Annotated in this window: 63 protein-coding genes, 2 tRNA genes and 1 riboswitch (1 of these 66 running past the window's edge); of the genes, 60 read left to right on the top strand and 5 right to left on the bottom strand. The window is 33.1% G+C overall.

The genetic code is table 11. The annotated features are described in order from the left end of the window. Both ldmS and ACF91D_RS22455 read left to right on the top strand, forming a co-directional pair. Positions 1–335 carry the 3' portion of an L-aspartate--L-methionine ligase LdmS gene (gene ldmS, locus ACF91D_RS22460; protein ID WP_327621073.1) on the top strand. 868 nt of this gene lie to the left of the window's left edge, so only the last 335 of its 1203 coding nucleotides appear in the window; its start codon lies beyond the left edge, outside the window; the stop codon is at positions 333–335. Between the two features lie 244 nt (positions 336–579). Continuing rightward, the gene (locus ACF91D_RS22455; protein WP_039069090.1) at positions 580–1245 is read left to right on the top strand and encodes a DUF2750 domain-containing protein; all 666 of its coding nucleotides are present in this window, start codon (positions 580–582) and stop codon (positions 1243–1245) included. A 77-nt stretch (positions 1246–1322) separates the two neighbouring features. On the opposite strand, the gene coaW is transcribed toward ACF91D_RS22455, so the two are convergent. Next, entirely contained in the window at positions 1323–2120 is a 798-nt protein-coding gene (gene coaW / locus ACF91D_RS22450) for a type II pantothenate kinase (protein WP_327621072.1), read from the bottom strand. A gap of 300 nt (positions 2121–2420) precedes the next feature. On the opposite strand from coaW, the gene ACF91D_RS22445 reads away from it, so the two are divergent. From ACF91D_RS22445 to fabZ, 30 genes are all read left to right on the top strand, one after another. Then, a complete protein-coding gene (locus tag ACF91D_RS22445) occupies positions 2421–3281 on the top strand; it encodes a GNAT family N-acetyltransferase (RefSeq protein ID WP_039069086.1) in 861 nt (286 codons plus the stop codon). A 109-nt stretch (positions 3282–3390) separates the two neighbouring features. Next, complete coding sequence (gene rpoE / locus ACF91D_RS22440; RefSeq protein ID WP_327621071.1) at positions 3391–3951, top strand: DNA-directed RNA polymerase subunit delta; 561 nt, start codon at positions 3391–3393, stop codon at positions 3949–3951. Positions 3952–4266: 315 nt separating this feature from the next. Next, positions 4267–5877, top strand: a complete 1611-nt coding sequence (locus ACF91D_RS22435; RefSeq protein WP_039069083.1) for a CTP synthase — start codon at positions 4267–4269, stop codon at positions 5875–5877. A 258-nt stretch (positions 5878–6135) separates the two neighbouring features. Then, positions 6136–6996: a class IIb fructose-bisphosphate aldolase FdaB gene (gene fdaB / locus ACF91D_RS22430; RefSeq protein ID WP_039069082.1), complete on the top strand. Its 861-nt coding sequence runs from the start codon at positions 6136–6138 to the stop codon at positions 6994–6996. Positions 6997–7473: 477 nt separating this feature from the next. Further along, positions 7474–8733, top strand: coding sequence for a UDP-N-acetylglucosamine 1-carboxyvinyltransferase (locus ACF91D_RS22425; RefSeq protein WP_039069081.1), 1260 nt, complete (start codon positions 7474–7476; stop codon positions 8731–8733). 87 nt (positions 8734–8820) lie between these two features. Next, a complete protein-coding gene (locus ACF91D_RS22420) occupies positions 8821–9144 on the top strand; it encodes a winged helix-turn-helix transcriptional regulator (RefSeq protein ID WP_039069080.1) in 324 nt (107 codons plus the stop codon). 146 nt (positions 9145–9290) lie between these two features. After that, positions 9291–10718, top strand: a complete 1428-nt coding sequence (locus ACF91D_RS22415) for an aldehyde dehydrogenase family protein (RefSeq protein WP_039069079.1) — start codon at positions 9291–9293, stop codon at positions 10716–10718. A 180-nt stretch (positions 10719–10898) separates the two neighbouring features. Then, positions 10899–12215, top strand: coding sequence for a transcription termination factor Rho (gene rho, locus ACF91D_RS22410; RefSeq protein ID WP_039069078.1), 1317 nt, complete (start codon positions 10899–10901; stop codon positions 12213–12215). A gap of 144 nt (positions 12216–12359) precedes the next feature. Next, complete coding sequence (locus ACF91D_RS22405; protein WP_017722078.1) at positions 12360–12617, top strand: type B 50S ribosomal protein L31; 258 nt, start codon at positions 12360–12362, stop codon at positions 12615–12617. A gap of 200 nt (positions 12618–12817) precedes the next feature. Then, positions 12818–13417, top strand: coding sequence for a thymidine kinase (locus tag ACF91D_RS22400; protein ID WP_039069076.1), 600 nt, complete (start codon positions 12818–12820; stop codon positions 13415–13417). Then, positions 13417–14493: a peptide chain release factor 1 gene (prfA, locus tag ACF91D_RS22395; RefSeq protein WP_039069074.1), complete on the top strand. Its 1077-nt coding sequence runs from the start codon at positions 13417–13419 to the stop codon at positions 14491–14493. Before ACF91D_RS22400 ends, prfA begins: the two co-directional genes overlap by 1 nt. Further along, positions 14480–15316, top strand: coding sequence for a peptide chain release factor N(5)-glutamine methyltransferase (gene prmC / locus ACF91D_RS22390; RefSeq protein ID WP_039069073.1), 837 nt, complete (start codon positions 14480–14482; stop codon positions 15314–15316). The genes prfA and prmC overlap by 14 nt, the downstream gene beginning before the upstream one ends. 91 nt (positions 15317–15407) lie before the next feature. Further along, positions 15408–16451, top strand: a complete 1044-nt coding sequence (locus ACF91D_RS22385) for an L-threonylcarbamoyladenylate synthase (protein ID WP_327621070.1) — start codon at positions 15408–15410, stop codon at positions 16449–16451. Further along, complete coding sequence (locus tag ACF91D_RS22380) at positions 16448–16864, top strand: low molecular weight protein arginine phosphatase (RefSeq protein ID WP_101051254.1); 417 nt, start codon at positions 16448–16450, stop codon at positions 16862–16864. The genes ACF91D_RS22385 and ACF91D_RS22380 overlap by 4 nt, the downstream gene beginning before the upstream one ends. A gap of 152 nt (positions 16865–17016) precedes the next feature. Next, entirely contained in the window at positions 17017–17541 is a 525-nt protein-coding gene (locus tag ACF91D_RS22375) for a TIGR01440 family protein (RefSeq protein WP_119585325.1), read from the top strand. 23 nt (positions 17542–17564) lie between these two features. Further along, entirely contained in the window at positions 17565–18803 is a 1239-nt protein-coding gene (gene glyA, locus ACF91D_RS22370) for a serine hydroxymethyltransferase (protein ID WP_101051255.1), read from the top strand. A gap of 18 nt (positions 18804–18821) precedes the next feature. Further along, positions 18822–19451 (top strand): uracil phosphoribosyltransferase, encoded by a 630-nt coding sequence (upp, locus tag ACF91D_RS22365; protein WP_017722086.1) that lies wholly within the window; start codon positions 18822–18824, stop codon positions 19449–19451. 22 nt (positions 19452–19473) lie between these two features. Beyond that, a complete protein-coding gene (wecB, locus tag ACF91D_RS22360; RefSeq protein WP_119585327.1) occupies positions 19474–20604 on the top strand; it encodes a non-hydrolyzing UDP-N-acetylglucosamine 2-epimerase in 1131 nt (376 codons plus the stop codon). A 157-nt stretch (positions 20605–20761) separates the two neighbouring features. After that, the gene (locus ACF91D_RS22355; RefSeq protein ID WP_080750309.1) at positions 20762–21112 is read left to right on the top strand and encodes an ATP synthase subunit I; all 351 of its coding nucleotides are present in this window, start codon (positions 20762–20764) and stop codon (positions 21110–21112) included. 27 nt (positions 21113–21139) lie between these two features. Next, on the top strand, positions 21140–21868 hold the full coding sequence (gene atpB, locus ACF91D_RS22350; protein WP_101051258.1) for a F0F1 ATP synthase subunit A: 729 nt from the start codon (positions 21140–21142) through the stop codon (positions 21866–21868). 36 nt (positions 21869–21904) lie between these two features. Then, positions 21905–22111: a F0F1 ATP synthase subunit C gene (gene atpE, locus ACF91D_RS22345; RefSeq protein WP_002482721.1), complete on the top strand. Its 207-nt coding sequence runs from the start codon at positions 21905–21907 to the stop codon at positions 22109–22111. Between the two features lie 97 nt (positions 22112–22208). Next, entirely contained in the window at positions 22209–22736 is a 528-nt protein-coding gene (locus ACF91D_RS22340; RefSeq protein WP_039069067.1) for a F0F1 ATP synthase subunit B, read from the top strand. Next, on the top strand, positions 22736–23275 hold the full coding sequence (locus ACF91D_RS22335) for a F0F1 ATP synthase subunit delta (protein ID WP_039069066.1): 540 nt from the start codon (positions 22736–22738) through the stop codon (positions 23273–23275). Before ACF91D_RS22340 ends, ACF91D_RS22335 begins: the two co-directional genes overlap by 1 nt. A gap of 20 nt (positions 23276–23295) precedes the next feature. Next, positions 23296–24807, top strand: coding sequence for a F0F1 ATP synthase subunit alpha (gene atpA / locus ACF91D_RS22330; protein ID WP_039069065.1), 1512 nt, complete (start codon positions 23296–23298; stop codon positions 24805–24807). A gap of 31 nt (positions 24808–24838) precedes the next feature. Beyond that, positions 24839–25705, top strand: a complete 867-nt coding sequence (gene atpG, locus ACF91D_RS22325; RefSeq protein WP_017722093.1) for an ATP synthase F1 subunit gamma — start codon at positions 24839–24841, stop codon at positions 25703–25705. Between the two features lie 21 nt (positions 25706–25726). Beyond that, complete coding sequence (gene atpD / locus ACF91D_RS22320; RefSeq protein WP_069793449.1) at positions 25727–27139, top strand: F0F1 ATP synthase subunit beta; 1413 nt, start codon at positions 25727–25729, stop codon at positions 27137–27139. Between the two features lie 19 nt (positions 27140–27158). After that, a complete protein-coding gene (locus ACF91D_RS22315; RefSeq protein ID WP_039069063.1) occupies positions 27159–27563 on the top strand; it encodes a F0F1 ATP synthase subunit epsilon in 405 nt (134 codons plus the stop codon). 351 nt (positions 27564–27914) lie between these two features. Next, complete coding sequence (locus ACF91D_RS22310) at positions 27915–28148, top strand: DUF1146 family protein (RefSeq protein ID WP_039069062.1); 234 nt, start codon at positions 27915–27917, stop codon at positions 28146–28148. A 106-nt stretch (positions 28149–28254) separates the two neighbouring features. Next, on the top strand, positions 28255–29520 hold the full coding sequence (gene murA, locus ACF91D_RS22305; protein WP_069793450.1) for a UDP-N-acetylglucosamine 1-carboxyvinyltransferase: 1266 nt from the start codon (positions 28255–28257) through the stop codon (positions 29518–29520). 57 nt (positions 29521–29577) lie between these two features. After that, positions 29578–30015: a 3-hydroxyacyl-ACP dehydratase FabZ gene (fabZ, locus tag ACF91D_RS22300; protein ID WP_039069059.1), complete on the top strand. Its 438-nt coding sequence runs from the start codon at positions 29578–29580 to the stop codon at positions 30013–30015. A 46-nt stretch (positions 30016–30061) separates the two neighbouring features. Here fabZ and ACF91D_RS22295 read toward each other — a convergent pair whose 3' ends face one another. Then, positions 30062–30502: a YwpF-like family protein gene (locus tag ACF91D_RS22295; protein ID WP_039069058.1), complete on the bottom strand. Its 441-nt coding sequence runs from the start codon at positions 30500–30502 to the stop codon at positions 30062–30064. A 190-nt stretch (positions 30503–30692) separates the two neighbouring features. Here ACF91D_RS22295 and ACF91D_RS22290 point away from each other — a divergent pair, with 190 nt between their 5' ends. The 7 genes from ACF91D_RS22290 (at position 30693) to yidC (ending at position 36551) form a co-directional block, all read left to right on the top strand. After that, positions 30693–31112 carry a single-stranded DNA-binding protein gene (locus tag ACF91D_RS22290; protein WP_039069057.1) on the top strand — a complete coding sequence of 140 codons (420 nt, stop codon included), beginning with the start codon at positions 30693–30695 and terminating at the stop codon, positions 31110–31112. Between the two features lie 426 nt (positions 31113–31538). Beyond that, a complete protein-coding gene (locus tag ACF91D_RS22285; protein ID WP_039069056.1) occupies positions 31539–32243 on the top strand; it encodes a transglycosylase family protein in 705 nt (234 codons plus the stop codon). Between the two features lie 251 nt (positions 32244–32494). Next, a riboswitch (TPP riboswitch) is annotated at positions 32495–32593 on the top strand. 75 nt (positions 32594–32668) lie between these two features. Then, the gene (gene tenA, locus ACF91D_RS22280) at positions 32669–33349 is read left to right on the top strand and encodes a thiaminase II (RefSeq protein ID WP_039069055.1); all 681 of its coding nucleotides are present in this window, start codon (positions 32669–32671) and stop codon (positions 33347–33349) included. 1 nt (position 33350) lies between these two features. Beyond that, entirely contained in the window at positions 33351–34172 is an 822-nt protein-coding gene (gene thiD, locus ACF91D_RS22275) for a bifunctional hydroxymethylpyrimidine kinase/phosphomethylpyrimidine kinase (protein WP_101051262.1), read from the top strand. Continuing rightward, a complete protein-coding gene (gene thiM, locus ACF91D_RS22270; protein ID WP_327621069.1) occupies positions 34165–34953 on the top strand; it encodes a hydroxyethylthiazole kinase in 789 nt (262 codons plus the stop codon). The genes thiD and thiM overlap by 8 nt, the downstream gene beginning before the upstream one ends. A gap of 2 nt (positions 34954–34955) precedes the next feature. Beyond that, the gene (gene thiE / locus ACF91D_RS22265; protein ID WP_327621068.1) at positions 34956–35594 is read left to right on the top strand and encodes a thiamine phosphate synthase; all 639 of its coding nucleotides are present in this window, start codon (positions 34956–34958) and stop codon (positions 35592–35594) included. An 87-nt stretch (positions 35595–35681) separates the two neighbouring features. Continuing rightward, entirely contained in the window at positions 35682–36551 is an 870-nt protein-coding gene (gene yidC, locus ACF91D_RS22260; RefSeq protein ID WP_069792680.1) for a membrane protein insertase YidC, read from the top strand. Between the two features lie 117 nt (positions 36552–36668). Here the strand turns inward: yidC and ACF91D_RS22255 are convergent, their stop codons facing one another. Next, positions 36669–37313, bottom strand: a complete 645-nt coding sequence (locus tag ACF91D_RS22255) for an HD domain-containing protein (RefSeq protein WP_039069750.1) — start codon at positions 37311–37313, stop codon at positions 36669–36671. 106 nt (positions 37314–37419) lie between these two features. Then, complete coding sequence (gene cls / locus ACF91D_RS22250) at positions 37420–38904, bottom strand: cardiolipin synthase (RefSeq protein ID WP_327621067.1); 1485 nt, start codon at positions 38902–38904, stop codon at positions 37420–37422. Positions 38905–39046: 142 nt separating this feature from the next. Here cls and csoR point away from each other — a divergent pair, with 142 nt between their 5' ends. The 3 genes from csoR (at position 39047) to ACF91D_RS22235 (ending at position 39919) form a co-directional block, all read left to right on the top strand. Next, the gene (csoR, locus tag ACF91D_RS22245) at positions 39047–39340 is read left to right on the top strand and encodes a copper-sensing transcriptional repressor CsoR (protein WP_039069748.1); all 294 of its coding nucleotides are present in this window, start codon (positions 39047–39049) and stop codon (positions 39338–39340) included. Between the two features lie 14 nt (positions 39341–39354). After that, positions 39355–39558: a putative copper chaperone CsoZ gene (csoZ, locus tag ACF91D_RS22240; protein WP_039069747.1), complete on the top strand. Its 204-nt coding sequence runs from the start codon at positions 39355–39357 to the stop codon at positions 39556–39558. Positions 39559–39778: 220 nt separating this feature from the next. Next, entirely contained in the window at positions 39779–39919 is a 141-nt protein-coding gene (locus ACF91D_RS22235; RefSeq protein ID WP_017722111.1) for an Lmo0850 family protein, read from the top strand. Positions 39920–40352: 433 nt separating this feature from the next. Here the strand turns inward: ACF91D_RS22235 and ACF91D_RS22230 are convergent, their stop codons facing one another. Continuing rightward, on the bottom strand, positions 40353–41558 hold the full coding sequence (locus ACF91D_RS22230) for an FtsW/RodA/SpoVE family cell cycle protein (RefSeq protein WP_039069746.1): 1206 nt from the start codon (positions 41556–41558) through the stop codon (positions 40353–40355). Positions 41559–41809: 251 nt separating this feature from the next. Here ACF91D_RS22230 and ACF91D_RS22225 point away from each other — a divergent pair, with 251 nt between their 5' ends. From ACF91D_RS22225 to ACF91D_RS22140, 18 genes are all read left to right on the top strand, one after another. Then, positions 41810–42880, top strand: a complete 1071-nt coding sequence (locus tag ACF91D_RS22225) for a D-alanine--D-alanine ligase (protein WP_039069745.1) — start codon at positions 41810–41812, stop codon at positions 42878–42880. Between the two features lie 12 nt (positions 42881–42892). After that, complete coding sequence (locus ACF91D_RS22220; protein WP_069792678.1) at positions 42893–44248, top strand: UDP-N-acetylmuramoyl-tripeptide--D-alanyl-D-alanine ligase; 1356 nt, start codon at positions 42893–42895, stop codon at positions 44246–44248. A 575-nt stretch (positions 44249–44823) separates the two neighbouring features. Further along, positions 44824–46347 (top strand): degradosome RNA helicase CshA, encoded by a 1524-nt coding sequence (gene cshA / locus ACF91D_RS22215; RefSeq protein ID WP_039069743.1) that lies wholly within the window; start codon positions 44824–44826, stop codon positions 46345–46347. 189 nt (positions 46348–46536) lie between these two features. Beyond that, positions 46537–47016, top strand: coding sequence for a PH domain-containing protein (locus tag ACF91D_RS22210; RefSeq protein ID WP_039069742.1), 480 nt, complete (start codon positions 46537–46539; stop codon positions 47014–47016). Next, positions 47009–48517 (top strand): PH domain-containing protein, encoded by a 1509-nt coding sequence (locus ACF91D_RS22205; RefSeq protein WP_039069741.1) that lies wholly within the window; start codon positions 47009–47011, stop codon positions 48515–48517. Before ACF91D_RS22210 ends, ACF91D_RS22205 begins: the two co-directional genes overlap by 8 nt. Next, positions 48504–48995 (top strand): PH domain-containing protein, encoded by a 492-nt coding sequence (locus ACF91D_RS22200; protein WP_327621066.1) that lies wholly within the window; start codon positions 48504–48506, stop codon positions 48993–48995. The genes ACF91D_RS22205 and ACF91D_RS22200 overlap by 14 nt, the downstream gene beginning before the upstream one ends. A 62-nt stretch (positions 48996–49057) precedes the next feature. Beyond that, positions 49058–49420, top strand: coding sequence for a holo-ACP synthase (acpS, locus tag ACF91D_RS22195; RefSeq protein WP_039069739.1), 363 nt, complete (start codon positions 49058–49060; stop codon positions 49418–49420). 104 nt (positions 49421–49524) lie between these two features. Next, the gene (alr, locus tag ACF91D_RS22190) at positions 49525–50673 is read left to right on the top strand and encodes an alanine racemase (protein WP_039069738.1); all 1149 of its coding nucleotides are present in this window, start codon (positions 49525–49527) and stop codon (positions 50671–50673) included. A gap of 87 nt (positions 50674–50760) precedes the next feature. Further along, positions 50761–50931 carry a type II toxin-antitoxin system antitoxin MazE gene (gene mazE / locus ACF91D_RS22185; protein WP_017722121.1) on the top strand — a complete coding sequence of 57 codons (171 nt, stop codon included), beginning with the start codon at positions 50761–50763 and terminating at the stop codon, positions 50929–50931. Continuing rightward, entirely contained in the window at positions 50928–51290 is a 363-nt protein-coding gene (locus ACF91D_RS22180; RefSeq protein WP_039069737.1) for a type II toxin-antitoxin system PemK/MazF family toxin, read from the top strand. The genes mazE and ACF91D_RS22180 overlap by 4 nt, the downstream gene beginning before the upstream one ends. A gap of 352 nt (positions 51291–51642) precedes the next feature. Beyond that, positions 51643–52644 (top strand): SpoIIE family protein phosphatase, encoded by a 1002-nt coding sequence (locus ACF91D_RS22175; RefSeq protein ID WP_039069736.1) that lies wholly within the window; start codon positions 51643–51645, stop codon positions 52642–52644. A 79-nt stretch (positions 52645–52723) separates the two neighbouring features. After that, positions 52724–53050 (top strand): anti-sigma factor antagonist, encoded by a 327-nt coding sequence (locus ACF91D_RS22170; protein ID WP_029377954.1) that lies wholly within the window; start codon positions 52724–52726, stop codon positions 53048–53050. Between the two features lies 1 nt (position 53051). Further along, on the top strand, positions 53052–53534 hold the full coding sequence (rsbW, locus tag ACF91D_RS22165; RefSeq protein WP_039069735.1) for an anti-sigma B factor RsbW: 483 nt from the start codon (positions 53052–53054) through the stop codon (positions 53532–53534). Beyond that, positions 53509–54279, top strand: a complete 771-nt coding sequence (gene sigB, locus ACF91D_RS22160; RefSeq protein ID WP_039069734.1) for an RNA polymerase sigma factor SigB — start codon at positions 53509–53511, stop codon at positions 54277–54279. The genes rsbW and sigB overlap by 26 nt, the downstream gene beginning before the upstream one ends. A gap of 145 nt (positions 54280–54424) precedes the next feature. Further along, positions 54425–56575: a Tex family protein gene (locus ACF91D_RS22155; RefSeq protein WP_039069733.1), complete on the top strand. Its 2151-nt coding sequence runs from the start codon at positions 54425–54427 to the stop codon at positions 56573–56575. Then, entirely contained in the window at positions 56568–57017 is a 450-nt protein-coding gene (locus tag ACF91D_RS22150) for a SprT family protein (RefSeq protein ID WP_039069732.1), read from the top strand. The genes ACF91D_RS22155 and ACF91D_RS22150 overlap by 8 nt, the downstream gene beginning before the upstream one ends. A 339-nt stretch (positions 57018–57356) precedes the next feature. Continuing rightward, positions 57357–57439 (top strand) — tRNA-Leu (locus ACF91D_RS22145). 21 nt (positions 57440–57460) lie between these two features. Then, positions 57461–57534 (top strand) — tRNA-Gly (locus tag ACF91D_RS22140). The last annotated feature ends 137 nt before the right edge of the window (positions 57535–57671 follow it).

Here is a 57671-nt window from a genome sequence, read left to right as displayed (position 1 = left end):
TGCTATTAGATAAACATGGAGAAGTATTTGCCATAGATTTAAATTTCAGACAAAATGGTTCAACGAGTATGTTATTGCTAGAACCTGAATTGCAAGGTAGGTATCATAAATTCTTTAGTTATTTAGCACCAGATAATTGTGATAACGAACATTTCTTCAATACAATTGAAAAATATATAAATAAAGGTGTCTTATTCCCATTATCATATTATGACGGTGATTGGTATAAGAATGAAACTGTTAAATCAAGGTTTGGTTGTATTTGGCACGGAGAAAGTAAAGTGTTAGTGGAAGCAATGGAGCAACAGTTTTTAAAAGAACTGAAAAAAGACTGATATAATCTATAGAACCTATTAAAAGATGAATGTAGGTAATTTTTTTCAGTATCGTATAGAAAGTTGATATGCCTATGACAGTAAGCATAAGGCTCTTTCACAGTAACAGCCGTTTGCTGTCAAACTTTTATCATGAATATAAGTTGTATGTCTTCTCGTTTATTATCGGCGATTGACTAGAACCATGCAGTCCTTTATATTCTTAATATAGGTAATTTATTATGAATGGATTGAAGGTGTTTTGATGTCTTATAAAGAAAACTCATTTTTTAAAGAAATATTAATTAATGAAGTATTTTATGTTGCAACGGAAGCAAAAGAATTAATCAGACAAGAAGTAGATGGTAACAAGGTCGTATGTACATGGTCTGATAAAGAGACTGCTGAAGCTTACTTGAAAAAGCAAAAAATTGATTACGATAAAATTAAGAAGATAGATATCGATCGCTTTGTAACTTATGAAATCGATAATGTCTTTGAAGATAACGAACAAGTATTGATGAATCCTACTTCTGAAAAAGACGGTGAACTTATACCTATCGCAGAAGCTACGAATGAATTAATGTCTGATTTAGATAACATTCGTTTGAAAGAATTTGTTAAAGATGTTGCAAAAGAAGACGCAGTATTCGGTTTGACAAATAAAAGCGTTAAACAATTTCTTATGATTAGTGATGAATCACATCAAAGACCTAATATCATGCCTGTATGGAGTATCAAAAACAGAGCTGAGAAGGTAAGAGATGAAGATTTTGAAGAGTGCGACATCATAGAAGTAGAAGGCGAAGTATTTGCTGAATGGTTAGATAACCTAAGAGATGATGATAACGCAGTTGCAATTGATTTGAAACCAGGCGTTTTAGGTAGTGTAGTACCTGCACAAAAAGTATTGGATCAGCTTCCTTTTTAAATTAAAAGGGCTCTAAGACATGAAAATATGTCTCGGAGTCCTTTTATCTTTACAGGCAGTAAATAATTGGATTTTGTTTATAAATGAATAGCACCTAGCGCCCCTGAAAAGGCGCCATGTTCAATATAATACGGTTTGAAGCCTCTTAACACGGTATAGTCTTTAACGACTTCTTTCAATAATTCATTGTTATGGAATGATGAACCGATATATGCAACATTTTCTGTGCTATGTTCTCTAGCTACAGTGATAGACATCGTAGTGATAACTTCACCGACGACACCTATGACAGAAGCCAATTTATCAGAATCTGTAAAGTTAGTATCTAAATTATGTAAGACATTACCAAAGTTTGCTGCTGTTAAATCACCAGATATGGGTGGCTCACTATCTTTATATATGTGTTTTACTTTCAAGTCAATAATATCTCTATCACCGTTTTGAGCAGTATCGGTTAATTTTTTATAGTCTTTTATTCCGGTTAATAGATAACCTAGGCCTTGTATCATACCTCCGCCAGTACCAACGCCACCGACACGCTGTTGACTATCTCCATTAGAAAAATGTATAGAAGTACCTGTACCTACATTTGTGAAAATGTAATCATCTAAAAAGTGTCCTTGTTCTTCAAGCAGTATTTCTAGCCCTTTGGCAGCTGCATCAAATTCAACAAATACACGTGCATCAAAATTTAATTTTTCATTTATGAGTGCAGCTTGACCGCCTGTCAAACTAATACTTTCACAGTCTTGTTGGTTCAACCATTTGATGACATCATCGATTTCCGTTGTTAATCTTGTATTATATTCACGTTTACCGGCATAATCTTGAACAATTTTAATAAGCGTTCCACCAGCATCGATGCCAATTTTCATCTTTGAATTCCTCCTAAAAAATTTCCATTTTAACTAATAGTATAATAAAATTTAAGAAAATCAACTAAGAATTTACTAGAGTAGCAATTTCTTCACTTGAATTAAGATTAAATATGAAAATAAATGAGTGAAATATAGACTCACATATTTTATTTTTTGAGAGAATAATTAGAATAGGCAAAATATCAATAAGTAATAGAGCGATGAATATATTTTAAAATTAATTCTAGTTTTATAGATTATTTCATGCGTAATAGTGGTATTAATAATTACTACTACGTTTTTAATAGGGGATATTAAATGGTGATTAAGCAAAATTTTGAAAATATTATAGTACAACCGTTTGAAGAAAAGTATAGAAAGGCACTTTATAATTTTAATTTAAATGAACGTCAACAAATCTATTCTTCTTTACCGAAAGATGTATTAGACGATGCAATAAATGACGAGGACAGAATCCCTAACATTGCACTAAATGAAGCGGGAGATGTTATTGGTTTTTTTGTGTTACATCAATATTATCAACATGAAGGATATGATACACCAAGCCAAGTCATTTATGTTAGGTCTTTATCTGTAAATGAAGATTACCAAGGTTATGGCTATGGCACGAAAATGATGATGTATTTGCCTCAATATGTTCAAGATTTATTTCCAAATTTTAACCACTTATATCTTGTGGTTGACGCAGAAAATAAAGGTGCATGGAATGTATATGAACGTGCAGGGTTTATGCATGCTGCGACAAAAGAAGAAGGGCCTATTGGCAAAGAGCGATTATATTATTTAGATTTGGATTCTAAGCATGTCTCATCGTTAAAATTAAAGCCAAATACAGACGAACAACCTTTTAACATCCATATCATAGATTTAATTAAAGATGGTCAAAAAGTTGGTTTTATAGCTATTGAACGACATGATGGAAGAATGAATATTTCTAAGATTGAAGTTAATAAAGATAAAAGACATCACGGTATTGCAGAAAGCGCGTTGAGACAACTAGCAACATATGTCAGAAAACATTTTGATGATGTGGAACTTTTGACTATTACACTTTTTGGAGAGAATAATGAATTAAAATCATTATGTATAAATAGTAATTTTGTTGAAATTGAAGCAGCTGATGACTTTATTGTTTTTGAAAAATATATAAATTACTAAATGCGATTGCGAAATTAAACATTGTCATTTATAATTTACATTTGTTATTATTACTTATGATGAACTTAGTACTGATTTGGATAAACGCCTTTGAAAGGAAGAATAAATAATGAGAATTCAAGATTATACAAAAGAAATGGTTGATGAGAAATCATTTATCGATATGGCTTATACATTATTAAACGAAAAAAATGATACGATGAATTTATATGATATCATTGATGAATTTAAAGCACTAGGCCACTATGAAGATGGACAGATTGAAGATAGAATTGTTCAATTTTATACGGATTTAAACACAGATGGACGTTTTCTAAATGTTGGAGAAAATATTTGGGGGTTACGTGATTGGTATTCAGTTGCTGATATCGAAGAGAAAATTGCTCCAACAATTCAAAAATTCGACATTTTAGATGACGATGCTGAAGAAGATAAAAACTTAAAATTACTTGGTGAAGATGAAACTGACGACGATGATGATATTCCAGCGGTAACTGATGACCAAGAAACACTAAACGATCCAGAAGACCCTGAAGAAGACGATGTAGATGAAGATCTAAATGAATCGGATATCGTTATCGATGAGGACGACGAAGATTTTGATGAAGAAGACGAAGAAGACGAAGAAGACGATGAAAATGAAGAAGAAGAAGAGGATTTTGAAGAATAATTCTTTGAGATTTAATTGACTTTTTCCAGGAACATGATAAAATTTTATTCGGGCTCCTTTAAATAGGACGACGTGTATAAATAATATACGCTCCCCCTTACAACCATGTGAGAGGGAGCGATTTTTTTATTTAAATTACTATATAAGCTTTATAATATTTTTAATTTAGGTGATTGTTTGTAAAGGCAATTCGTACATATAAATCATTTGCTATGTAAAAACTACCTCACAAATTAATTAACCACTGAATTGGAAATGTATTTGTCAATCATAGGTATTGAAGGAAATTACTGTTTTAATAATAGGAGGCAGAACATGACAAAATTTATTTTTGTAACTGGTGGAGTTGTTTCTTCATTGGGTAAAGGTATCACAGCAGCATCTTTAGGAAGATTATTAAAAGATAGAGGATTAAAAGTAACTATCCAAAAATTCGATCCCTATTTAAACGTAGATCCAGGTACGATGAGTCCTTATCAACATGGTGAGGTATTTGTAACGGATGACGGTGCAGAAACAGACCTAGACTTAGGACATTACGAAAGATTTATTGATATAAATTTAAATAAATATTCAAATGTAACTGCAGGTAAAGTCTATTCTCATGTATTGAAAAAAGAACGCCGTGGTGATTACTTAGGTGGTACTGTACAAGTTATTCCACATATTACAAATGAAATAAAAGAACGTTTACTTTTAGCAGGGGAAAGTACAAATGCAGATGTTGTTATTACTGAAATCGGTGGTACGACTGGTGATATTGAATCATTACCATTCATTGAAGCAATTAGACAAATTCGTAGTGACTTAGGGCGTGAAAATGTAATGTATGTACATTGTACGTTACTACCTTATATTAAAGCAGCCGGCGAAATGAAAACAAAACCAACACAACACAGTGTAAAAGAATTACGTGGACTTGGTATACAACCAGACTTAATTGTAGTTAGAACAGAATATGAATTAACACAAGACTTAAAAGATAAAATTGCCTTATTCTGTGATATTGATAAAGCAAGTGTTATCGAGTGTCGCGACGCTGACTCACTATACGAAATCCCATTACAATTAAGTAACCAAGATATGGATGATATTGTAATAAAACGTTTAGAATTGAACGCGAAATATGAAACACAATTAGATGAATGGCAATATTTATTAGATACTGTAAATAGTTTAGATGGAAAAATAACAATTGGTTTAGTAGGTAAGTATGTAAGCTTACAAGACGCTTATCTTTCAGTTGTAGAATCATTAAAACACGCGGGATATCCATTGAAAAAAGATATCGAAGTAAGATGGATCGATTCTAGTGAAGTAACAGATGACAACGTCTCAGAAGTCTTAGCTGATGTAGACGGTATCTTAGTACCGGGTGGATTTGGCTTCCGTGCGAGTGAAGGGAAAATTTCTGCAATTAAATATGCGCGCGAAAATAATGTACCTTACTTTGGTATATGTTTAGGTATGCAACTTGCAACTGTTGAGTTCGCTAGAAATGTAATCGGTCTTGACGGTGCACATTCTGCTGAGTTAGATCCTAGTACGCCACATCCAATTATCGATTTATTACCTGAACAAAAAGATATTGAAGACTTAGGTGGTACATTACGTTTAGGATTATATCCTTGCCATATTCAAGAAGGTACTTTAGCTCACGATATTTATAACGAAACAAATATTGAAGAAAGACATCGTCATCGTTATGAATTCAATAACGATTATAGAGAACAACTTGAAGCAAACGGCATGGTCTTTTCTGGTACTAGTCCAGATGGCCGTTTAATTGAAATGGTAGAGATTCCTGAAAATGACTTCTTCATTGCTTGTCAATTCCATCCAGAATTTTTATCAAGACCTAACCGTCCACAACAGATTTTTAAAGCATTTATTGAAGCATCTTTAAAACATCAACAAAGTAAATAATATATAGATTAAACGTGATATCAGAAAGTTAGTATTTAACTTATTTCTAATATCGCGTTTTTTATAGTTGTATAAAAATATAAAATTTAAATTGCTGTATTTATTTAAAAAATGGTATAAATTATAAGATTTTCTCTTTTTGAATAAAAAATGTAAAATAAAAACGCTTACAATTATATAGAAGAATGCAAAAATGATAGGACTTTGATATAATTAGATTGTAAAAATATGTGCTTAAAGCACCAAGGAGGAACTTTCATGCCTTTAGTTTCAATGAAAGAAATGTTAATAGACGCAAAAGAAAATGGTTACGCAGTTGGTCAATACAACTTAAATAACTTAGAGTTTACACAAGCGATTTTAGAAGCTTCTCAAGAAGAGAACGCTCCAGTAATCCTAGGTGTATCTGAAGGTGCTGCTCGTTACATGGGTGGTTTCTACACAGTTGTTAAAATGGTTGAAGGATTAATGCACGACAAAGAAATCACTATTCCTGTAGCAATTCACTTAGACCATGGTTCAAGCTTTGAAAAATGTAAAGAAGCAATCGATGCTGGTTTTACTTCAGTAATGATTGATGCTTCTCACGGTTCATTTGAAGACAATGTTGAAATCACTTCAAAAGTTGTTGAATATGCGCATGAACACGGCGTTTCAGTTGAAGCGGAATTAGGAACTGTTGGTGGACAAGAAGATGATGTTGTTGCTGAAGGTGTTATCTATGCAGATCCTAAAGAATGTCAAGAACTTGTTGAAAGAACAGGTATTGATACATTAGCTCCAGCCTTAGGTTCAGTACACGGACCTTACAAAGGTGAACCTAAATTAGGATTCAAAGAAATGGAAGAAATTGGTGCTTCTACTGGTTTACCTCTAGTATTGCATGGTGGTACAGGTATCCCTACTAAAGATATCCAAAAAGCAATCCCGTTTGGTACAGCTAAAATTAATGTAAATACTGAAAACCAAATTGCTTCTGCTAAAGCTGTTCGTGAAGCGTTAGATAATGACAAAGAAGTTTATGATCCTCGTAAATATTTAGGACCAGCTCGCGAAGCAATTAAAGCTACAGTAATTGGTAAAATTAAAGAGTTTGGTACATCTAACAAAGCTAAATAATTTAACTATTATATAGCAAACGTTGACTAGGTTATAATTGTTATAATGACATTCTACACTACTGCTAAGTGGCTTAAATCATAAGCACTGCGATTGTCTAATTATTAAATAAGCTTCTAATGAGCTTTTAGATCTCTAGTCATCTTCTGGGGCGAGAATATGAAATCAAAATTGAATTTTTGATTTCTGTTTCGTCCCATTTTTTATGTTATAATTTGTTAGGCTTTGAAAGCTGATAAATAGAATTACAGTGCTTTACATAATTTTTATAAATAAATCTTAAAAAAGTGATTTAAATTGTGGAATATTGGGAAATAGAAATTATAATGAAAAATTATATGCATTATACAGCACTTAATTAAATTTGAAATAGATTTTATGAAACTGTTGTGCTTTGCAAACTGTAATCATTTAATTTATAATGCAAATGATATATTGGAACAGAATATCGATTGAAAGGCAAAGGAGAACAAGCGAATGGTTCAAGAAGTGATTAAAATTAGAGGTGGTCAAACACTTAAAGGTGAAGTGAATATCCACGGTGCTAAAAACAGTGCAGTAGCAATTATACCAGCAGCGATTTTGGCTGAAGATAAAGTAACAATTGAAGGCCTTCCAGAAATCTCTGATGTAGAGACTTTAGTAAGTTTACTTGGAGATTTAAACATTGAAACGGAATTAGAAGGCATGACATTACATGTTGACCCTGAAAATATTGAAAATGCACCATTACCAAATAATAAAGTAGAATCATTACGTGCTTCTTATTATATGATGGGAGCAATGTTGGGAAGATTTAAAAAGTGTGTCATTGGTTTACCTGGCGGCTGCCCCTTAGGGCCAAGACCGATTGATCAACATATTAAGGGATTTAAAGCATTAGGCGCAAAAGTTGATGAATCAAGTAGCACTTCAATGAAGATTGAAGCAGATAGATTGGTTGGCGCAAATATATTTTTAGACATAGTAAGTGTAGGCGCTACGATTAATATCATGTTGGCAGCGGTACGCGCTGAAGGTCAGACAATTATTGAAAATGCAGCAAAAGAACCAGAAGTGGTAGATGTAGCGAATTTCTTAATGAGCCTTGGAGCTGATATTAAAGGTGCAGGCACAAGTACAATTAAAATTAATGGTGTAGAACGTTTGCATGGTTCACATCATCAAGTAATCCCAGATAGAATTGAAGCGGGTACATATATGTGTATAGCAGCTGCTTGTGGTGAAAATATCAGAATTAATAATATTATTCCAACGCATGTAGAACCACTTACAGTTAAGCTTAAAGAATTAGGTGTAGACATACAAGTTGATGATGACAGCGTACTTATTAAACGCAACACGCCTTATATTAGTGTCGATATTAAAACATTAGTATACCCAGGATTTGCCACTGACTTACAACAACCAATAACACCATTACTATTTATGGCTGATGGTGTGTCGTTTGTTACTGAAACAATCTACCCAGCTCGTTTTAAACATGTAGATGAACTGAAAAATATGGGTGCAAACATTTCAGCAGACAATGGTACAGCAACTATAAAACCATCAAAATTAACTGGCGCAGAGGTTTATGCTAGTGATTTACGTGCAGGCGCTTGTCTGATTGTAGCTGGATTGCTAGCTGAAGATGTTACGACTATTTATAACGTCAAACATATTTATCGTGGTTATACAAATATCGTTAAAACTCTAAAATCACTTGGTGCAGATATTTGGACTGAAGAAGTTTGAAAAATGTGGTATACTAAATATACTAAGTGAAAATTGTGTATTTAGTGATATGTGTTTTAGAATAAAATCAATAATGAGGTGATGGCCATGGAGGTTTGCCCTTATCTAGAAGAAACCTTTAAAATTGTAGGTAGAAGCTGGAATGGTCTTATTATTAATTATTTATCAAGATGTACGGAAAAATCTGCTCACTTTTCTGATATGAAGCGTGATTTGAAGACGATAACGCCACGTGCACTTAGTATTAAATTAACAGACCTTACTGAATGGGGTCTAGTAGAGAAAAATATAGTATCTACAAGCCCAATGAATATTCTGTATCAGCTCACGGATAAAGGTGATGCTTTAGCGGCAGCGTTAGTGCCGATGGAAGAATGGGCGCAAGAGTATATAGAACTTGAAAACAAATAACTAAGTGCCTTATAATTTCGAGCCTTAGACATCAATATGGTGTCTAAGGCTTTTTTATGAGTTAGTAGTTATGAGCAGTTATGTTTAAAAATTTTTAATCTCGGTTAGAATATAATTATCAACATAACTTAAGGAGTGAATATATAATGAGAAATTTCACTAAACAATATATCAACGGTGAATGGGTTGAAAGTACAAGCGGAGAAACAATAGAAGTAATCAACCCTGCAACAGAAGAAGTAGCGGGTACTATCGCGAAAGGTAACAAAGAAGATGTTGATAAAGCAGTGGATGCAGCAGAAAATGTATATTTTGAATTTAGACACAGTTCAGTTCAAGAAAGAAAAGAACTATTAGATAAAATTGTACAAGAGTATAAAAATAGAAAAGAAGATCTTATAGAAGCTATTACTGATGAATTAGGTGCTCCATTAGATGTATCAGAAAATGTTCATTATCAAATGGGATTAGATCATTTCGAAGCAGCACGCGATGCGTTAGATAATTTTGAATTTGAAGAACGTCGCGGTGACGACCTAGTTGTCAAAGAAGCTATTGGTGTAGCTGGTTTAATCACACCGTGGAACTTCCCAACAAACCAAACATCTCTTAAATTATCAGCGGCATTTGCAGCAGGTAGTCCAGTGGTTTTAAAACCATCTGAAGAGACGCCGTTTGCAGCAATTATTTTAGCTGAAATTTTTGATAAAGTAGGCGTACCGAAGGGTGTGTTTAATTTAGTAAATGGTGATGGCCAAGGTGTAGGAAATCCATTAAGTGAACATCCTAAGGTTAGAATGATGTCGTTTACTGGTTCTGGTCCAACGGGCTCAAGCATTATGAAAAAAGCTGCGGAGGATTTCAAAAAAGTATCACTTGAATTAGGTGGTAAATCACCATATATTATCTTAGATGATGTAGATATAAATGAAGCAGCAAGCGCAGCAACCGGCAAAGTTGTTACAAATACTGGTCAAGTATGTACAGCAGGTACTAGAACTCTTGTGCCTGAAAGTATTAAAGAAGAATTTTTAACTGCTGTAAAAGAAAAATTCAGTCAAGTTAAAGTAGGCGACCCACGTGCAGAAGGTACTGAAGTTGGTCCTATCATTAGTAAAAAACAATTTGACCAAGTACAATCATACATTGATAAAGGTGTAGAAGAAGGTGCAGAGTTATTTTATGGTGGACCTGGTAAACCAGAAGGTTTAGATAAAGGATACTTTGCACGTCCAACTATCTTTAATAATGTTGATAATGATATGACAATTGCTCGAGAAGAGATATTTGGTCCAGTAATGTCAATTATCACTTATAACGATGTAGACGAAGCCATTAAAATCGCAAATGATACAGAATATGGTTTAGCTTCATATGTATATGGTAAAGATCAAGACACATTACACAAAATAGCACGTTCATTAGAAGCTGGTACAGTTGAAATTAATGAAGCAGGACGCAAGCCAGATTTACCATTCGGTGGCTATAAACAATCAGGTATTGGTCGTGAATGGGGAGACTATGGTATTGAAGAATTCCTAGAAGTTAAATCTATTGCAGGTTACTATAAATAATAAATTTTAAAAGTAAAATTGTTTAAAGGTGAGGCATATAACTTATGCTTCATCTTTTTTATAATTTTTAAAAATTGAAATACGTTTTGTAATTAAAAAGGAAATTTGCTATAGTTATAAAAGTAAGTAGCGTAGCTATTACGTTATTTAAAAACTTATTTATGAAATGGGTGCAAGATAATGCCTGAAAAAGTACGAACATCACCTCAGTATGAATCGTTCCACGAATTGTACAAAAATTACACTACAAAAGATCTCACTCAAAAAGCAAAATCTCTAAAACTAACAAATTATAGTAAATTGAATAAAAAAGAGCTTGTTCTTGCCATTATGGAAGCACAAATGGAAAAAGATGGAAATTATTATATGGAGGGTATTTTAGATGATATCCAACAGGATGGTTATGGTTTCCTAAGAACAGTTAATTATTCTAAAGGTGAAAAAGATATTTATATTTCTGCTAGTCAAATTCGTCGTTTTGAAATTAAACGCGGGGACAAAGTGACTGGTAAAGTAAGAAAGCCTAAAGATAATGAAAAATACTATGGTTTATTACAAGTTGATTTCGTAAATGGTGAGAATGCAGAAGAAGTTAAGAAGCGTCCGCATTTCCAAGCATTGACACCGTTATATCCTGAAGAGCGCATTTTATTAGAGACAACTAAACAAAACTTCTCTACGCGTATAATGGATTTAGTGACACCTATTGGTTTAGGGCAACGTGGTTTAATTGTTGCTCCGCCAAAAGCTGGTAAAACATCATTGCTCAAGGAAATTGCAAATGCAATTGCGATAAATAAGCCAGATGCAGAGCTATTTGTGTTACTTGTTGGTGAAAGACCTGAAGAGGTTACAGATTTAGAAAGATCAGTTGAATCTGCAGAAGTAGTACATTCTACATTTGATGAACCACCACAACATCACGTGAAAGTTGCAGAATTATTATTAGAACGTGCAAAGCGTCTAGTAGAAATTGGTAAAGATGTGATCATATTAATGGATTCAATTACAAGGTTAGCTCGGGCTTATAATCTTGTAATACCGCCTAGTGGTCGCACACTGTCCGGTGGTTTAGACCCTGCATCCTTACACAAACCTAAAGCTTTCTTTGGGGCTGCCAGAAACATCGAAGCAGGTGGTAGTATGACTATATTAGCTACTGCTTTAGTAGATACTGGGTCTCGAATGGATGATATGATTTATGAGGAATTTAAAGGAACGGGAAATATGGAATTACATCTAGATCGTAAGTTAGCTGAACGTCGTGTGTTCCCAGCAATCGATATAGGTCGTAGTTCTACTCGTAAAGAAGAATTACTTATAGATCCAAAAGAACTTGAGTCATTATGGCAATTGCGTAATATGTTCACAGATTCTACAGATTTTACAGAAAGATTTGTACGTAAATTGAAGCGTACAGAAAATAACAAAGAATTCTTTGAGCAGTTGCAAAAAGCTGCTAAAGAAAGCACTAAAACAGGTAAACCAATTATTTAATCTGAAATAATTTGGTATATAAGAAAGCAATATTTGATTTAGGGTTGCGTTTTATATTTAAAGCCATTATAATTATCAAGTATTGGGTAAAAACTCACAAAAAACTCTGTGCCAGATGGTTCAGGGCAAAGGAGCTGAAAAGTAATGAGACAAAATATTCATCCTGAATATCATAAGGTTATCTTTTTAGATACTACTACGGATTTTAAATTCCTAAGTGGTTCAACTAAATCTTCATCAGAAACTATGACATGGGAAGATGGTAATGAATACCCAGTTATTCGTTTAGACATTTCATCTGATTCACACCCATTCTATACAGGACGTCAAAAATTCGCTGCTGCGGATGGTCGTGTGGAACGTTTCAACAAAAAATTCGGATTCAAATCAAGCAACGAATAATTGTTGTTTTAAAGCATTCTCATTTTATGAGAATGCTTTTTTACTTTTACATAAATTTTAATTAAAAATGACATAATGGCAAGACGGTATTAAAGAAACTCAGACATAAATAAACGCAATAACTTGAAGATATATCATATTTTAACTTAAAAAATATGATATAATAAACCGATTATGTTTTGAAAAAGGTGGAACGCATAATGTATGAAACTTATCATTCCGGGTGGATTGAATGTATTACTGGAAGTATGTTTAGTGGTAAATCCGAAGAGCTAATACGTCGATTAAGACGTGGTCTTTATGCTAAACAAAAAGTAGTTGTATTTAAACCAGCTATAGATGACCGTTATCATAAAGACAAAATTGTTTCTCATAATGGTAACGCGATAGAAGCAATTAATATATCAACAGCAGCAGAGATTTTTAAACACGATTTATCAGATGTAGATGTAATCGGTATAGATGAAGTACAATTTTTTGAAAATGGTATTGTGCATATAGCTGAGCAATTAGCTGAAAAAGGACATAGAGTTATTACGGCTGGATTAGATATGGATTTTAGAGGCGAACCTTTTGAACCAATACCAGAGTTATTAGCAGTGAGTGAAGATGTAACAAAATTACAAGCTGTTTGCGCAGTTTGTGGTGCATCTTCAAGTCGTACACAAAGGTTAATAGATGGTAACCCAGCCAAAATAGATGATCCAGTTATATTAGTTGGTGCCAATGAAAGTTACGAACCAAGATGTAGGGCACATCACATTGTCGCACCGAGTAATGATGAGAAGGAGGAAATGTAGTGTTTGATCAATTAGACATTGTAGAAGAGAGATACGAACAATTAAATGAATTATTAAGTGATCCAGATGTAGTGAGCAACCCAGATAATTTACGTAATTATTCAAAAGAACAAGCAGATTTACAAAAAACAGTAGAAGTATATCGCGACTATAAACAAACAAAAGAAGATTTAACAGAAGTTGAAGAAATGTTACGCGATACAAAAGATAGTGAAGAAATTGAAATGCTAAAAGAAGAGCATCAGACGCTCCAAAATAAAGTTCCTAAATTAGAAGAAGAACTTAAATTTTTACTGATTCCTAAAGACCCTAATGATGAGAAAGATGTTATCGTAGAAATTCGTGCTGCTGCAGGTGGAGATGAAGCTGCTATTTTTGCAGGCGATTTATTTAGAATGTACTCTAAATACGCTGAAGCGCTCAATTATAAGACAGATATCGTAGAAATTACAGAGAGTGATCATGGCGGGTATAAAGAAATTAGTTTCTCAGTTTCTGGTAGTGGTGCATTTAGTAAATTAAAATACGAGAATGGCGCACACCGTGTGCAACGTGTCCCAGAAACAGAATCTGGTGGCCGTATTCATACTTCAACAGCTACTGTGGCTGTTCTACCAGAAGTAGAAGATGTAGAAATTGAAGTGCGTAATGAAGACTTGAAAATTGATACTTATCGTTCTAGTGGTGCAGGTGGACAGCACGTTAATACGACAGATTCAGCAGTACGTATTACACACATTCCAACTGGTATTATTGCGACTTCATCAGAAAAATCTCAAATTCAAAACCGTGAAAAAGCATTAAAAGTTTTAAAAGCACGTTTATTTGATATGAAACTGCAAGAAGAACAGCAAAAATATGCAGCACAACGTAAATCTGCAGTCGGCACAGGGGATCGTTCAGAACGTATTAGAACATATAATTATCCTCAAAGTCGTGTAACTGACCACAGAATTGGTTTGACATTACAAAAGTTAGATCAAATTATGGAAGGTAAATTGGATGAAATTATTGATGCTTTAACATTAGCTGAACAAACTGATAAACTGAAAGAACTTAACAATGGTGAATTATAAAACTGTTTTAAACAACGCTAAAGAAAAGTGTGTCGAACAACATATTGAGACGGCTCGAGCTGAATGGTTGATGCTTGATTTGTTTGAATGGTCTAAGGCAGATTATTTAATGCACATGAATGATGAAATGTCAGCATCACATTTAAAAACATTTGCTAAAGCTGAACATAGGATGCTAAATGGTGAACCAATACAGTACATTACGGGTAAACAAACTTTTTATGGTGAAATTTTTAATGTAAACAAAAACTGTTTGATTCCTAGGCCTGAAACAGAAGAAGTTATGTTACATTTTTATCATCAGCTCGAAAAAGGTGACACTGTAGTAGATATAGGTACAGGAAGCGGTAATATTCCAATTGTACTTAAAAAGCTAGATAGCACACTCGATGTGTATGCAACGGATTTATATGAAAACGCACTAACAGTAGCTGAGACAAATGCTCAGCAACATCAAGTTGAGATTAAATTCTTGCAAGGAGACGGTTTAAAACCACTTATAGCTCAGGGTATAAAAGTGAATGGGTTAATTTCTAACCCACCGTATATTGATGATAAGGAAGCAGTGATGATGGAAGACACCGTGCTGAAATACGAACCACATTCTGCACTATTTGCAGCAGATAATGGTTACAAAGTATACGATGCAATTTTGGATCAATTACCAGAAGTATTGCTACCAAATGCCAAAGTAGTATTTGAAATAGGGTTTGCACAAGGTACCAAATTAAAAGAAAAGATTATCACTAAATATCCAACATTAGATGTTCAAATTATAAAAGACATTAATAATAACGATCGCATAGTTGCTTTCGTATGGTAAAAAAGTTATGCACTGAACATGAATAATCATGAAAGTGCATAACTTTTTATTTTGCTTTAAAATGAATAATAAGATGAAAGGATGTGCCTAAATGAAAACGCATATATGGGATTTACGTCAATATGAACGCAACTTAACTACTTATGATGGAATTGAAGATATAAAATCAATTTTTGAAAAAGGCGGATTGATCGCAATTCCAACTGAAACTGTTTATGGATTAGGTGGAGATGCACGTAATAATCAAGCGATTGAAAAAATTTATGAAGCTAAAGGTAGGCCTTCGGATAATCCGTTAATTGTTCATATACATGAGCTCGATCAATTAAAGGCATTTACTGACGAGTTAACAAAAGAAATTAAACTATTGATGAATGCCTTCTGGCCAGGCCCTATATCCTTTATTTTACCACTAAGAAAAGGGTATTTATGTGATCGTGTAAGCGGTGGATTAAATTCAATAGCTGTGCGAATGCCTAGCCACCCTATAGGTAGGCAGTTACTTCAATTAATAGATATTCCTATTGCTGCGCCTAGTGCAAATTTAAGTGGTAGACCTTCGCCAACGACCTTTGACCACGTATACCATGATTTAGATGGTCGTATAGATGGGATTGTTAATGGTGATCAAAGTGAAGAAGGATTGGAAAGTACCGTCTTAGACTGTACACAATACCCATATAGAATAGCGAGACCTGGATCAATTACAAAATCTATGATTGAAGCAGTGTTACCAAATAGCGTGGTGACAAAGACACCATTAAATACTGATAAACCAATTGCGCCGGGGATGAAATATAAACATTATTCACCGGATACACCTATAAAAATATTAGAAAATTTTCATACAAAACCTTCATCAAACGAAAATTGGAGTAAGGTTGCTTTTATAGTTCCACAAAGTCATCGCGAAATTGTTCCAGATCAAGCGAAATTTATACCATTATGTAAAGATGAAAATGATATTAAAGGTGCAAATCACAACTTGTATCATATATTACATCGATTAGACCAAGATTATGATATAGAGCATGCCTATATCTTTAGTTTTTCATTGAATGATAATACTACTGCGATTATGAATAGAATGATGAAAGCAGCTAACCAAAATGTTGTAAAAGGAGACGAATTATGAGAATTGTTTTTGTATGTACAGGCAATACATGTAGAAGCCCCTTAGCAGAAAGTATAGCAAAAGCAAAATTCCCTAATCATACTATAGTATCAAGAGGTATTTATGCTATGGATGGTCAACCTATCTCTAAACATTCATTAAATATAATAGAAGAAAAAGGGCTTCCTGTGCCAGAGCATGCGATGTCATTTACGCATGAAGATTTAAATGCAGATTTGATTTTGACGATGAGTCAGTCACATAAATTAGTTATTCAACAAATGGGTCATGGTACAGCAAATGTATTTACATTAAACGAATATGCTGAAATACATGGCGAAGTCTCAGACCCGTTTGGTGGTAATAAAGATGACTATATTAAAATATATAATGAATTAAATATACTGATAGATAGTTTAAAAAATAAAATATAAAAAAATTAAATTTGTGAAATGAGTATGAGAGCGTTCATAAATACGTTATAATGATAACGTGTAGCAAATTTGCTGTCAGTCAATTTTGTATGTTGTTAAAGCACCTTCGTATTTACATACTTTTATTCAACTTATTTAAAAGGGGTGGAAGAATGGAAGACTTAAAGTTACTGTTAAACGAGTTAAAAGCACAATCATTCTTTAAAGATGATGAATTATGCGTTATTGGTTGTTCTACGTCAGAAGTAATTGGTGAACGTATCGGTAGTATTGGATCAATGGAGATTGCTGAAGAAATATTTAAAGCATTAAAAGAAATTGAAAATGAAACTGGCGTGTCGTTTGTATTCCAAGGTTGTGAACATATTAATCGTGCAGTGACCATTGAGAAATCAAACTTTAACCCTTATACAATGGAAGAAGTTACAGTTGTGCCAGATATTCATGCTGGTGGAAGCTTAGCAACTTATGCGTATCAACATATGGTTGATCCAATGGTTGTTGAGCATATTTCTGTACCTAAAGGTATCGATATCGGACAGACTTTGATTGGAATGCATATTAAACATGTAGCTATTCCAGAGCGTACAAGTATCAAGCAAATTGGTGAAGCAATTGTTACAATCGCTTCTTCAAGACCAAAAAAAATTGGTGGCGAAAGAGCAAAATACAACTAATACAGAAACGAGGGAATTACCAAATGTCATTTATTCAAGAGCAAGATAAGGAAATATATGAAGTGATTCAAAATGAATTTAACCGTCAAAATAACAATATCGAGCTGATTGCTTCAGAAAACTTCGTGTCAGAAGCAGTTATGGAAGCGCAAGGTTCAGTATTAACTAACAAATATGCTGAAGGCTACCCAAACAGAAGATACTATGGTGGTTGTGAATTTGTGGATGTTTCAGAAGCTTTAGCAATTGATCGCGCCAAAAAATTATTTGGTGCAGAGCATGTTAACGTTCAACCACACTCAGGTTCTCAAGCAAATATGGCTGTTTATCTCGTAGCATTAGAACACGGTGATACTGTATTAGGTATGAATTTAAGCCATGGTGGACACTTAACACACGGCGCGCCTGTTAACTTTAGTGGTCAATTTTACAACTTTGTTGAATATGGTGTAGACGAAGAAAATGAACAAATTGACTATGATGAAGTATTAAGAGTAGCCAAAGAACATCAACCTAAATTAATCGTTGCAGGTGCTTCTGCGTATTCAAGAACAATTGATTTTAAACGTTTTAAAGAAATAGCAGATGAAGTAGGCGCAAAATTAATGGTAGATATGGCTCATATTGCAGGTTTAGTAGCAGTTGGTTTACATCCAAATCCTGTAGAACATGCTGATTTTGTAACGACTACAACTCATAAAACATTACGCGGACCTCGTGGTGGAATGATTTTATGTAAAGAAGAATATAAAAAGCAAATCGATAAAACAATCTTCCCAGGAATTCAAGGTGGTCCTTTAGAACACGTTATTGCTGCCAAAGCTGTGGCATTTGGTGAAGCATTGCAAGATGATTTTAAAGCATATCAACAGCAAGTAATTAACAATGCTAAGACTTTAGCAAATACATTGACTGACGAAGGATTTAGAGTTGTTTCAGGTGGTACTGATAATCATCTCGTCTCTGTAGATGTCAAAGGTTCAGTAGGCATAACTGGTAAAGTTGCTGAAGAAACATTAGACGCTATAGGTATTACATGTAATAAAAATACAATTCCATTTGACCAAGAAAAACCATTTGTGACAAGTGGAGTTCGTTTAGGTACACCTGCAGCAACGACACGTGGATTTGATGAAACTGCTTTTGAAGAAGTAGCAAAAATCATTAGCTTAGTTTTAAAAGATCCAGAAAATGAAAAAGCGTTAGAAGAAGGAAAAGAAAGAGTTAAAGCTTTAACAAATAAACATCCTTTATATAACTAAAATTGGAGGAAATAAATTATGGGCAAAGTACATGTTTTTGACCACCCACTTATTCAACACAAATTAAGTTACATTCGAGACGTACATACTGGGACTAAAGAATTTAGAGAGTTAGTAGATGAAGTTGGTATGTTAATGGCATACGAAGTAACAAGAGATTTAGAATTACAAGATGTAGAAATAGAGACACCTGTTACTAAAATGATAGCTAAACGTTTAACAGGCAAAAAATTAGCTTTCGTACCAATTTTAAGAGCTGGTTTAGGTATGACTCAAGGTATATTGAACTTGGTGCCAGCAGCTAGAATTGGGCATGTGGGACTTTATAGAGATCCTGAAACACTTGAAGCGGTAGAATACTTTGTAAAATTACCGCAAGACATCGAGGAGAGAGAAATTGTAGTTGTTGACCCGATGTTAGCAACTGGAGCATCAGCTATAGAAGCAATTAATTCACTTAAAAAACGTGGAGCAAAAAATATTCGTTTTATGTGTTTAATTGCAGCGCCTGAAGGTGTAGAAAAATTACAAGAAGCTCACGAAGATGTAGACATTTTCATCGCAGCATTAGACGAAAAATTAGATGAACATGCTTATATAACACCAGGCTTAGGTGATGCAGGAGACCGTTTATTCGGTACAAAATAGTTTCGCCTAGGAGTGGAATAAAATGAAAAAAGTAATGGCTGTATTTGGGACCCGTCCTGAAGCAGTAAAAATGGCGCCTCTTGTACAAGCACTGAAAAATGATGATGAGCTAGAACCGATTGTGGTAGTTACTGCTCAACATAGAGAAATGCTTGACTCAGTATTGGAAAGCTTTCATATCACGCCTGATTATGACTTGAATATTATGAAGCAAGGGCAATCTTTATCAGAGATTACATCTCGTATTTTACAAAGGTTAGAACATGTCATCCAAGAAGTGAAACCAGATATGATATTGGTTCATGGTGATACCATGACAACTTTTGCTGGAAGTTTAGCGGCTTTATATAACCAAGTACCTATTGGTCATGTTGAAGCCGGATTACGTACATGGGATAAATATGCGCCGTTTCCTGAAGAAATGAACCGGCAAATGGTAGGAGTAATGGCAGATTTAAACTTCGCCCCTACTAATAATGCTGCGAATAACCTTATTGCCGAAAACAAACCACTGGATTCTATAGTAGTAACTGGTAACACAGCGATTGATGCAATGAAGACAACAATTCACGAAAATTATCAATCTGATATTATTTCAAAGCATAAAGGTAAACGTATCATCTTATTGACTGCGCATAGACGCGAAAATATTGGTGAACCTATGTCACATATTTTTAAAGCTGTAAGAGATATTGTAGATACTTATGAAGATGTGGTTGTTGTTTATCCTATGCATAAAAATCCTCAAGTACGAGAAATTGCAGGTATTTATTTATCAGGGCATAACCGTATAGAATTAGTCGAACCATTGGAAGTGGTTGATTTCCATAATTTTGCCCACCAAGCGTATTTAATTTTAACTGATTCTGGGGGAGTACAAGAAGAAGCGCCATCATTAGGTAAGCCAGTTTTAGTTTTAAGAGATACGACTGAAAGACCAGAAGGTGTAGAAGCCGGCACACTTAAAATAGTAGGCACAAATGAACAAACAATATTTGAGGCTACAAAACAATTACTTGAAAATCAACAAGTATATGAAACGATGAGTAGTGCCCGCAACCCTTATGGTGATGGTAATGCATCATTACGAATATGTGAGAATATTAAGTATTATTTTCATATAATTTCTAATAAGCCAGAATCATTCAAATAATAAAAGGTGTTAATGTGTCATTTTTGTGACAACTATGTAAAAAATTAAACTACATTTTGAATAGAATTGACACGTTAACTACCCTATATTATTATTAAAATTGTATGATTGAAATGGTTTTCATAATTGAACGAAAAAGACGAAGCGAGGCACAGTCATGAAACGTTTCAACATCTTTTTTAATAGTTACATTAAATACTATTTTTATGGTATAATTGTGCTATTAATTGTGTTTATTTTCACATACTCATCATTTGTTTTGGGACTTATAATAGGTACACTCGGATCACTTATTAACACCTTTACTTTCGAATATTATTTAGAGAAAGCAAAAGAAAAAGATAATATACATATATCAACGGGCAACGTTTGGAGATATTTAATAGTGATACTTTCGTGTTGTATTTGGTATTTTTATAAGGATCAAATTAATATCATTGGTGTAGTCATTGGTTTAATGATTTCGTATGTTTTGATTGTTTTCAAACCATTTATACACAAGAAATAAATTTAATTATGAAAGAGGTGAGAAAGCATGAAGCATAAAGACCCTCTTGTCAGTTGGGATGTATTCGGTATAGACATCGTGTTTAACCTATCATCAATTTTGATGTTGATTATTACATCGGTTATTGTTTTTGTCATAGCTATTATTTGTACACGCAACCTCAAGAAGCGTCCAACTGGTAAGCAAAATTTTATCGAGTGGGTTTTTGACTTTGTACGAGGAATTATTGAAAGTAACATGGCTTGGTCCAAGGGCGGACAATTCCATTTCTTAGCTGTTACATTGATATTTTTCATATTTGTAAGTAATATGCTAGGGCTACCATTTCAATTAATTTCGGGCCATACACTGTGGTGGAAATCACCAACAGCTGATGCCACAGTAACATTAACACTATCAACATTGGTCATCCTGTTGACTCATTATTATGGTGTGAAGATGACAGGTACTAAAGGCTATTTCCAAAACTATACCAAACCTATCTTCTTATTACCGATTAACATCTTTGAAGAATTCACTTCAACGTTAACACTTGGTTTACGTTTGTACGGTAATATATTTGCAGGTGAGTTATTACTTGGATTATTAGCAGGTTTAGTAACAGGCGATAGCACTAGAGCCTGGGGATGGATCATTGGATTACCTGGACTAGTAGTTTGGCAAGGTTTTTCAATATTCATAGGAACAATTCAAGCATACATTTTTGTAATGCTTTCAATGGTTTACATGTCCCATAAAGTTCAGGACAGTCATTAAATAAAATTAAAAGAAAAAATTAGGAGGATTTTATAAATGAATTTAATCGCAGCAGCAATCGCAATCGGTTTATCAGCATTAGGTGCAGGTATTGGTAACGGTCTTATCGTTTCAAGAACAGTAGAAGGTGTAGCACGTCAACCAGAAGCACGCGGACAATTAATGGGTATTATGTTTATTGGTATTGGTTTAGTTGAAGCATTACCTATCATTGGTGTAGTTATCGCTTTCATGTCACTATAATTCAAACAGCTATTAAGGCGAGGTCACTGTGACTTTCGCCGTTCGTTTTTATAAATATGTCTTATGATGATAATGAATGAAAGGAGTGTCTATGTAAGTGACTGCTACGACAAATATGTTCGTACTTGGTGCAGCTGGAGGCAGCGGTGTTCAATGGGGTACTATCATAGTTACCTGTATAACTTTCGGTATCCTGTTACTTTTATTGAAAAAATTCGCATGGGGTCCATTAAAAGAAGTAATGGATAAACGTGAACATGATATCAATAAAGATATTGATGATGCCGAACAAGCCAAGCTAAATGCGCAAAAGTTAGAAGAACAAAATAAACAAACACTAAAAGAAACGCAAGATGAGGTTCAAAGAATTTTAGAAGACTCTAAAGTTCAAGCACGTAAACAACATGAAGAAATTATTCATGAAGCGAATATCAGAGCAAATGGTATGATTGAAACAGCACAAAATGAAATTAACAGCGAGAAAGAACGTGCAATTGCGGATATTAATAATCAAGTTTCTGAGCTTTCAGTATTGATTGCATCGAAAGTACTTCAAAAAGAAATTTCAGAAAAAGATCAAAAAGCATTAGTTGAAAAGTACATTAAAGAGGCAGGCGATAAGTAATGGCTAAAATAGCAAAAAAATATGCCAAAGCATTATTTGATACTGCTAAAGATGCAGACATCCTTGACGCAATGTATGAAGAATTTTCAACTATTGATACAGCAGTTCAATCTGAAATAAAGAAGTTACATGAATTGGATAGAGATCCACAAAAAGATGTTGACCAACGTCATCGCTTTGTAAATATTGTTTTTGGACATGCTAACCAGTTTATGCAAAACATGTTGATGATACTAGCTAGTAATCGTCACCTTGGTTATATTCATGAAATATACACAGAATTTGAAACTTTATACAACGAACTTCACAATCAAGACTATGCTGTTATCGAATCAGTATATGAACTCTCTGAAGAAGAAGTGTCACGTATAGAAGAAATTATAAAAGCACGTACAAAACTTTCTAAAACAATGATTACTAATAAAATTAATCCAGAACTTATCGGTGGTATCAGAGTAAAAGTAGGTACTAAAGTGATGGATGCAAGTTTGAAAAATGATCTTGCGCAATTAGAAAAGCAATTTACAAGAGTGAAATAAAAATAGAAGGAGTGACATAGATGGCCATTAAAGCTGAAGAAATCAGTGCATTACTTCGCTCACAAATAGAAAATTATGAGTCGGAAATGGCAGTTACTGATGTAGGTACAGTTCTACAAATTGGCGATGGCATTGCTTTAATCCACGGATTAAATGATGTTATGGCTGGTGAGCTAATAGAGTTCAAAAGTGGCGTTCTAGGACTAGCACAAAACTTAGAAGAATCAAATGTAGGTGTCGTTATTTTAGGACCATACGCTGATATCAAAGAAGGGGACGAAGTAAAACGTACTGGACGTATTATGGAAGTACCTGTAGGTGATGAATTAATCGGCCGTGTGGTTAATCCACTAGGTCAAGCTATCGATGGACAAGGTCCAATCAATACTACTAAAACACGCCCTGTAGAGAAGAAAGCAACTGGTGTAATGGATCGTAAATCCGTTGATGAACCACTACAAACAGGTATTAAAGCGATTGATGCGCTTGTACCAATTGGTCGTGGGCAACGTGAATTGATTATTGGTGACCGTCAAACTGGTAAAACAACAGTCGCAATCGATACAATTCTAAACCAAGCTGACCAGGATACAATCTGTATCTACGTTGCAATCGGACAAAAAGATTCGACTGTTCGTGCTAACGTTGAAAAATTACGCCAAGAAGGCGCATTAGATTATACAATTATCGTGTCTGCTTCAGCAGCAGATCCAGCTCCAATGCTTTACATAGCGCCATATGCTGGTGTTGCTATGGCTGAGGAATTCATGTTTGCTGGTAAAGATGTATTAATCGTTTACGATGACTTAACAAAACAAGCTGCCGCTTATCGTGAATTATCATTATTATTACGTAGACCACCAGGTCGTGAAGCTTATCCAGGTGACGTATTCTACTTACACAGTAGACTACTAGAGAGAGCTGCTAAATTAAATGATGACTTAGGCGGAGGTTCTATCACCGCTTTACCAATTATTGAAACACAAGCTGGCGATATTGCAGCATACGTACCAACAAACGTAATTTCAATTACTGACGGACAAATCTTCTTGCAATCAGATTTATTCTTCTCTGGTGTAAGACCCGCTATTAACGCCGGACAATCCGTATCACGTGTTGGTGGTTCAGCTCAAATTAAAGCAATGAAAAAAGTTGCCGGTACATTACGTCTAGATTTAGCATCTTATCGTGAATTAGAGTCATTCGCTCAGTTTGGTTCTGATTTAGATGAGTTCACTGCTCAGAAATTAGAGCGTGGTAAACGTACGGTTGAAATCTTGAAACAAGATAAGAACAAACCACTACCTGTAGAAAACCAAGTTTTAATTATTTATGCTTTAACTAAAGGTTATTTAGATGATGTTCCTGTTGAAGATATTACACGTTTTGAAGACGAGCTAAACCAATGGGCTAAATCTAATGCGACTGAATTATTAAATGAAATCAGAACTTCAGGTGCGCTTCCTAAAGATGACGCGTTTGAATCTGCAATTAACGAATTTAAAAAAAGTTTCAGTAAATCAGAAGCGTAGTAGTTAAAGTTAAATAAAAGGTGGTGAGATAATGGGATCTCTTAAAGAGATTGATACACGTATAAAATCAACCAAAAAAATGAAGCAGATTACGAAAGCAATGAACATGGTATCAAGTTCAAAATTGCGTCGTGCTGAAAGTAATACAAAACAATTCAGACCTTATATGGAAAAAATGCAAGATGCTATTACTGCAGTAGCTGGTGCTGATAAAAATTCACATCATCCAATGTTACAACAACGTGAAGTGAAGAAAAGTGGCTACTTAGTGATTACTAGTGATAAAGGCCTTGCAGGTGCATATAACGCAAATGTACTCAAGCACCTAGTGAAAGATATAGAGAGTAAACATGCTAGTAAGGATGAATACTCAATCCTAGTCTTAGGACAAACAGGTGTGGATTTCCTTAAAAATAAGGGATATGAAATTCATGAATCGCTAATAGATGTACCAGATCAACCTTCATTTAAAGAAGTACAAGCGATTGCTAAAAAAGCGATTGATTTGTATAGCGAAGAAGTTGTGGATGAGGTTAAAATTTATTTTAGTCATTTCGTTAGTGTATTAGAAAATACGCCTTCAACTAAAACTGTGCTTCCATTGTCTCCTGAAGATTCTAGTTTAGGACATGGTCAAATGTCTTCATATGAGTTTGAACCAGATAAAGAAGCGATATTAAGCGTTATTCTACCTCAATATGTAGAGAGTTTAATATATGGAACAATTTTAGATGCAAAAGCAAGTGAACATGCTACACGTATGACTGCAATGAAAAATGCTTCTGATAATGCGTCAGATATTATTGATGACTTATCAATACAATATAACAGAGCAAGACAAGCAGCGATAACTCAACAAATCACTGAAATCGTTGGTGGTTCAGTAGCGCTTGAATAATTATTAAAGGAGGAAAAAAACATGGGATTAGGCCGTGTAACACAAGTTATGGGTCCAGTAATTGATGTTCGTTTTGAGCACAATGAAGTTCCAGAGATTAACAACGCCTTAGTACTTGATGTAGAAAGAGACGAAGGTACTGTTTCTCTTACATTAGAAGTCGCGTTACAATTAGGCGACGATGTAGTTCGTACGATTGCAATGGATTCAACTGATGGTGTTAAACGTGGTACAGAAGTTCGAGATAGTGGTAGCAGTATTAGCGTACCAGTTGGTGATGCTACCCTTGGACGTGTATTTAACGTTTTAGGTGATACAATTGATTTAGATGAAAAACTTGAAAGTTCCGTTAAACGTGATCCAATTCATAGAGAATCACCTGCTTTCGACCAATTATCAACGAAAGTTGAAATTTTAGAGACAGGAATCAAAGTAATTGATTTACTTGCACCATACATTAAAGGTGGTAAAATCGGTTTATTCGGTGGAGCTGGTGTAGGTAAAACGGTATTAATTCAAGAATTAATTAACAATATCGCTCAAGAACATGGTGGTATTTCAGTATTTGCTGGTGTAGGTGAACGTACACGTGAAGGTAATGACTTATACTATGAAATGAGCGACAGTGGTGTTATTAAGAAAACAGCCATGGTGTTTGGTCAAATGAACGAGCCACCTGGTGCGCGTATGCGTGTTGCTTTATCAGGTTTAACAATGGCAGAACATTTCCGTGATGAACAAGGCCAAGATGTTTTACTATTTATTGATAACATTTTCAGATTTACACAAGCTGGTTCAGAAGTATCAGCATTATTAGGACGTATGCCTTCAGCCGTTGGTTACCAACCAACACTTGCCACTGAAATGGGGCAGTTACAAGAACGTATCACATCAACTACAAAAGGTTCGGTTACTTCTATACAAGCAGTATTCGTACCAGCCGATGACTATACTGACCCAGCGCCAGCTGCAGTATTTGCTCACTTAGATGCAACTACAAACTTAGAGCGTAAATTAACTGAAATGGGTATTTACCCTGCAGTTGATCCGTTAGCATCTACTTCAAGAGCACTTGATCCAACGATTGTTGGGCAAGATCATTATGAAATAGCACGTGATGTACAATCTACATTACAAAAATATAGAGAACTACAAGATATCATTGCTATTTTAGGTATGGATGAATTATCAGAAGAAGATAAACAAACAGTTGAACGTGCACGTCGTATTCAGTTCTTCTTATCGCAAAACTTCCACGTAGCTGAACAATTTACTGGTCAAAAAGGATCATATGTACCTGTTCAAAAAACTGTAGAAGGCTTCAAAGCAATTTTAGATGGCGAATATGACCATATTCCAGAAGATGCATTCCGTCTTGTAGGTAGTATGGAAGAAGTAGTTGCCAAAGCTAAAGATATGGGTGTTGAAGTTTAAAAATTAGGAGGTATGGATAATGAACACATTAAGCCTAAATATTGTCACTCCTAATGGTTCTGTTTACGACCGAGAAGATGTTAATCTTGCAGTATTACAAACTACTGCAGGTGAGATTGGTGTCATGTATGGACATATACCAACTGTTGCAGCACTTGAAATTGGCTATGTCAAAATAAATTTTGACGGTGGTTCAGAATATATTGCAGTGAGTGAAGGTTTTGTTGAAGTAAGACAAGATAAATTATCAATTATTGTACAAACTGCAGAACCTGCGAAAGAAATAGATGTTGCTAGAGCAGAATTAGCAAAATCTAGAGCAGAATCTCATTTGAATGATGAAGAAGATAGTAGCGATATTAATAGAGCTAAACGTGCTTTAGATCGTGCGAATAACCGTATTCGTGTTGCTAATTTACAATAAATTATTTGTTAAAGTTTCTTAAGTAGAAATGTCTTAAACTGTCGATAAAGTCACTGGCTTTGTCGACAGTTTTTTTATGTTGTTATTGAAACAATGCGTCTTAATAACAAGTAGTTGTTGTTATTCTGGTTAAAATTAATAATTAACTTCATTAATTTTAAATAATAGTTGTAGTGAACTACGCTCGTTATGGGACACTTTCTTTTGAAAAGAATATGAATATCGTATTTGAAAAGGGGAAAAGGTACCATATAAGTAGTGAGGATACCATAGATAGTATAGTTCTAAAGTATCATTTCGTTCATTTTTCAGTTAAAATAAATGAACAGTGTAAAGCGAGGAGCATGACTCATGGAATATTTAGGACAATTTTCAATTGTACATCTCATCTTACATGTTATTTGTATTTGTATTGCTTATTGGGCATTAAACGCAGTGAGGTTAGAACAGTTTTTTAAAAAAGGATTTCCTTTGCAAGTTCAAATTTGTATGATTTTCTTAGCAGTTTTACTAGGTACTGCCGTAAGTAATTTTATTGTGGATTTGCTACAATTTTCAACACAAATAAAATATTTAGCACAATAATTCAAATACTTGTATATTTTTTTGAATTATAGATATAATTAATAAGAAGTACTTAATGGTAAAAAATTAAAACGAAATATATAAGTAGTTAAGTGGAGGATTTAAGATGGATATGATAGAAATCAACGGTGGAAGTAGATTAACTGGTGAAGTCAAAGTTTCAGGTGCAAAAAATGCTGTATTACCAGTATTAACTGCTTCGTTATTAGCATCAAAAGGTGTTAGTAAACTTATGAATGTACCCGCATTAAGTGATGTGGAGACAATTAATAATGTTATTTCAACGCTAAATGCAGATGTTTCTTATAACAAAGAAGAAGAAGCTGTTACAGTTGATGCAACAAAGCAACTAAATGAAGAAGCACCATATGAATATGTGAGTAAAATGAGAGCAAGTATTCTTGTTATGGGGCCTTTATTAGCACGTTTAGGCCATGCAAAAGTTGCATTACCAGGTGGATGTGCGATTGGTTCTAGACCCATCGAACAACATATTAAAGGTTTCCAAGAATTAGGTGCAGACATTCATATGGATGGTGGTTTTATTTATGCTAGCACTAAAAATGGACTAAAAGGTACAACAATCCATTTAGATTTTCCTAGTGTAGGTGCTACACAAAATATAATCATGGCAGCATCTTTAGCAGAAGGTAAAACAGTATTAGAAAATGTTGCTCGTGAACCTGAAATCGTTGATTTAGCTAATTACATAAATGAAATGGGAGGAAATGTTACTGGCGCAGGAACAGACACAATTATCATACATGGTGTAGATGAGTTACATGGTGTTGAACATGCGATTATTCCTGATAGAATTGAAGCCGGTACATTGTTAATTGCTGGTGCAATTACTCGTGGTGACGTTTTAGTTAATGGCGCGATTAAAGAGCATATGACAAGCTTGGTATATAAATTAGAGGAAATGGGTGTTAATTTAGACTATCAAGATGATGCGATTCGAGTGACTGTTGAAGATGAATTGAAACCAGTAGATATCAAAACATTACCACATCCTGGCTTTCCTACTGATATGCAATCTCAAATGATGGCGTTATTACTTACAGCTGAAGGGCATAAAGTAGTTACTGAAACTGTATTTGAAAATAGATTTATGCATGTAGGCGAGTTTAAGCGTATGAACGCTAAAATTACAGTTGAAGGTAGAAGCGCTAAAATAGAAGGAAAAAGTGAGTTGCAAGGAGCACAAGTAAAAGCAACAGACTTACGTGCTGCAGCTGCATTGATTTTAGCTGGTTTAGTAGCAGATGGCAAAACCCAAGTTACAGAATTAAAACATTTAGACAGAGGTTATGTTGATTTGCATGGTAAGTTAAATGCTTTAGGCGCAGATATCAGACGTATAGACGTTTAAATTTAGGTTACGGTAATTTATGAATTGCAACGGAAGAAGATTTGGAGGAAATAAATAATGGAAACAATTTTTGATTATAATGAAATAAAAGAAATTATACCACATAGACAACCTTTTTTATTAATCGATCGAGTTGTTGAATACGAAGCGGGCGAACGTTGCGTCGCAATTAAACAAGTTTCTGGAAATGAACCATTTTTCCAAGGCCATTTTCCTGATTATGCGGTTATGCCTGGTGTGTTGATAACAGAAGCCCTAGCTCAAACAGGTGCTGTAGCTATCTTAAATAGCGAAGAGAACAAAGGAAAATTAGCACTATTTGCCGGTATAGATAAATGTAGATTTAAGAAACAAGTAACTCCCGGTGATACATTAAGATTAGAAGTTGAAATTACAAAAATGCGTGGACCTATTGGTAAAGGTAACGCTAAGGCTACAGTAGATGGTCAATTGGCTTGTAGTTGTGAATTAACATTTGCCATTCAAGCTAAATAAAAAAATCTCAAGGTTTAGGTGTATTACACACCAGCCTTGAGGTTTTTTATTTTTCTAATTTTTCATCTTTTAGACGTGGCTTCGATTGCATCATTCGATTAAATGATTTCTTCAATTCTTCACCGGTTAATCCTTCATCAATTAACTGCTCTAATAAGCTTTCGGCATAAACTTGTCTAAGTGTATAAATATGACATTCAAAAACGACAGAAATGGAATGTTCTAGCCTACTGATATTTTTAATAGTTGCATCAAAGAGCGCTGGATCATTTGCAGGACGAGTAATAACAACACGTATATCTAATAACGTTTCATCTTCCATATAAGCTTTCATTGTCTCATAATGAAAATCGGATATAACAATTTCTAATAACCAGCCAGTGCCGCTATTTTCTTTATTAATTATAACGCCATCTTCTAATTCGTATTCAGTAACGCCACCACTTTCTGATACGATTTGAAATCGAACAGCTTTAAATGATTTCATCGTTCTCACATCCATTTAATAAATTTAAATTCTACAATTATTTCATTTATACAATCATTATAACGTAATTTTAAATAGTAGAGGTGAATTTTGTAGAATTTAGTGTGAATTCACTTTTAAATTCTAGCATTAATGCATTTTGACCTGTAATTTGAAAATGATTAGTATAAAGTTATAAAGGAGGTGACATATGATTAACAACATTGTCATAGTAGGGAGATTAACCAAAGACCCTAAAATTTACGAAAAGGAGGGGAGTAAGTTAGCTACAATGTGTGTAGCAATAACAAGAAATTATAGAGATCAAGAACAAAACACCATCTGTGATTATTTATATTGTAAGGCTGTTGGTAAAATAGCTAATAATATCGAACTATATTTAAATAAAGGATCACTAGTGGGAATCACTGGTCGAATGCAATCAAGAAAATATGAAAAAGAAGGGCAGATGCATTTTGTATCAGAACTTTTTATTGAAACTATTAAATTTATGTCTCCAAGAAACAAAGATGAAGTTAATGAATTACGTGAAATATTCCCTATAGAGCAAGTTCATAATTCAAATAAAGAAATAACTTTACGAGATAATGATATATACGAAATTGTATAATACTCCCAATTTAAACCTACCTCAAAATTAACCCACCCAAATCTATATACATTAAATCCTACTATCAATTATACTTCTTCAGGCTATCCCTCTTAATGTAAGCGTCATAGAGGGGTAGCTTTTTAAATTTAAAAAGCTTTGAGAGAAGATGGAAAATTGTATAAAACATCTTGATTACACAGAATAATCAGATAAATTACAATATTATTACATATAGTATAACGAGGGTATATTCCAAAAAACTTTCACAGTAGTATTTAAACAGAAAAAAATTAATTTCAAAATATATTTATATGTAATTTAATCGTAAAGAAACTATAGATTTTTTCACTTCACTGTAACCTACAATGGTTTTATGAATGTTATAGTTGTACTTGCAAATTAATCATAAATAACTTATTTACCTTATAGGAGGACTTTTTTACAATGAAAAAAACAGTAATCGCATCAACTTTAGCAGTCGGACTTGGAGTAACAGGCTTTGCAGCAGGAAATTCTGCTGACGCTTCTGAACAAGGTGTCGACAAAGCTCAATTAGCGCAACAAGCACTAACTAATCCAGAATCATTAAATGAAGCACCAGTTCAAGAAGGTGCGTATGATATTAATTTCACATACAATAACAAAGACTTTAACTTTACTTCAGACGGTGAAAACTTCAGCTGGAACTACGGTGATGCTTCAGGTGAAGGGTCAAATACGTCAGTAGAGCAAACTACAAATAATAATGTACAAGAAGAGCAAGCTCAACCAACTCAAGCTGGATCAGAACAACCAGCACAAGAAGCTGCACCTCAACAAGAAACTACACAACAACCACAACAAGAAGCAACTTCACAATCTTCTGCTAGTTCAAACGAATCAAGCTCAAGTGAAGCTTCAGAAGGTTCATCAGGCGTGAATGCACACTTACAACAAATCGCACAACGTGAATCAGGTGGCGATATTCATGCTACAAACCCATCATCAGGTGCTTCAGGTAAATTCCAATTCTTACAAAGCACATGGGATTCAGTAGCACCATCTGAATATCAAGGTCAACCAGCTGCTAATGCACCAGAAGCAGTACAAGACGCTGCAGCTCAAAAATTATATGATGAAGTTGGCGCTTCACAATGGGTTACTGCATAATATAACAGTAATGAAATGAATTTTAATTTTTAGAAGTCCATGACATAAATAAATGTCGTGGGCTTTTTTATCGTTTAGATTATAAGCTGTTGTATTTTATAAAGTTAAAAATAATTGGATTTCCTGTAAGAAATGGATTAATTCAACGAGATTATTTTAGCGAAATAGACTTCAATGTTCACGGCTATATATAAACCATTTTATTGCAATAGCTAGCGTACTTTGATATGTTTTAAATAAATACAATATATAAAATCTACTAGGGGAGCCTTTAGGCTGAGATGATTTAAGTCAGACCCTTACAACCTGATTTGGTTAATACCAACGTAGGAAAGTAGTTTAATTATAGTTAAATTGCTATACCTTTCTATTAATTAACTACATTCCTAGTTGGAATGTAGTTTTTATTTATAGGAGGAAATCATTTGTTATTTTCAGAAGCGTTAAAAAAAGAGTCTCAACATATCATAGATGATATTTATAATGATCCATTTATTCAAGGGATGTTGCAAGGAGATTTACCCATTGATGCAACGAAATTTTACTTGCGTGCTGACGCATCATATCTAAAAGAATTTGCAAATATATATGCATTGCTTATTCCAAAAGTGAATAAACTAGAAGACGTGAAATTTTTAGTGGAACAAATTCAGTTTATTGTTGAAGGTGAAGTAGAAGCACATGAAATATTAGCTGAATATGTTGGAGAAAATTATGATAATATTGTAAGCGAAAAGGTATGGCCACCAAGTGGTGATCATTACATTAAACACATGTATTTTAATGCGTATGCAAAAGAAAATGCCGCATATACAATTGCTGCTATGGCACCTTGTCCATACGTCTATCAAGCGATTGCTCAACGTGCTTTACAGGATAAGCAATTAAATAGAAATTCAATATTAGCAAAATGGTTCGACTTTTATAGTACTGAAATGGATGAACTAGTCGATGTATTTGACAAATTCTTGAATAAACTAACTGAAGCATGTACTGTGGATGAAAAGCATGAAATAAAAATGTGCTTTTTACAGAGTACGATTCATGAACGTAATTTCTTTAATATGTCATATATAGAAGAAGACTGGTTATATGGAGGGGAATAAAATGAAAAAACCAAAAATCGCTTTAACTATCGCAGGTACTGACCCAACTGGCGGTGCGGGCGTTATGGCAGATTTAAAATCTTTTCATGCTTGCGGTGTGTACGGTATGGCCACTGTAACAAGTATTGTAGCCCAAAACACGAAAGGCGTTCAACATATCCATAACTTAGAAACACAATGGTTATCTGAACAACTTAGTAGTGTTTTTGATGATGAGTTACCACATGCAATTAAAACAGGGATGATTGCATCTAAAGATATGATGAAAGTCATCCAAGGGTATTTAGAAAAGTATCCTAATATACCATATGTTATAGATCCAGTTATGCTAGCAAAAAGTGGAGATTCATTGATGGATGACGATGCTAAAAAGGATTTGCAAAATATTTTATTACCTTTTGCTACAGTGGCAACACCTAATTTACCTGAAGCAGAAGAAATCACTGGATTGACCATAGAAGATGAAGCATCTATTTATAAAGCAGGTGAAATTTTTATAAATGAGATTGGTAGTAAAGGTGTTGTGATTAAAGGTGGACATGCTGAAGATTTAGATGTAGCTAAAGACTACTTATTTACCAAAGATAATGTTTATACTTTTGAGGATCCACGTTATGAAACGAAACATACACATGGTACAGGTTGTACATTTTCAGCAGTAATCACTGCCGAACTTGCGAAAGGTAAATCAATTTATGAAGCCGTGAAAAAAGCCAAAGCCTTTATTTCATTAAGTATCAAGTATACACCTGAAATCGGTCAGGGTAGAGGACCAGTAAACCATTTCGCATATATGAAGAAAGTAGGTTTAGATGATGAATAGCTTGAATTTATTAAGAGAAAACAATCCGTTAGTTATTTGTTATACGAATGATGTAGTGAAGAATTTTACAGCCAATGGCTTATTAAGCATAGGCGCAAGTCCAGCTATGAGTGAAGCACCAGAAGAAGCAGTTGATATGCTGACTTATGCGAATGCATTATTAATCAATATTGGTACACTGACGAAAGCTAGAGAAGCTGACATTTTAAAGATTGCTAAAACTGCAAACCAAATAGGGACACCCATTGTTTTTGACCCTGTAGCGGTAGGCGCGTCTCAATATAGAAAAGATTTTTGTGCGACTTTCTTAAAAGAAATTGATGTTGCCGTAATCAAAGGTAATGCGTCAGAAATTTTAGCGTTGATGGATACAGATACGAAAATGAAAGGAACAGATAGTGACCAAGACTTGGATGCGATTACTATTGCTAAAAATGCATATAATCTATTTAATACAGCGATAGCCATAACAGGTGAAGTGGATGTTGTAGTCCAAGACAATCAAATTTATAAATTATCTAACGGGTCACCATTACTTGCGAAAGTAACAGGCGCTGGTTGTTTACTAGGTGCAGTTATTGCTAGTTTTTTAAATAAAGATAACAAAGTGACTATAGAAATGTTGATAGAGGCTATATCAATTTATAATATAGCTTCAGAACAAGCAGAACAAAATTCAAAAAATAACGGACCCGGTTCATTTATGGTTGAGTTATTAAACGCACTTTATCATATTAAATATGATCACTATTTAAAAATGAGTAATAGGCAAGAGGTGTAACTATGTTTGATAAAGATAGTCTAAAAGTATATTTTATTTGTGGAACGCAAGATATACCTTCATCAAAATCAATAAAAGAAGTTGTGAAAATAGCATTAGATTCAGGAATAACTATGTTTCAATATAGAGAAAAGGGTGACGGCGCTTTAATTGGGAATGATAAGCGTGAAATGGCCCAACAGTTATTAGAATTATGTCAGTCTTATAATGTACCTTTTATAGTAAATGATGATGTGGCATTAGCTGAAAATATTAATGCTGATGGCATTCATGTAGGACAAAATGATATGAAAGTTACGGAGTTTGCACAAAAATTTAAAAATAAAATTATTGGTTTAAGTATTAGTGATGTTAATGAATATCAACAATCTGATTTAACTTATGTTGATTATATCGGCGTTGGACCTATGTATGCTACTAATTCTAAAAAGGATGCGAACTTACCAGTAGGTCCCGAAATGATACCTAAATTACGCAGCTATATTGATGATTTTCCACTCGTTGCAATAGGTGGTATCACGGTTGATAATACTAAAGAAATAATTCAAGCTGGAGCTGATGGTGTATCAATCATTTCTGCAATTAGTAAAAGCGCTAATGTAAGTAAGACAGTTAGACAATTTTTACAAAATGTTGATTAAAGTATAAAAATTTCTTTTTTTGTTTTCTACTTCCCTTCTAATATGATAAAATAAATTCTATGTGAATATATCATTAGAGGTGGAAAAATGAAGAAGAAAGCGCTACTCCCTTTATTATTAGGTGTAATGGTCTTTTTAGCAGGCTGTGACTATTCAAAACCTGGAAATAGAGATGGATTTTTCTATAACACGTTCGTAGAGCCGATGGACAAAGTTATACATTGGTTAGGAACTAGTTTTAATAATGACTATGGTCTAGCAATCATAGTACTTGTATTGGCGATTCGTGTAGTATTATTGCCATTCATGTTATCAAACTATAAAAACAGTCACATGATGCGTGAAAAAATGAAGATTGCAAAACCAGATATTGATGCAATTCAAGAAAAGGTTAAACGTTCACGTACGCAAGAAGAGAAAATGGCAGCAAACCAAGAAATGATGGAAGTTTATAAAAAATATGATATGAACCCTATGAAGAGCATGTTAGGTTGTTTACCAATCTTAATCCAAATGCCGATTATTATGGGATTATTCTTCGTATTAAAATACCCTTCAAGTGGAGGTTTTACTGAACATCCTAACTTTTTATGGTTTAATTTAGCCCAACCAGATATTTGGATTACAATTATTGCAGGTATTTTATACTTCTTACAAGCGTATGTTTCAAGTAAGAGTATGCCAAACGAACAACGTCAAATGGGTTATATGATGATGGTCATCTCACCTATAATGATTGTGTGGATTGCATTGAGCTCTGCATCTGCGTTAGGTTTATATTGGTCCGTCAGTGCGGCATTCTTGATTGTACAAACACAAGTAGCGAATATGTACTATTCAAAACTTGCTAAAAAAGAAGTGGCACCGATGATTGAAGCAATGGAGAAAAACAAAGCAGATTCAGCTGGTAAAGGTAAAAATACACAAGTAGTATCTAAGAAAAACAAAAAGAAATAAAGTAAGCACCAGGAATTAGGTTCCTAGATATAAAAAGCAACTCGGACTAATAGTTAATTAGTTCGGGTTGCTTTTTGATTTGGAAAGCTTTTTGATTGTTTAAATTTAATGTTACAACTAGTACCATTCACTAAAAAATTGTTCGACAAATTGCTCCATATATTTATGGCGTTGTTGTGCGATTTGCTTTGCAGTAGTTGTGTGCATTAAATCTTTAAGATTAAATAACTTTTCATAAAAATGCTTAATAGCAGAAGGCTGCCATTCGCTATAAAAAGAGGCATCGACTTCGTTAATACGTTTTGTATCATGTTCTACCCACATAGGCTCTTTAAAATGACCGGAAAATTGAAAAGTTCTAGCAATACCAATAGCACCAATAGCATCTAATCTATCAGCATCCCTTACAATTTGACCTTCAATAGATAATGGTACGTAATTATTTCGTCCATTCTTATAACTAATATGTTCTATGATATGTAAGATTTGGTGCTGCTGCTCGGATGCTATTTGTAAGTTTCTTAGAAAATTTTCCAAATTCTGCAATGCTTTATGAGTATTTGTAAGTTTTGAATCAATGGTGTCATGCAACAAGCTTGCTAGTTGGATTGTTAACAAATCACCTGCTTGTTCTTGTTCTGAAATGTATGTTGCCATATTAACAACACGGTTAACGTGAGCGATGTCATGACCAGTCGTATCGTCAACATGAAACTGAACCATATAATCATTAGCCTGATTAAGTATGTCTGTATGATTCAAAATAAAATCACCTCTAAAGTTGTATGTTGATGAATATATACTATTTATAAAATAAAGGTCTAAGTTGTTTTACGATTATAAACATTATCTTAAACCTCATAACAAACTATAATATAGGAGATAACAATCTAGAAATACCTTCCTTAAATTTAATCCATAAGTTTCGCTGTTGGTAAATTTCTTTAGTTAATCTATAGGATACTTCCAAGTCTTTTTCAAATGCTAATCTTAATTCTTTTGCTATATGCGTATCGTAAATAAAGGCATTAATTTCAAAGTTCAATGTAAAGCTACGATGATCCATATTAGTAGTACCTACACTTGCAACTTCATCATCAATCACTAATGTTTTTGAATGTAAGAATCCATTATTATAATGGAAAATATTTACACCTGCATCTAATAAAGAAGCAACGTTATTATATGTTGCCCAATAAACAAATGGATGGTCAGGTTTATTAGGGATCATAATACTAACATCAACACCACCAAGCGCTGCAATTTTTATTGCATCTAAAAATGATTGATCTGGGATAAAGTAAGGCGATTGAATATGAATAGACTGTTTTGCTGAAGCGATCATTTTTAAATAACCATACTTAATTTGTTCCCAGGTTTCATCTGGACCACTGGATGCTATTTGTACACCGATAGTACCGCCAGAATCTACATCAGGGAAATAGCGATCAGCATATTTGAGATTATCACGAGTAGCTTGCGAGTTCCAATCTAGCATGAAACGTAATTGTAAGGCGTTGACAGCATCACCAACGATACGTAAATGAGTATCTCTCCAATAACCAAACTTTTTCTTCTTACCTAAATATTCTTCTCCGACATTAAAACCACCAACATAACCAATATGACCATCAATAATAACAATTTTTCTGTGATTCCGATTATTCATTCTCAGATTGATTAATGGCAATTTAGAAGGGAAAAATGCTTCTACTTGCCCTCCATTTTTTCTAAAAGATTTAAAATCTTTCAGCGATAAACCTCTGGACCCCATATCGTCATAAAGCATTTTAACTTCTATGCCTTGTTCAAGCTTACGTTCGAGAGCATTTAGTATAAGTTTGCCAAGTGAGTCATTTCTAAAAATATAGTATTGAATATGGATATAGTCAGTTGCTTCCTCTATATCTTTAAGAAGAGAATTAAATTTTTTCTTACCATCAGTAAAGATTTTAATTTCATTATCTGTTGTTAAGAAAGCAGCATTATTATATAACAACATTTGAACCATATCTTTAAACTTCACGATTTGATGATTGCCTTTAGAAAAATTATCATTCTTTAAGGCTTCTAGTTGTTCATTTACAATCATTTCAATACCGATTTTATCATCTTCATCCAATGAGAAGATGTGATCGCGCTGAATTTGTCTTCCAATAAATAGGTAAATAATAAAACCTAAGATAGGAATTAACACAAGGACTAAAAGCCAAGCCCATACCGAACCAGCTGATCTTCGTTCCATAAAAATAATTGTAAACGCAAAGATAAGGTTTAATATAAATGAAGTAATCAAAATGATGTTAATCACTACATTAGTATAATTGAGTGACATTGAAAATATTTCTATCATATTAAACCTCCAAAATACAATTAATAAATTTTTAACTAGTGAAAGTCTTAACTATTGTAACATGTTCATAGGCTTTTATCACTTGACTAATACCTATAAGGGGTATATCATATGTATGATATAAGTAGGAGGTGTTGAGAAAGTGACAGAAATTCAAAAAGCGCATCATTCAGAACAAATAAAATCAAATTTGAAATCAAGGCTTAACAGAATAGAAGGGCAAGTACGAGCAATTAATCGAATGATAGATGAAGATGTTTATTGTGATGACGTGCTTACTCAAATTAGAGCGACGCGTTCTGCATTAAACAGTGTAGCAACTAAATTGTTGGATCATCATATGAAAAGTTGTATCATGGATAAAGTGGAAAAAGGTCAACAAGAGGAAGCGATGGAAGAACTATTAGTAACTTTTCAAAAATTAATGAAAGATTAGGAAAGGTGACAAGAGTGCAATCAAAAGTAATTAATATTTCAGTCATTAATACAGAGCAACAACAATATCAAATAAAACAACAGTTAATGAATGTTATAGGCGTCCACAATGTTGCTATCGATAGTGATAAAGGTGAAATACTTATTGATTTCGAAACACCTGCGAGTTTAAATAATTTAGAAAAAGAAATTTATGATCTTGGTTATCAAATATTATAACAAACTAAATTTAAAGTGAATTATCTTACAATTTGAGTTTAAATAGCTTTAGTATAGTTATAAAATGTAAAATTACAACAGAAAAACTAAAGTTTAAATGAAATATTACAATAAAAATCACTATTTTTTTGAAGTAAATTAAAAAAATTGAATATAATGTGGTATTTTATATTTAAAAAGGGTAAGATATAGTAGAAGCTAGAAATTTAGGGGTGATGATATGAATAAAGATAACGAAAAAATTCAAAATGTAGTTAAACTATTATCATCATTAGGGGTAAACATAAAGAAAACCAAATCACGATTAGAAGTTATGCATACTCTACCAACAACTGTGAAAACCGCTAACGAATTGAAATAGTCAAGTTACCCAATGAAGTGATTGGAGCCAATGGTTCTAGTCGCTTTTTTTATTTGACGCTATAAGAAACAGGATTGATATAATAATCAGTCCTGTTTTTTGATGAAAAATAGCGCATATATTATATTTGATTTTAAAAAATACGCCCCTGAAAGCTATATTTTTGTATAACTTTAGAGGCGTATATTTGTAATTTGGGTTGATTGTTATCTATGTGATAGATAATTGGATTAAAGTTATTAGTAGTTTATACATGGGCTTTATCTCGGAGAGTCCAAAGGCAACACTACGCTATTGAAAAACTTTTCGATTTTAATAATCAACGGAGTTGTTGATTATATAAGTCTAATTCTAGAATTGTTTTGTGTATTAATGTTGCGTTGTTGTGTTTTGTTTATAGACGAAGCATTATATTACGAAAACGTAATGTAACTTAAGTCTTTGATCTAGTTAACGGAGTTGTTGATGAAAATTGTTTCGGTTGGTGATAAGTGAACGATAATATAACACCGATTCCGCACATCAAACTCCATAATGAACTACCACCGTAACTAATAAATGGCAATGGTATACCTGTTATTGGCAACAGCTGAATAGTCATTCCTATGTTTTGTAACACGTGGAATAAAATAAGGGCAGCGTATCCAATAATAAATAGTTTACTAAAGGGTAATTCAAATTTCGTAGCAAGTCTAACTAAATGGAATATAAAGGCTAAGAAAACTAATATTAAGATAACAGAACCAATAAATCCAAATTCTTCACCGATAACGGAAAAGATAAAATCTGTATGGTTTTCTGGAATATAAACTTCACCATGGTTAAATCCTTTACCGAACAGTTGGCCCGATCCAATAGCTTTAAGAGATTCGGTTAAATGGTAACCATCACCACTACTATAAGTATATGGGTCGAGCCAAGAATTAATACGTCCCATTTGATATGTTTTGATACCGAAACTATTTTCAATTAGCGAAGGCTTGTAAATGATTGAAAGAATAATGCTAGATGCAAAGACGATTCCTGTAATAAATACAGGTGCTAATATCTTCCAAGAAATACCACTTACAACGATAATCCCTACTATAATAGCGCAAAGTACCAACATAGTTCCTAAATCATTTTGCAATAATATCAGACCCATTGGGATAATTGAAATACCTGCAATTTTTAATAATAGTTTAAAATCAGTCTCTAATGATTTATTAAAGGTGAATTGATTATGTCTAGAAACTAACTTGGCGAGGGCTAATATGAGTACAATTTTCATGAATTCTGAAGGTTGTACACTAATTGGTCCCAATTTATACCAACTTTTCGCTCCATTAATGATAGGTGTGATAGGTGTTTCTGGAATAATGAGTAGTATAAATAAGGCTATACAAAGTAAAAAATACAACAAGTATGTATATTTCATTAATTTTTTAGGTGATACAAGCATGATTAAACACGCGATTAGACCGCCTAATACGTAATATAAAATCTGTCTTATGCTAAAATTGGCGCTATATTGACCGCCACCCATAGCTGAATTAATAATTGTGACACTTATTATTGCTAATAATACGAGGATACCTATTAAAACCCAGTCAATCCGCCGTATCCAATGGTTATTTTTTAATTGACGTGAAATTCTCATTTCTTACCCCTTTAAACTACTTAGATTTCTTTATATTTGTATTATATTTAGATTTTACCGAACTTTAGCATATTTTGCTAGAATGAGGGTGCTTTATTTAGAAAATTATAATTATTATGATACTGTAAAACTTTAAAAATATACTCAAGATACCTTTGAAAAATAAATGCTTTTTATACTACTAAACAAATGCAAAAAATTATTAAATCGTGATATGATGTAGTTTAAGAATTGTATATGGAGGCTAAAATATGGCTAAGGAAAATGTATGTATCGTATACGGAGGAAAAAGTGCAGAACACGATGTTTCAATATTAACAGCACAAAATGTTTTGAATGCTATTGATAAAGCACAATATCAAGTAGATATTATTTACATAACAAATGATGGTGCATGGAAAAAGAAAGAAAATATCGTAGACACTATAAATGATATAGACACTTTACGTTTAACAGAAGTTGAAGCGGGAGAAATATCCCAATTGCTTAACGTAGGTAGTACTGGCAATCCTTATAGTGCTGTTTTCCCTGTATTACATGGGCCAAATGGTGAGGATGGTACAATCCAAGGTTTGTTTGAAGTATTGGATATACCTTATGTAGGTAATGGCGTTTTAGCTGCCTCAAGTTCAATGGATAAATTAGTAATGAAACAACTTTTTGCACACAGAGGTTTACCTCAATTGCCATATGTGAGTTTTTTAAGAAGTGAATATCATAAATATGAAGGTAATATCTTGAAATTGGTTCATGATAAATTAGAATATCCAGTGTTTGTTAAACCAGCTAACTTAGGCTCAAGTGTAGGAATTAGTAAATGTAATAATGAAGAAGAATTAAAAGTTGGTATTGAAGAAGCTTTTCAGTTTGACCGTAAGTTAGTTATTGAACAGGGGATTGATGCTAGAGAAATCGAAGTTGCTGTATTGGGTAATGATTATCCAGAAACAACTTGGCCAGGAGAGGTCGTTAAAGATGTTGCGTTCTACGATTATAAATCAAAATACAAAGATGGAAAGATTAGATTAGAAATTCCAGCTGACCTAGATGAAGAAGTTCAAATGACTTTAAGAAATATGGCTGTAGAAGCATTTAAAGCAACTGACTGTTCAGGTTTATTACGTGCCGATTTCTTTGTTACTGAAGATAATCAAATTTTCATAAATGAGACTAATGCTATGCCAGGATTTACTGCATTTAGTATGTATCCTAGTCTTTGGGAAAATATGGGCGTGTCCTACGCAGATTTGATTAAAAAATTAATTGAATTAGCTAAAGAAAAACACAAAGATAAAAAACAAAATAAATACAAAATTGATTGAGGCGGATAAATTATGATTGAGGTAACGTTAGAACAAATTCAAGAATGGATTCCTTGTGAAATTGATAATGAGTATATGGACCAAGGTATACAAGGTATTTCTATTGATTCACGCGATATTAAAAGTCAAAATTTATTTATTCCGTTTAAAGGTGAGAACGTTGATGGACATAAATATGTAGCACAAGCATTAAAAGATGGTGCAGGTGCTTCGTTTTACCAAAAAGGGATGCCATTAGATGAACGTGTTGATGGCCCGATTATATGGGTCGAAGATACGTTAACAGCATTACAACAACTTGCAAAAGCTTATTTAGAGTTTGTAAATCCTCAAGTCATTGCAGTTACAGGATCAAATGGTAAAACTACTACTAAAGATATGATTGAAAGTGTGCTAAAACCACAATTTAAAGTTAAGAAAACACAAGGTAATTATAACAATGAAATTGGTATGCCCTTAACTATTTTAGAATTGGATTTAGATACTGAAATATCAATTCTTGAGATGGGAATGTCAGGTTTTCACGAAATTGAATTTTTATCAAATTTAGCGGAGCCTAATATTGCAGTAATAACAAATATTGGTGAGTCACATATGCAAGATTTAGGTTCTAGAGAAGGTATTGCGAAAGCTAAATCTGAAATTACTGTTGGCTTACAACCAGGTGGTTTGTTTATCTATGATGGAGACGAGCCGTTGTTAGAACCTTATGTAAATCAATTAACTAATGTCGACTTAATTAGCATAGGTAAAAATTCAACTAATTCACTTGTAAGTCAAATGGAGTCTATTAATAATGATGGTATTGCATTTACTATTAATGAAGAAGAGCGATTTGAGCTACCAATATTAGGTGAACATAATATGAAAAATGCTACGATTGCGATTGCTGTAGGTAAGAGATTGAATTTGAGTTACGACACAATTTTTAATAATCTAAGTAAAGTTCAATTGACTGGTATGAGAATGCAACAGTATCATACTTCTGATAATTCGTTAGTAATAAATGATGCTTATAATGCAAGCCCGACAAGTATGAAAGCGGCTATTGATACTTTAACAGTGATGGATGGTAGAAAAATATTAGTATTGGGCGATGTATTAGAATTAGGCCCTGATAGCCAAATCATGCATGAACAAGTTGGAAAATATTTAGATGGTAAAGCTATAGATACACTATTTACTTTTGGTACGGAGTCGCAATATATAAGCAATGTAGGCAAACAATATGTTAACCATGTCGAGCATTTTGAGGATAAACAAAAGTTGATCCAAACTATAAAAACATATGTACAACCAGAAGATAAAGTATTAGTAAAAGGTTCAAGAGGCATGAAATTAGAAGAAGTCGTTGAAGTATTAATCTAAGTAAGCTCATATTAAATAACGATATTAATAGCTAAAGTTAGCCATACTATTTAATTTCGTTATCATATATATAACGTATCTTAATATATAAGGCCGGGGCGTAAAATGTCTCGGTCTTAGCTATGCTATTAGCACATGAGATTATTGAATAATATTATAAACAGTTAAGTACAAAGTTAAAATTACTTACACACGATTAAGTTATTAACATGTACATACAATATTATGGATTTTTATTATAATGTTGGATATATTTAAAAACTTTAAATAAATATATTTAAAGTAAAAGGTAGCTACACTTTAAAACTATACTAATCTGACAATTAACTTAAAAAATTAATTAACAAAATTTTTTCGAAAGTTGAAACTCATATTGGAAAATAAATTTAAACGCTTACAACCTATGTCTTACAAGGTTTAACATGACGATAAGAATATTCAATACACATGATATATCTTATTTAATCAAATTTGGTTTATTGCGATTATATACTTGAGGTGGTACTATAAAGAAGTTGAAGAAACTTAAGTGAACATATATGTATAGAAATACAGATAAATAAAGGAGAATTATATTGCAAAATTTTAAAGAATTAGGGATCTCAGATAAGATGGCAGAAACCCTACAATCCATGGGGTTCGATGAGGCCACTCCTATACAAAAAGAGAGTATCCCTCTTGCCTTAGAAGGCAAAGATGTTCTTGGTCAAGCGCAGACTGGTACAGGTAAAACAGGCGCATTTGGTATTCCATTAATTGAAAAAGTGGCAGACCAAGAAGGCGTTCAATCATTAATCCTTGCACCAACGAGAGAATTAGCGATGCAAGTTGCAGAATCACTAAAATCGTTTGCTAAAGGACAAAATGTACAAGTAGTTACAGTATTTGGTGGCATGCCAATCGACCGCCAAATCAAAGCGCTTAAAAAAGGACCACAAATCGTAGTAGGTACGCCAGGTCGTGTGATAGATCACTTAAATCGTCGCACATTAAAAACAACTGATATTCATACGTTAATTTTAGATGAAGCGGATGAAATGATGAACATGGGCTTCATCGATGACATGAAATTTATTATGGATAAAATACCTGCAGAACAACGTCAAACTATGTTGTTCTCAGCTACTATGCCTAAAGCAATTCAAACATTAGTACAACAATTCATGAAATCACCTGTTATTGTTAAAACAATGAACAATGAAACATCTGATCCACAAATTGAAGAATTTTATACTATTGTAAAAGAATTAGAAAAATTCGATACATTTACAAGTTTCTTAGATGTACATCAACCAGAACTAGCTATTGTATTCGGTCGTACAAAACGTCGTGTTGATGAATTAACAAGCGCGTTAATTTCAAAAGGATACAAAGCTGAAGGATTACATGGTGATATCACACAAGCAAAACGTTTAGAAGTATTGAAAAAATTCAAAAATGACCAGTTAGACATTTTAGTAGCAACAGATGTTGCAGCAAGAGGCTTAGACATTTCAGGTGTAAGCCATGTTTATAACTTCGATATTCCTCAAGATACTGAAAGTTATACACACAGAATTGGACGTACTGGTCGTGCTGGTAAAAAGGGTGTTGCGATTACATTCGTTAACCCAATTGAAATGGATTATATCCGTCAAATTGAACAAGCAAACAAACGTCAAATGACAGCTTTGAGACCACCTCATCGCAAAGAAGTGCTTAAAGCACGTGAAAACGACATTAAAGGTAAAGTTCAAAATTGGATGTCTAGAGACAGCGAGCCTAGATTACAACGTATTGCTACTGAGTTAATCGAAGAATATAATGATGTGAATTTAGTTGCAGCATTATTGCAAGAGTTGGTTGAATCAAATGATGATGTTGATGTTCAATTAACATTTGAAAAACCGTTATCTCGCGGCAAAGGTCGTCAAGGTAAAGGTGGACCAAAACGTGGTGGTGGCAATCACAAACGTGGCGGTGGCAAATTTGATAACAAAAACCGTCGTTCAAGTAAAGGCGGATTCAACAATAAGAAAAAAAATGACAGACCTTCTTCAGACAGAAACAACAATAAGAAATCAATGAAAGGTCGCACATTTGCCGACCATAAAAAATAGTAAATAATTTATCATATATGAAATTTAGGTTTAATCATCCCAATTATTTGGGGTGATTTTTTGTGTTCATATATAAATTACATATTGTTATCGAAACACAGTTTAATAGATACATTTGATAAAAGGGAAGTGAAGCGTGCAATAGCCTTATGTTATAATGAGTTGAAATCTCAATAGAGGAGTGTATATATGTCGAGCGAACAACTATTTAAGAAAAGTCCTAGCCAAGCATTAACTTACTATTATATTAGTGAGGGACTATCATTTATAGTTAATATGATTATAGCAATTGTCTTAATATTTTTATGGAGTCATTTTAATTGGTGGCATTTTATAATCTACTTAATATACGCATTTATTTTATTTGATATTATATATGCTGTCCTAAAACCTTGGATTACTTATCGGTATACTTATTATCGAATTATGGAAAATTATATAGAAGTTAAATTTGATTTCTTTTTTAAAACTCAAAAAATTGTAAAACTTGAACGTACTCAATTTACTGAACGCAAAAACAACCCAATTTTAAAGAAGCTAGATTTGGCTAAAGTTTCATTAGTTACAGCGGGTCATCGTGTGAGCTTTCCACTAATATCGATTAAAGACTCAAAAGCATTTGAATCAATGACGCTTGGTTATTTGAAAGGAGCTGATTTTGATGTATAAACCACAAAAACTGCATCCCATTTCTTACTTAACAGGTATTATTGAAGCAATTAAGCAAAACATCTTTTTAATCATTATTTTTTTAGTATTTAATATTAGAGATTTTGATTTCACAAATATTTATGCTTATATCTTCCCAGGTATAGTAAGTTTGTTTTTTATTATTTCATTCATAAATCAAGTGCTAAAAGTATATAACACACGCTATTGGATAGAAAATGATCATTTTGTTTTAGCAACAGGTATATTTACAAAAGAAAGAAAAGAATTAAATATTCGTCGTATTCAAACGTTAGACACATCACAAGGCATTATCAATCAATTAGTTGGGGGCGTGAAATTACAAATTAAGACGCCTAGTGATGGTATTGATTTAGATACAGTGTCAAAATCACAAAGTGAAACGATTCAGCAAGCTTTGAGAGATAAGCAAAAAGAATTAATCAATGATAGTGATGAAACGCAAAGTAAGATGGATATTTCGGCAGAAGATGAACATAATACTGAAGTAGATAATCAGCCAGTACATTTATATAAGCTTAACTTTAAAGAATTGTTATTTATGGCACTAACTAGTGGTGCAATAGGTGTTGCATTTGCTGCGCTATCACCAATTATTGGTGGTTTGTCGAACGTCATTCCTTGGGATTGGTTAACGGATGAATTTGCACAAATTTCGCAAGCAATTTTCGTTATAGTGCTCATGATGATAGCAATAGTTATAGCAATAAGTTATATAGTAGGAACATTTATTGTCATTGTACGTAATTTTAATTATACAGTGACGCAAAACAACAATCAGTTAAATATTAAATATGGTCTTTTTAATGTGAAAAGTATTACTGTCCCTACAGATAGAGTGCAGGCAATTGTTGAAAAACAATCATTTTTGAGGAAATTATTTGGCTATACGGCCATCCATTTTGTCATAACAAGTGATATGAACGGTAACGATAAAGATGATGTATCTTTAGATGGCAATGTTATGATTCTTCCATTTATTAAGCGAGATAAAGGCTATGCAATTATCAAAAATTTAATTCCTAATATGTCATTTGAAAAGCCAGAGCAAGGCATGCCTTGGAGAGGTTTCCATAGACATTTTTGGAAGGAGTCAATTGTCATTGTTGTTGGGGCTGTTATTATTAATTATTTTTGGGAGCCTTGGGTGTTCTTGATCGCCGGTATAATAATATTATTATTAATCATACATAGCTATCTTGTTGTTAAGTATTCCGGTTTAAAGGTGGAAAATGACGAAATCGTGATACGCAATGTGACTCTATTTGGATTTAGAAATTCATATTTTAAACATAATAAAATATTAGGGATGGAAATAAAACGCAATCCATTTCTTATTAAAAGTAATTTAGGAAACTTTAATTTTATTATTGCAAAAGCTGCGGGTAATGAAGCAATAGGTCTTGATTTTAATCCGCAGAAGCATGTTCAAATACTTAGGTGTTGGTACTTGAGAGGTGAAAATGATGGAGAACTATAACAATATGCATGAGTCAGGTAAGACAGTGATGCGACTCTCTGCAACTATTACTGTAGCGATTTTGTTAATTGCATTCACTATATTTAACGTGGTCAACTATGTATGGCTTGAATGGATTGATAAAGAGCAGATGAAATGGATTATTATTATTGGAGTTAGTATAGCGCTCGTATATCTAATTATAAGTGTTATTTTCATTCCAATATATAGTTATAAAATTTTCAAATATAATATAGATGATAACGTAGTTACAGTTAGAAATGGTTTGTGGTTTGTGTCAGTAATGAAAGTTCCGTTATTTAGAATACAAAATGTAGACACACATGAAGGGATTTTAATGAGGAAATATAAATTAGCAAATCTTACATTATCAACTGCTGGCGGTAATATAAGTATTAAATTTATTAATAAAACAACTGCCACAAGGTTGAAACAACAAATTAAATCCGTAAATAAGGACAAAAACCAGTCAAACTAATTGCTAATTATCTGTTTATAAACAAGTGAATAAAAAGTTATGCAAAAGTAAGGAGAAACGCTATGATACACGGTATAGGTGTGGATTTAATTGAGATTGACAGAATAAAAAAACTTTACCAAAAGCAAGATAAACTTGTGGAACGTATTTTAACAGTAAATGAACAACATAAGTTTAATGGATTTAAAAATGAACACCGTAAAATGGAATTTCTAGCTGGACGTTTTGCATGTAAAGAAGCTTTTAGCAAAGCTTTAGGGACAGGAATTGGTAAAACGGTTGCTTTTAACGATATAGATTGCTTCAATGACGAAAATGGAAAACCTTGCGTTTATTACGGTGATTTTAATGTACATGTGAGTATTACGCATACAGAACACTATGCAATGAGCCAAGTTATTTTAGAAGTTGATGATGTTTTTTAAAAATTGCAGTATGTTTGATTTGGCTATCTTATTATGAGTGTTATAAAATTAATTTAATATAAAGATATGTATATCATTATAAGCATATAGGAGGTATAAATTTAATGTCTGATAAGTACTATAGATCGTCATACTTGAATGTGGATTTAAATGCCATTGTCTCTAATTTTCAAGTTTTTCAAAAATTACATCCAAATAAAACTGTCATGCCTGTAGTTAAAGCAAATGGGTATGGACTAGGAAGCGTACCAATTGCTAGACAACTTATGGAAAATGGTGCGGAGTTTTTTGCGGTAGCGACGCTTGATGAAGCTATTGAGTTGCGAATGCATGGTATAGATGCAAAGATACTCGTATTAGGTGTAATCCCTTCATATAATATTAGTAAAGCTATCCAACATCGTGTTGCAATTACAGTCCCTTCGAAAGATTGGTTGGTTGATGCGATTCAAGAAATTCCAGAAACAAATGAAAAAGATATTTGGCTACATATTAAATTAGATACTGGTATGGGCAGATTAGGTATGAAAGACGTTGATGAGTACAAAGAGGTTATATCGCTTATCCACTCACAAGAGCATTTAGTATTTGAAGGCGTGTTCACTCATTTTGCATGTGCAGATGAAGCTGGTGAATCAATGAATGAACAACAAGCCCTATTTGAAGAAATAGTTAATCAAGCTGATAAACCAGATTATATACATTCTCAAAACTCAGCAGGTGCATTAATGAAGGATACACAGTTTTGTAATGCAGTTAGGGTCGGCATTTCACTATATGGTTATTATCCATCACAATATGTAAAAACGAATGTTAAAGTACATTTAAAACCTAGCGCACAGTGGATTAGTGAGGTTGTTCAAACTAAAATACTTCAAGCTGGAGAATCAGTAAGTTATGGTAGCGTATATACAGCTGATAAACCAACAAGAATAGGTATTATTCCAGTAGGATATGCAGATGGTTTTCCAAGAATAATGAAAGGCTTTAGCGTGAATGTAAATGGTATCCAATGTGAAATCATTGGAAAAGTATGTATGGATCAGATAATTATAAAAATTCCTGAAGATATAGAAGCAGGAGATAAAGTCATTATTATGGACCATCATAGTGATAACCCACAATCAGCTGAAGCGTTGGCATACCAACAAAAAACTATTAATTATGAGGTTTTATGTAGACTGAGTAGAAGATTGCCGAGGATTTATCATGAGACTAAGGGCTTAGAAATTCGAAATGAATTGCTAAAATAGTATAGTCACTTTATGTAAAATTTGTTATTATATATCTAACAAGAAATCTCGATATATTCTATTTTAGTCACCTGGAGGTCTTTATTCATGGCAAGTTTTAATCAAAGTAGAAACCATAGTATTGAACAACTATTAAAAGAAGGCTATTCTCAAATGGCTGACTTAAATCTCTCCCTTGCAGCAGAAGCCTTTCCATTTGAATGTGAAGCTTGTGATTGCAATGAAGTTTACATTAGCTCCAAGAATAATAATGAATGATGAGAAGAGGAGACGTTTATTTAGCTGATTTGTCACCAGTGCAAGGGTCTGAACAAGGGGGAATTAGACCCGTCGTTATTATACAAAACGATACTGGTAATAAATATAGTCCTACAGTAATTGTGGCTGCAATTACTGGTAGGATTAATAAAGCTAAAATACCTACACATGTAGAAATAGAAAAAAGTAAATATAAACTTGATAAAGATTCTGTTATATTGTTAGAACAAATCAGAACTTTAGATAAAAATAGACTAAAAGAAAAATTAACATATCTTTCTGAGAAAAAAATGAAAGAAGTTAACATTGCTATTGATATAAGTTTAGGATTACATAATATTAGGAATAATAAATCCTAAGTTTCAAGGGGTTACTTAATAAGTAAATATATTAGTAAATGCTAGACATCGATTTGCTATAACATGTAACAACCATTTAATTGTTGAGTTAATTAAGTTTGTTGAATTTTGAATTTTATTATAGTGGTTGGATACCTTTACATAAGATGTCTAAGTGAGAAGCTTTAGGGTATCCTAAAGCTTTTTTAAATATTAAAGTAGAAACTTTTCTAATTATTAATCCAATATAATGAGATGCTAAAGCAATAATCAGCATTTACATATCCTATTTAAAACATACATCAAGAACATAAATTTATGTTACATCCAATGTATGCGATTTATATTTGCATTTTGAGGAGGAAAATACCGCGTGGAAGAATTCAAAAATCAATATAAAACGCTAATTGATAAAAGCTTACATACAAATGATTCAATTGAATTATTAAATGAGTGTAAGCGTTTTACCGAAGAAGTCGTAAAAAAAGATTTATTGCCTGAAGATATCGTGCAAATACATAAAGAGCACATACAAAATCAAAATTTAGATGAAGCGCAAATCTTGAAAACATTTAATGTGTTGAAAGAAATTGTTAAAGGATTCGGTTATAGCTATAGAGACTATAAACAATTAGTAGATCGCTTGCAATATCATGATAAAGAAATTGATTTAGCATCACGTTTACAACAAACAATGTTGAAAACAGATATACCTCAATTTGATAGTATACAAATTGGTGTGATTTCTGTTGCAGCGCAAAAAGTAAGCGGAGATTACTTCAACCTCATTGATCATAAAGATGGTACGATGAGTTTTGCAGTAGCAGATGTCATTGGTAAAGGTATTCCGGCTGCATTAGCCATGAGTATGATAAAGTTTGGTATGGACTCGTACGGACATTCTCAGTTACCAAGTGATGGTTTGAAAAGATTGAATCGTGTGGTAGAAAAAAACGTTAATCAAAATATGTTTGTAACAATGTTTTATGGACTATATGAAGAACTAAATCACTTATTATATTGTAGTTCAGCTGGCCATGAGCCAGGCTACGTCTATCGTGCTGAAACTGAAGCATTCGAAGAAATTACTGTGCGTGGTCGAGTCTTAGGGGTAAGTCAACAGACACGATATAAACAGCAAGAAATTCCGATTTATTTAGATGACTTAGTAATTATATTCACTGATGGTGTGACAGAAGTTAGAAATGAAGCTGGAGACTTTTTAGATAAACATCATCTATTAGATATGATTCATAAATATAAGCATATGCATCCTCAGGATATAGTGCAGCTTCTATATGAGGCTATTTTAAAGATACAGAATCCTGAAAAAAGAGATGATTTAACGATATTAATAATAAAAAGAGTGAATTAGTTTTTGATTATTTAGATTTAAAATTTAACTTTAAGGGTATAAAAGTTATTAATGAGACTATAATTAGGAGTGTAATGTTATGAACCTTAATATTGAAACTGTGACTCATGATACTCATTATGAGGTGAAAGTTGGTGGGGAACTGGATGTTTATACAGTTCCTGAGTTAGAAGAAGTCTTAGTTCCAATGAGACAAGAAGGAACGCATGATATATATGTAAATTTAGAAAATGTTAGTTATATGGATTCGACTGGTTTAGGTTTATTTGTAGGTACATTAAAAGCGCTAAACCAAAATGATAAGGAATTATATATTCTAGGTGTTTCAGATCGAATAAACCGACTATTTGATATTACAGGATTAAAAGATTTGATGCATGTTAATGAAGGAACGGAGGTCGAATAACATGCAACATAAACAGGATTATATTGAAATGCGTTTACCAGCCACAGCAGAATATGTAAGTTTGATACGATTGACCCTATCAGGCGTATTTTCACGCGCAGGTGCTTCATACGATGATATAGAAGATGCCAAAATTGCTGTAAGTGAAGCAGTTACTAATGCAGTAAAACATGCCTATAAAGATAACCCAAATGATGTAGGAATGATAAATCTATGTTTTGAAATTTTTGATAATAAGATAAAAATCGTCATCTCTGACCAAGGAGAAAGTTTTGATTATGAAGAAACGAAAGCCCAATTAGGGCCTTATAAAGAAGATGAAAATATTGATTTCTTAAGAGAAGGAGGTTTAGGTCTGTTTTTAATTGAATCATTAATGGATGAAGTTACGGTTGATAAAAAATCAGGAGTAACAATCAGCATGATAAAGTATATTAAAAAAGAGCAGGTGCGAAATAATGGCGAGAGAGTCGAAATCAGTTAATGATGTATCACCTGAACAAATTAACCAATGGATTACAGAGCACCAAAACAATGAAAACTCTGATGCTCAAGATAAACTTGTAAAGCATTATAGAAAGTTAATCGAATCATTGGCATATAAATATTCTAAAGGTCAATCTCATCATGAAGACCTCGTTCAGGTCGGTATGGTTGGTTTAATCGGTGCAATTAATCGGTTTGACTTGTCCTTTGATAGAAAGTTCGAAGCCTTTTTAGTACCAACCGTAATTGGTGAGATAAAACGTTATTTACGTGATAAAACATGGAGTGTCCATGTACCTAGAAGAATTAAAGAGATAGGACCACGTATTAAGAAAGTAACAGATGAATTAACAAATGAACTTGAGCGCTCACCTTCTATTACAGAAATTGCAGACAGACTTGAAGTGAATGAAGAAGATGTATTAGAAGCAATGGAAATGGGTCAAAGTTATAACGCATTAAGTGTTGATCATTCTATTGAAGCAGATAAAGATGGTTCTACAGTGACATTATTAGATATAATGGGACAACAAGATGATAATTATGATTTAACAGAAAAAAGGATGATATTAGAAAAAATATTACCTATTTTAACTGAAAGAGAAAGACAAATTATTCAATGTACGTTTATCGAAGGTTTAAGTCAAAAAGAAACAGGAGAAAGAATTGGTTTGAGCCAAATGCATGTTTCAAGATTACAAAGAACCGCGATTAAAAAACTTCAAGAAGCTGCGAATAAATAATCATTAAATTCAAAAGGCAGGATCTCTAAACTTAGGGTGCTGCCTTTTTATTTGTAGTTATATAATTAAAATAAAGCGTTAATCAAATATGTTAAAATATATAAGATAGATAAAAATAAATACATAATTGTGAGTGGAGGATTCTATGGATAGTAATTTAATACAATCTATAAGAGATAAATATAATTTTACGACTAAACAAATCAATGCGGTGTTAACATTATTAGAAGATAAAAACACTGTGCCATTTATTGCTCGTTATAGAAAAGAACAAACTGGTGGTTTGGATGAAGTTGAAATTAAACAAATTGATGATGAATATCAATATATGGTTAATCTTCAAAAAAGAAAAGAAGAAGTTATACATAATATAGAAGAACAAGGTTTATTAACAACAGGTCTAAAAAATGATATTTTAAAACAGACTAAACTTCAGAGAGTTGAAGATTTATATAGACCTTTTAAACAGAAAAAGAAAACAAGGGCTACAGAAGCAAAAAGAAAAGGGTTAGAACCACTTGCACAATGGTTAAAACAATCGGCAGTAGAAACTTCGGTCGAAACGAAAGCGCAACAATTTATTACAGAAGAGGTTCCGAATGTAGAAGATGCAATTAAAGGTGCTCAAGATATCATTGCAGAGTTAGTATCAGATGAACCTAAATATAGAAGAAAAATTTTAAAAGATACATTCCAACATGGCAGTATTATCACCCAAAAGAAAAAGAACGCTGAAGATGAGAAGGAAATATTCTCAATGTATTATGACTATACAGAACCGGTGAAAAAGATCGCAAATCACCGTGTATTAGCTGTTAATCGTGGAGAGAAAGAAAAAGTATTAACCGTAAAAGTGGAAATGGACACTCAAGGCATTGAAAACTTTATTCGCGAAAATGAAATAAATGATAAACATGAAGGTACTTATATAATTGAAAACGCTATAAAAGATAGTTTGAAGCGCTTGATTATGCCTTCTATTGAAAGAGAAATAAGAGGGGATTTAACTGAAAAAGCTGAAAATCATGCTATAGATGTGTTTAGCGAAAATTTAAGAAATTTATTGCTACAACCTCCAATGAAAGATAAGCAAATACTAGGTGTAGATCCAGCGTTTAGAACTGGATGTAAACTTGCAGTGATTAATCCATACGGAACTTTTGTTGCAAAAGGTGTTATGTATCCACATCCGCCAATCAATAAAAAAGATGATGCTGAAAAAACATTTATACAATTTGTACAGGCGTATGATGTTGAATTGATTGCTATAGGTAATGGGACAGCTAGCAGAGAAACAGAGCAATTTGTTGCAACAATGATTCAAAAACATAAATTAAATGTACAATATATTATTGTAAACGAGGCCGGTGCATCTGTGTACTCTGCTTCAGAAATAGCAAGAAGTGAATTTCCTGAGTTTCAAGTTGAAGAACGTAGTGCAGTTTCAATTGGTAGAAGAGTACAAGACCCATTAAGTGAACTCGTTAAAATAGATCCGAAATCTATCGGTGTTGGGCAGTACCAACATGATGTAAATCAAAAAGCTTTGGAAGGTGCGCTAACGTTTGTAGTTGAAACGGCAGTTAACCAAGTAGGGGTTGATGTTAATACTGCTTCTCGTTCATTACTACAATATGTTTCTGGTCTGACACCAACTATTGCTCAAAATATAATAGATTATAGAGAAGAAAACGGCGCAATAACACATAATAAAGATATCGCTAAAGTAAAACGATTAGGCGCAAAGACATTTGAACAAAGTATTGGTTTTATGAGAATAGTGGATGGTAAAGAACCATTAGACAATACATCAATTCACCCTGAAAGTTATGAAGTTACTTATCAATTGTTAAAAGAAATTGATATGACTCCCAAAGATTTGGGATCAAAACAACTTAAATCAGTATTAAATCATGTGAATGTTGAATCAACAGCAGAGAAATTAAATATTGGGGAGCCTACATTAGAAGATATAATAAAATCATTAATTGCACCTAATAGAGACCCTAGAGATGAATTTGAAACTCCGATTTTAAAATCAGATGTCCTTTCTATTGAAGATTTATCTAAAAACATGAAACTTCATGGTACTGTTAGAAACGTAGTAGACTTTGGAGCGTTTGTAGATATAGGGGTAAAACAAGATGGTTTAGTACACGTATCCAAATTGTCTAGAAAGTTTATTAAAAATCCAATGGATATTGTAAGTGTTGGGGATATTGTAGATGTATGGATTTTAGATATTGATGAGAAAAAAGGTAAAGTGTCATTAACGATGATAGATCCTAATGGATAACAATGAAATACAACAATTAACTGAAACAATATCTAGAAAGTATTTTGGCTGTGAATTTCAGCATAAAGCATATTTTAATAATAGATTAAAAACTACTGGTGGACGCTATATATTAAATTCACACAATATAGAAATAAATGAAAAGCAATTTATAAAATACGGAGAATCGGCAATTATTGATATTATAAAACATGAATTATGTCACTATCACCTACATATTCAAGGCAAAGGTTATAAACATAAAGACGCAGATTTTAAGGTTTTAAGTAAACAGACAGGGGCGCCTAGATTTTGCGCCCCTTTAGAAAAATACGAAGAACGAGCAAAGTATATCTATAAATGTGAAAACTGTGGTGTTGAGTTTCCGAGAATTAGAAAAGTAAACACAAAGAAAATGGTTTGTGGCAAATGCAAAGGGAAGTTAACCCAAGTAGAAAAATAGAATATTAAGTTGAAGGAATGAGTCTTAATGTTATGTTAAGGCTCAATTTTTTATGTAAAAGAAACTAAAAATACTATTAAATCGAGAAATAAATGAGTATTTTAACAACATAAGTAAAGTATAATATATATGGTTGTTATTTTACTCATTTTAGTTTTTGTTTTATATTGACGTTTAGCTATATATGTTATAAGATAATAAACGTTGAAAAATTAATAACAACTTTCGTTAAAGAAATATTAACTTCATTAATTTGATTTGAAAAGTTATTGACAAAATATTAAGTATATATTATAATAGAATGTGTTACTTAATAGAAGAGAAAAACCGTTTTGCTAAGCGGCCGTGGCGGAACGGCAGACGCGCTAGGTTGAGGGCCTAGTGGGAGTATTCCCGTGGAGGTTCAAATCCTCTCGGCCGCATCAAATACCTTATTTAAATAAGCGGGTGTAGTTTAATGGCAAAACCTCAGCCTTCCAAGCTGATGTTGTGGGTTCGATTCCCATCACCCGCTCCATATAGAAATTTTAATGAACATTGAAAACTGAATTGCAATATGTCAACGTTAATTCCGAACACAACATTAAATTGTTGGTTCAAAACAGTGTTAGAGATAACACAAATTAGTATTTTATGAGCTAATCAAACATCATA

This window comes from Staphylococcus sp. 231237_7MaSpsaltlick (genome assembly GCF_043107035.1).
The sequence above is the reverse complement of the archived record's forward strand: the minus strand, read 5'-3'. Positions and strand labels throughout refer to the sequence as shown.

Coding starts and splice junctions, on each gene's coding strand:
- ACF91D_RS22455 (WP_039069090.1), top strand. CDS start 580: ATGTCTTATAAAGAAAACTCATTTTTTAAAGAAATATTAATTAATGAA.
- coaW (WP_327621072.1), bottom strand. CDS start 2,120: ATGAAAATTGGCATCGATGCTGGTGGAACGCTTATTAAAATTGTTCAA.
- ACF91D_RS22445 (WP_039069086.1), top strand. CDS start 2,421: ATGGTGATTAAGCAAAATTTTGAAAATATTATAGTACAACCGTTTGAA.
- rpoE (WP_327621071.1), top strand. CDS start 3,391: ATGAGAATTCAAGATTATACAAAAGAAATGGTTGATGAGAAATCATTT.
- ACF91D_RS22435 (WP_039069083.1), top strand. CDS start 4,267: ATGACAAAATTTATTTTTGTAACTGGTGGAGTTGTTTCTTCATTGGGT.
- fdaB (WP_039069082.1), top strand. CDS start 6,136: ATGCCTTTAGTTTCAATGAAAGAAATGTTAATAGACGCAAAAGAAAAT.
- ACF91D_RS22425 (WP_039069081.1), top strand. CDS start 7,474: ATGGTTCAAGAAGTGATTAAAATTAGAGGTGGTCAAACACTTAAAGGT.
- ACF91D_RS22420 (WP_039069080.1), top strand. CDS start 8,821: ATGGAGGTTTGCCCTTATCTAGAAGAAACCTTTAAAATTGTAGGTAGA.
- ACF91D_RS22415 (WP_039069079.1), top strand. CDS start 9,291: ATGAGAAATTTCACTAAACAATATATCAACGGTGAATGGGTTGAAAGT.
- rho (WP_039069078.1), top strand. CDS start 10,899: ATGCCTGAAAAAGTACGAACATCACCTCAGTATGAATCGTTCCACGAA.
- ACF91D_RS22405 (WP_017722078.1), top strand. CDS start 12,360: ATGAGACAAAATATTCATCCTGAATATCATAAGGTTATCTTTTTAGAT.
- ACF91D_RS22400 (WP_039069076.1), top strand. CDS start 12,818: ATGTATGAAACTTATCATTCCGGGTGGATTGAATGTATTACTGGAAGT.
- prmC (WP_039069073.1), top strand. CDS start 14,480: ATGGTGAATTATAAAACTGTTTTAAACAACGCTAAAGAAAAGTGTGTC.
- ACF91D_RS22385 (WP_327621070.1), top strand. CDS start 15,408: ATGAAAACGCATATATGGGATTTACGTCAATATGAACGCAACTTAACT.
- ACF91D_RS22380 (WP_101051254.1), top strand. CDS start 16,448: ATGAGAATTGTTTTTGTATGTACAGGCAATACATGTAGAAGCCCCTTA.
- ACF91D_RS22375 (WP_119585325.1), top strand. CDS start 17,017: ATGGAAGACTTAAAGTTACTGTTAAACGAGTTAAAAGCACAATCATTC.
- glyA (WP_101051255.1), top strand. CDS start 17,565: ATGTCATTTATTCAAGAGCAAGATAAGGAAATATATGAAGTGATTCAA.
- upp (WP_017722086.1), top strand. CDS start 18,822: ATGGGCAAAGTACATGTTTTTGACCACCCACTTATTCAACACAAATTA.
- wecB (WP_119585327.1), top strand. CDS start 19,474: ATGAAAAAAGTAATGGCTGTATTTGGGACCCGTCCTGAAGCAGTAAAA.
- ACF91D_RS22355 (WP_080750309.1), top strand. CDS start 20,762: ATGAAACGTTTCAACATCTTTTTTAATAGTTACATTAAATACTATTTT.
- atpB (WP_101051258.1), top strand. CDS start 21,140: ATGAAGCATAAAGACCCTCTTGTCAGTTGGGATGTATTCGGTATAGAC.
- atpE (WP_002482721.1), top strand. CDS start 21,905: ATGAATTTAATCGCAGCAGCAATCGCAATCGGTTTATCAGCATTAGGT.
- ACF91D_RS22335 (WP_039069066.1), top strand. CDS start 22,736: ATGGCTAAAATAGCAAAAAAATATGCCAAAGCATTATTTGATACTGCT.
- atpA (WP_039069065.1), top strand. CDS start 23,296: ATGGCCATTAAAGCTGAAGAAATCAGTGCATTACTTCGCTCACAAATA.
- atpG (WP_017722093.1), top strand. CDS start 24,839: ATGGGATCTCTTAAAGAGATTGATACACGTATAAAATCAACCAAAAAA.
- atpD (WP_069793449.1), top strand. CDS start 25,727: ATGGGATTAGGCCGTGTAACACAAGTTATGGGTCCAGTAATTGATGTT.
- ACF91D_RS22315 (WP_039069063.1), top strand. CDS start 27,159: ATGAACACATTAAGCCTAAATATTGTCACTCCTAATGGTTCTGTTTAC.
- ACF91D_RS22310 (WP_039069062.1), top strand. CDS start 27,915: ATGGAATATTTAGGACAATTTTCAATTGTACATCTCATCTTACATGTT.
- murA (WP_069793450.1), top strand. CDS start 28,255: ATGGATATGATAGAAATCAACGGTGGAAGTAGATTAACTGGTGAAGTC.
- fabZ (WP_039069059.1), top strand. CDS start 29,578: ATGGAAACAATTTTTGATTATAATGAAATAAAAGAAATTATACCACAT.
- ACF91D_RS22295 (WP_039069058.1), bottom strand. CDS start 30,502: ATGAAATCATTTAAAGCTGTTCGATTTCAAATCGTATCAGAAAGTGGT.
- ACF91D_RS22290 (WP_039069057.1), top strand. CDS start 30,693: ATGATTAACAACATTGTCATAGTAGGGAGATTAACCAAAGACCCTAAA.
- ACF91D_RS22285 (WP_039069056.1), top strand. CDS start 31,539: ATGAAAAAAACAGTAATCGCATCAACTTTAGCAGTCGGACTTGGAGTA.
- thiD (WP_101051262.1), top strand. CDS start 33,351: ATGAAAAAACCAAAAATCGCTTTAACTATCGCAGGTACTGACCCAACT.
- thiM (WP_327621069.1), top strand. CDS start 34,165: ATGAATAGCTTGAATTTATTAAGAGAAAACAATCCGTTAGTTATTTGT.
- thiE (WP_327621068.1), top strand. CDS start 34,956: ATGTTTGATAAAGATAGTCTAAAAGTATATTTTATTTGTGGAACGCAA.
- yidC (WP_069792680.1), top strand. CDS start 35,682: ATGAAGAAGAAAGCGCTACTCCCTTTATTATTAGGTGTAATGGTCTTT.
- cls (WP_327621067.1), bottom strand. CDS start 38,904: ATGATAGAAATATTTTCAATGTCACTCAATTATACTAATGTAGTGATT.
- ACF91D_RS22235 (WP_017722111.1), top strand. CDS start 39,779: ATGAATAAAGATAACGAAAAAATTCAAAATGTAGTTAAACTATTATCA.
- ACF91D_RS22230 (WP_039069746.1), bottom strand. CDS start 41,558: ATGAGAATTTCACGTCAATTAAAAAATAACCATTGGATACGGCGGATT.
- ACF91D_RS22225 (WP_039069745.1), top strand. CDS start 41,810: ATGGCTAAGGAAAATGTATGTATCGTATACGGAGGAAAAAGTGCAGAA.
- ACF91D_RS22220 (WP_069792678.1), top strand. CDS start 42,893: ATGATTGAGGTAACGTTAGAACAAATTCAAGAATGGATTCCTTGTGAA.
- ACF91D_RS22210 (WP_039069742.1), top strand. CDS start 46,537: ATGTCGAGCGAACAACTATTTAAGAAAAGTCCTAGCCAAGCATTAACT.
- ACF91D_RS22205 (WP_039069741.1), top strand. CDS start 47,009: ATGTATAAACCACAAAAACTGCATCCCATTTCTTACTTAACAGGTATT.
- ACF91D_RS22200 (WP_327621066.1), top strand. CDS start 48,504: ATGGAGAACTATAACAATATGCATGAGTCAGGTAAGACAGTGATGCGA.
- acpS (WP_039069739.1), top strand. CDS start 49,058: ATGATACACGGTATAGGTGTGGATTTAATTGAGATTGACAGAATAAAA.
- alr (WP_039069738.1), top strand. CDS start 49,525: ATGTCTGATAAGTACTATAGATCGTCATACTTGAATGTGGATTTAAAT.
- mazE (WP_017722121.1), top strand. CDS start 50,761: ATGGCAAGTTTTAATCAAAGTAGAAACCATAGTATTGAACAACTATTA.
- ACF91D_RS22180 (WP_039069737.1), top strand. CDS start 50,928: ATGATGAGAAGAGGAGACGTTTATTTAGCTGATTTGTCACCAGTGCAA.
- ACF91D_RS22170 (WP_029377954.1), top strand. CDS start 52,724: ATGAACCTTAATATTGAAACTGTGACTCATGATACTCATTATGAGGTG.
- rsbW (WP_039069735.1), top strand. CDS start 53,052: ATGCAACATAAACAGGATTATATTGAAATGCGTTTACCAGCCACAGCA.
- sigB (WP_039069734.1), top strand. CDS start 53,509: ATGGCGAGAGAGTCGAAATCAGTTAATGATGTATCACCTGAACAAATT.
- ACF91D_RS22155 (WP_039069733.1), top strand. CDS start 54,425: ATGGATAGTAATTTAATACAATCTATAAGAGATAAATATAATTTTACG.
- ACF91D_RS22150 (WP_039069732.1), top strand. CDS start 56,568: ATGGATAACAATGAAATACAACAATTAACTGAAACAATATCTAGAAAG.